Here is a 57,671-nt window from a genome sequence, read left to right on the forward strand (position 1 = left end):
TCAGTCCAAGTTATGTCACTTTCTAGTAAAAGTGCCTGTCCCCCAGCTGTTTTAATGTGCCGATAATGTACGTTATGACAAGTAGGCGACGCCGAGTATCCCGCGAACTCGACCTCTCCCAGAGCGGGCCAAATGGCAGGTGGCTTGGTAGAGGAGCCTAACGAGCTATCCGATTGTTAGCTGGTGGCGACTGTGCCTTCCGTGATTGCATCACGCAGCACGTGCTTGAGAATCTTCCCCGAGGGGTTACGGGGAATGGGCCGGGTGATGAGCTCGCGCGGAAGCTTGTAACCCGCAATGAACTGGGATCCGTACTCGCGGAGCAACTCCAAGGTGACCTCGCGGCCCTCGACCGGGGTGACGACGGCGATGAGGCTCTCCCCGAACATCTCGTCCGGCCGCCCGACGACCGCCACATCGGCCACGTCCGGGTGGCCGGCGAGGGCCTGTTCGACCTCCACCGAGTACACGTTGCGCCCGCCCGTGATGATCATGTCCTTCATCCGATCAACGATCGTGATAAACCCGTCGGCGTCCCGGACCGCCACGTCGCCGCTGTGCAGCCAGCCGTCGCGGAGCGCATCGGCGGTGGCCTCGGGCTTGTTCCAGTAGCCCTTCATGATGGTCTCGCCTCGGTAAATGATCTCCCCGGGCTCGCCGACCGCGGTGTCGTTGCCCTCGTCGTCGACGATCCGCGTCTCGGCGTTAGTGATGGACGCCCGTCCGGTGGCATCTGGGCGGGCGCGTACTTCGTCCGGAGTGAGGAAGATGCCGGTCGGGCCGCCTTCGGTTTGGCCGCACAGCTGGAAGAACTGCACGTGCGGCAGGGTGGCGAGCAAGCTGGTCGCCGCGCTCGGCGGCATTGGTGCGGCGCCGAAGAAGCCCAGCCGCCACGCGGACAGATCGCGCGTGCCGAGCTCGGGGTGCTGCAGCAGCATCTGGTACATGGTGGGCACGCCCAGGAACACGGTGATGCGGTGCTTCTCCAGCGCATCCAGGACCGCCTTGGGCTCGAACGCTGGCAGCACCACGTGAGTGGTGCCCAGGCTGAACCCTGACATAACGAACAGGACCAGCTCCGCGCAGTGGTACATCGGCGCGACGTGCAGATTCCGGTCGAAGATATTCATACCGAGTGCGGAAACCGAGTTCCCCACCCACAGCATGCGGTGATGGTCGAACAACGCTCCCTTGGGACGCCCGGTCGTGCCCGAGGTGTAGAGGATAATGCAGTCGTCGTCCTCGATGACCTCCACTTCCGGCGCGGTGGTCGGCATGGTGTCTGCGAGCCGCGCGATGCCCTGCGCGGCGGGCTCGTCCAGCACCAGACTTTGCGGCGCGGACGGCAGCGGATCGAGTTCGTCGAGGCCGGCCACCACCACCGCGAGCCCCTCGGAGTACAGCAGCACCGTCGCACCGGAGTCCTCGAGCAGGTAGCGAAGTTCGCGGGCCGGCACGCGAGGGTTGAGAGGCACGGCAATGGCCCCCAGTCGGAACGCTCCGTACAGGCCCAGGATGTACGCGTCGGAGTTCGGACTCAGCAGTGCCACCCTGTCGCCCTTGCCGACTCCGAGCGACGCCAACGCGTGCGCATACTGATTGATCCGGGCCGCGAGCTGCTCGTACGAGTAGGTGCTCTCGCCGAAGATCAGTGCGGTCTTGTCCGGGTGCCGGCGGGCATTGAGCGCGAGGGCGCCTCCGAGAGTGGCCATGGTGACTCCTGAGGTGTTGAAGACTCCGGGATCGGGTATGTGACCCCGGACACAGCAGAAACAGTAACCGCCAACGCGGTTCTTGTACAGACGTTCAGCGAAAGAGAAACTCGGGTCAGGTGGCTGACCCGTGGGAACGATCGACAGCTCCTCCCCCGGACACGCTCACGCCGAGCTCGGGCTTGCTGTGCCCCTCGGTGTGGGTGAAGGTCCCGAGGTGGGTCCAGACGGCATCCACCAGCGGCTGCAGGAACAGTCGGCCCATCTGGTTGATGATCACGTCGACCACCTGGACGGAGTCGGCGCGGCCCCGCGAGGCCGCGCCGGTCTCGCGCATCGCAACGACCTCCCGGTGGGTAAGTTCGGTGAGCCGCTCCAGCAGTTGCCCCCGCTGGCCGCCGGGTTCGAGTAGCGCCCGTCGGAGATAGTTGACCACCTCCGGGTTTCTGACCAGCATTTCCGCGACGGATTCATTCCGGACGCGAGCGATTTCTTCGCCGGCCCCGTCGGTCGGCGCCGAAGCAAGGGCCGACGCAAAACGCTCCACGACGATCTGCTCCACAGCCTCGCGCAGGCCGTCTTTGGACCCGTAGTGATGGACCACCAGCCCTACGGTAACCCCGGCGGCGGCCGCGACCGCACGCATCGGTGTGCGGTCCTCGCCGTTGGCCGCATAGAGCTCGAGAGCAGCGTTACGGATTCGCGCTTTGGCGGTGAGGTCCTGGTCGCCGGAGTGCTGGGCGGGGCGGTCCACGCGGTCTCCCTTCGGTTGACGAACGAGTCTACTGGGATGTGCCAGCCGTTAACGCTATACAGTGGACAAGTTTACTGACTACTTGTATAGTCGCTGAAATGAGTCTTCGATCGCTCCGACCCCTAGCCGGCATACAGGTCGTCTCATTGGCTACCAACCTGCCCGGTCCGCTAGCCGTGGCAGGCCTACGCGACCTCGGCGCCGCGGTGATCAAAGTGGAGCCGCCGGTGGGTGACGCCTTGGCCGTGGCCGCGCCCTCCTGGTACTCAGAACTGACACAGGGGGTGGAGGTTCGTCGGGCCGACCTCAAGAGTCGTAGCGGACTGGAGGAGCTGACCACGCTGCTCGATACGGCGGACGTGTTGGTGACCGCCATGCGCCCGTCAGCGTTCTGCCGACTCGGCCTCGGCGATCTCAGCGACCGCTACCCGCGGTTGTGCCATGTGGAGATCGTGGGCTACGACGGCGCCGACGAGGAGGTCGCGGGCCACGACCTGACCTATCAGGCGAGATACGGCACCATCCGGCCGCCGCACCTGCCGCTGGTCCCGGTCGCCGACACCGTCGGTGGGGAGCGGGCCATCTCGGCCGCCCTGGCCCTGCTGCTGGCCCGGGGACAGCACGACTCCGGCGGACATCAACGCATCACTCTCGACGCGGCCGCGTACGACTCCGCGGCTGCCCTCCGGCACGGCCTGTTTGGCAATGGAGCACCACTGGGCGGGGCTCTGCCCTCCTACAACATCTATGCCACCGCCGACGGCCACATCGCCCTGGGGGCACTCGAACCGCACTTCGAGGCCCGCACCAGAGAAGTACTCGATTGCGACGGCACATCCGCCGCCTACACCCGCGCCTTCGCCGCGCACACCACGGCCCACTGGGAGGATCTGGCCGCGCGCCACGACATCCCGCTCACCGCCGTTCGCGATGCCCACCCGGCCACAGCGCAGACCACTCACGCGCCCACGGCGCCCACCACCTGACCACCTTGAGGAAGGACCCAGTCATGACCGACTCCCCCCAGCCCCGTAGTTCCCGAGCCACCCGCGAGGCCGTGATCGTCGATGCCGTCCGGACCCCGGTCGGCAAGCGCGGCGGGGCGCTGGCCGCCTGGCATCCCGCCGATCTGCTGGGGGCCACCCTCAGTGAACTGGTTCGCCGCAGTGATGTGGCGCCGGAGAAAATCGACGACGTGATCGCTGGCTGTGTGATGACGCACGACCAGCAGAGCTCCAACATCGCTCGCCATGCGGTGCTCTCCTCCGGCCTGCCCGATTCGGTGCCGGCCGTGACCGTGGACCGACAGTGCGGCTCGGGGCAGCAAGCTGTCGCATTTGCCGCCCACGGTGTGGAGGCGGGGTCCTACGACCTCGCCATCGCATGCGGCGTGGAGTCGATGTCACAGGTGGCGCTGCCATCCTCATTACAACCCGGCGCCCCGCTAGGCCCGCAATACTCCCCCCGCGAACTGGCCCGCTACGACGGCGGACTGCTGGCTCAAGGCCCGTCCAGTGAGCTGATGAACACCCGCTTCGACCTCAGCCGGGAGGAACTCGACGCCTTCAGCCGCCGGAGCCACGAGCGGGCGCTGGCTGCCACCCGCGACGGCCGCTTCGAGACCCAGCTGGTTCCGCTGCGCCGCGACCCGCTCGATGACTCCAGCGAGCCCGTGACCGCGGATGAGGGGATCCGGGCCGAGCTCGACCCAGAGAAGATGGCGTCCCTGCGGGCGGTGTTCGCCGAAGACGGCAAGACCACCGCAGCCAACTCCTCCCAGCTCAGCGACGGCGCCGCCGCACTACTCATCGCCGACCGCGAGTTCGCCGAGGCCCACGGGCTCACCCCCCGCGCCCGCTTCGTGGTCCACGCGGTCGCCGCGGCCGATCCGATCATCCAGTTCACCGCAATCCTCGAGTCCACCCGCAAGGCCCTGGACCGGTCGGGGCTCACGGTGGACGATATCGACCTGTTCGAGGTCAACGAAGCGTTCGCGGGAGTACCGCTGATGTTCCAAAAAGAGTTCGGCGTCCCCGACGACAAACTCAACGTCAACGGCGGCTCGGTGGCTGTCGGCCACCCCCTCGGATCCACCGGCGCCCGCATGATGACGGACCTGCTGACCGAGCTCGAACGCACCGGCAGCCGATACGGGCTACAGACCATCTGCGAAGCCCACGGCACCGCTAACACCACCATCATCGAACGCCTCTGACGAGCCCCCTCCGTCCCAGCCACCGTCCCAACCCCACTTCAGGAGCACCAACATGACGTCCCACCCCATCGTCACCGGTCTGCCGTCGACACACGGTGACAGTTACCAGCTCAACACCACCACCCTGCTGCGGCACTCCGCCCGGACCTACCCCGAGCAGGAGATCGTATTCCGCACCATCGACGGGGGCTGGGACCGCTACACCTACGCAGACATGTTCGAGCGGGTCGGGAAGTCAGCCCACGCGCTCACCGGGCTGGGGGCCGGCCCCGGAACGGTGGTGGGAATCCTGGATTGGAACTCCAAACGCCATATGGAGCTGTACTGGGCGATTCCCGGTATCGCATCGGTGATGCTGCAGATGAACCTGCGGCTCGCCCCGGTGGACCTGGCCTATGTCACCGACCACGCCGAAGCCTCGATCGTGCTGGTCGACGAGTCCCTGCTGCCCGTGGCCGAGGCGCTGGTCGAGCAGGGCGTCGGGGTGAAGACCTGGGTGGTCATGACGGACAAGCCACTCTCGGAGATCTCCACCACCCTGCCCGGGGTCGTCCACTGGGAAGACGCGCTGACGGCCGCGGAATCGACCTTCGACTGGCCGATGATCGACGAAACTTCGGCGTACAGCGCGTGCTACACCACCGGCACCACCGGCCGCCCCAAGGGCGTGTACTACTCCCATCGCGGGATCTACCTCCACACTCTTGCCGAGGCAGCGCAGTTGAAGATGGGCGACGACGACACCGTCATGGTCATCACCCCGATGTTCCACGGCCAGGGCTGGGGACTGCCGCAGTCGGCCATCTACTCGGCCGCCAAGGTCGTGCTGCCCGGACGGTATACGGCCGAGGACACCTCTGTGCTGGTTGACGCGATGATCTCCGAGTCCGTCACCGTAGCCAACGGTGCCCCCGCGATCTTCGAGCCGATGCTCGACTACATCCGCACACTCAAGACGCGCCCGGACTTCAGCCGCGCCCGTCTGCTGTCCGGGGCGACCGAACCGTCGCTCACGCTCATGCGCGGCTTCCATGACCTCACCGGCGCCGACATCATCCACGCCTACGGCGCCACGGAGACCACTCCGCTGGTCACCGTCAACGCAGGCCTGAAGCACACGCTGCGGGACGTGCTCAGTGAGAAGGAGAAGTGGGATCTCAAGCGGGCCCAGGGTCTGCTGGTCAACGGGATCGACATCAAGGTCGTCGGACCGGACGGAACCGAACTACCCCACGACGGTGTCTCCCAGGGCGAGGTGCTCATGCGCGGCCCGTGGATCATCGAGCGCTACCACAAGATGGAAGACAAAGGCGGCGCGTTCGCCGATGGGTGGTGGCGCAGCGGCGATGCCGGCACGATCCGCCCCGACGGCTACCTCAAGCTGACCGACCGCATCAAGGACGTGGTCAAAAGCGGCGGCGAATGGATCTCCTCGATCGACATGGAAAACGCGATCGTCGCCCACCCACAGGTCCGCGAAGCCGCCGTGGTGGGGATCGAGCATCCCAAGTGGCAAGAGCGCCCGGTTGCGATCGTCGTCCAAGAAGACGGTGCCGATCTTGACGTCGACGACATCCACGCCGTGTTGGAAGACAAGTTCGCCAAGTGGCAACTGCCCGACATCGTCATCTTCGCCGACGCGCTGCCGCGCACCAGCGTCGGCAAGTTGGACAAAAAGACGCTACGCACCGACCACGCCGATCTCTACCGGGGAGCCGAGGAATGAACAACCGGAGCGGACACGATGATGTGGTGCGCAGCGAACGACGCGGAGCCGTCGCGATCCTGCGCATCAACCGACCCGAGGCCCGGAATGCACTGAACGCCGCGGTGTTCGCAGCCTTGAACGGGCACCTAGCCGAGCTGCGGACCGATGACTCCGTGCGCGCCATAGTTTTGGCCGGCGCGAGCGGCGTGTTCTGCGCTGGAGCAGACATCACCGCGTTCGACGCCCTGCGGGCCGATCCGTTGATCGGGCAGCGGCGGGCCTCCGGGGGGACTCTATGGGCCGACCTGGAGAACTTCCCCAAACCGGTGATCGCAGCCGTCGAGGGCCTGGCCCTGGGGGGCGGGCTCGAACTCGTCCTGGCCTGCGACACCAGCATCGTCGGCCAGGGTGCCCGCCTTGGATTACCCGAGGTCAAGCTCGGCGTCATCCCCGGCGGCGGCGGCACCCAACGACTCATCCGGGCGCTCGGCAAACCTCGCGCCATGGCACTGCTGCTCAGCGGCGACCTGGTCACCGGGACCGAGGCCGCCACCCTCGGCCTGGTGGGAAAGGTGGTCGACGACGACGAGGTCGTCGAACAGGCGATCGCCCTGGCGCAGCGGATCTCGGCTAATTCCCCGCTGGCCGTGGCCCTGGCCAAAGACGCCGCCCTGGCCGCGCAGACCGGGTCGATAGCCGCAGGGCTCGAGCACGAAAAGCGCAACTTCGTCTATTCACTCGCCTCAGACGACAGCCACGAGGGCCAGGCCGCCTTCGTGGCCAAGCGTTCGCCGAACTTCACCGGCCGCTGACCCGGCCCGACAAGGACAAGATCATGACCACCACCCTGTTCCCCGACCACCGCCCCACCTGGCAAACCGAGTCCCACGAGTTGCTACGGGACCACGCCCGCGCCTTCTTCGCCAGAGAAGTCACCCCCCGCCAGGCGGACTGGGCCCGGCAGGGCCACGTCGACCGCGAACTCTGGAACAGAGCCGGAGCGGCAGGCCTACTGCTCACCGACATCGCCGAAAAGGACGGCGGCGGGGGAGGCGACTTCGGCCACGAGGCTGTAGTGGCCCAGGAACTGGCGTACGCGCACGACAGCGCGTTCGGCTTCACCGTGCACTCCACGATCGTCAGCCACTACATCAACGCCTACGGGACCGAGGAGCAAAAGCGCCGCTGGCTACCCGGGCTCGCCTCCGGCGAGAAAGTGGTGGCCGTCGCCATGACCGAGCCTGGTACCGGCTCAGACCTGCAGAACGTCAAGACCACAGCCATCCGCGACGGCGACCACTACGTGGTCAACGGCGCCAAGACCTTCATCTCCAACGGCACCCACTGCGACTTGGTTGTCATCGTGGCCAAGACCGATCCAGCGGCCGGCGGCAAGGGCATCTCCCTACTAGTCGCCGAGGTCGACAATAACGTCGCGGGCTTCTCCCGCGGCGCCGTCCTCGAGAAGATCGGCATGCACGGATGGGACACCCGCGAACTCTTCTTTGACGACATGCGGGTACCGGTGGAGAACATCCTTGGCGAGGAGGGCTCCGGCTTCGCCCAACTCATGACCCAGTTGCCGCGGGAGCGACTCATCATCGGAGTCGCCGGCGTGGCGGTGGCCGAGGCCGCGGTGATCGAGACCATCCGGTACGTCAAAGAGCGCGATGCGTTCGGCAAGAAACTCCTGGACTTCCAGAACACCCAGTTCGTACTAGCCGAGTGCAAGGCCGAAGTCTACGCCGGCAAGGCGCTGATCGACGACGGCATCCGCCGCCAGATCGAGGGCACCCTGGACGCCGCCGGCGCCTCCATGATCAAAATGTGGGCCACCGACATGCAGTGCCGCGTGGTGGACAAGTGCCTACAGCTGTTCGGTGGCTACGGCTACATGATGGAATACCCCATCGCCCAGATGTACGCCGCCTCCCGCGTGCAGCGGATCTACGGCGGCACCAACGAGATCATGAAGCTGCTCGTAGCCAGGTCACTGTGAACGCCGCGCCCCCGAGTCCGTCCGTCTACGCCGAAGACTTCACCCCGGGCCAGATCCTCGAACTGGGCGATCACACCGTCTCCAAGTCCGAACTGGTCGACTTCGCCACCCGCTGGGACGCCCAGTGGTTTCACATCGATGAGGAAGCCGCTGATCAGGGACACTTCCGCGGACTCATCGCCAGCGGGGTACACACCATCGCCATCGCTCAACGGCTGCTCACACAAACAATGCTCAACCAATGGGCAGTGATCGCCGGGCTCGGATTCGACCGGGTACGGTTCCCGGTGCCCGTCCGACCCGGCAACGTTCTCACCGGAACCGCCCAAATTGCCGAGATCACTCTCGACGGAACACGCGGGCGAGTGAAGATAGAAATGCGGCTGACCGATCAGGACGACCACACCGTCCTCTACGCCGAACTGACCATCGTCATGTGGCAAAGAGAGCAGGCCACGACACCGTCCGGAGGCTTCAACTGACACACGGCAGGACGTCACCAGAAAGAGCCACGGTCCCGCCCTACATCGACGAAGCGACCTTCATCTCGTATCCGCAAGTCAGCGTGGGACGTGACGACCCCACCTCACGACGGTGGCTCAAGGTAGTCAAACCCCCGTCCGAGCGCGTCCGCTAGCTAGCGATCGATTTCGCGACACTCACAGAACCAGTCGTTTCCGCAGGGCAGCAGTGTCCGAAAACTCGTGTCGCCTTGCCACCCACATCGAGCACCGGTAACCAGACGTTATGACGTCACGACAGGCATCGGTTGCCAGCACATGGTGACGGTGGTGCCGTCGGGTCCGGTGGTGAGTGCGTGGGTGTCGCTCAGCGCGGTGATGAGTGCTAGTCCGCGGCCGCGGAAGCGCTCTGAGGGGCTGGGGTCCCAGGTGCCGGTGTCGGTGACGGTGATTTCGAGGGCGCCGTTGGGTCGGTGTCGGCTGTGCACGGTGACCGTTCCGGGTTCGGCGGAGTTCTTGTAGGCGTGTTCGGTGGCGTTGGCGACTGCTTCGTAGACGGCCAGGATGATGTCGCCGCGGCGTTCGGTGTCGGCGTCGACAGTGGCAGTCACCCAGAGGGTGAACAGTTCGCGCAGTGTGTGGGCGGCTTCGGCGGTGGCCGCGACCGAGCGTTTGAAGTCACCGGTGGAGTCGCCATCGAGGTGCTGTGATGAGTCCACGCCGCCGTGTCTACCCAGTCGGGGTGCCGGTCATTCCGGTGGGGTCGGTCATGGCGGTGACGGCGTGGGCGAGGGAGGGGTAGAGGACGATCGTCTGGTCCAGGCCCATGAGTGTCAGGGGCCGCGACGTCGCGGGTGTGGCGGCGACGACTCCGAACAGTCCGGTCGGTGCGATGGCCTCGTGCGCGGCGACGAGTGCGGCCATGCCGGCCGAGGCCAGGAAGTCGGTGGTGGTCAGGTCGATGATCAGGCCGCGCGGTTGACCGGTCAACGCGTTCGTCACTGCTTCGGACAGTTGTGGTGCGGTGAGCACGTCGATGCTGCCTTGGACGGTCAGGATCACCAGTTCTTCGTGCTGGGCGGAGACGATGGTCAGCAACGCACGGCCGGCGTTGTCTCCGCTGTCGTCGACGACCACCGCGTCAGGGTTGACCACGGCGTCAGGGTTGACCACGGCGTCAGGGTTGTTTGGCTGCACTGGTGACTCTCGCTTCCATCGAAGGGGGCCACACAGTTGGTGAGTGGCCACGGTCCCGACCGACGACATGACGACGGCTGCCTGCTGCACCGGCCTACCCATCTTGTCATGGTCGCCTGCCCGACATCGATGCGGTCGGGCGAGGACGTCAGGCGCCGCGGCCCTTCATCGGGTCTGTGCTGGAAGACCTCCCCTGACGGTCACACGACACCGCGTTCGAGATTGCGCATTCGATTGCGCGATTCGCATTCGAGCTGGTGGATCGTCGATTCGTCAAATCAGATGTGGTTGGGGATGTCGGAAACTCTTGCACTGTGCTGTCCGGGGCATGGTCGGCGACCTCGGGCAATCGGCTGTCGGTGTATTCGAGGAGCCGGTCGAACTGCTCGTGCACCGCGGTGGCGGTGGGCTGGTCATACACGCTGTGCAGCATCGCTTTTACCGCCGGCCACATGGACTTGGGGCACACTGCCATGAGGTTGGCGGCGTAGTGGGTGCGGCAGCGCTGCCATACCGCGCCGGGCAGGTTCGCTGCGATCGCCTCGATGAGCCCGGCATGAGCATCGGAGGTCACCAAGCGCACCCCGCCCAGGTCGCGGGCCACCAGGTCGGCGAAGAAGGTGTTCCACGATGCCCTGGTCTGGGCCCTACCCCCGGATCTTGGACACGGTGGGTGATTACGCAGCGGTTGGCAGCGTAGCGGCCCGGCGGGCCTCGTAGGTGGACGGGGACAGGTAGCCGCACCAGGAGTGACGGCGGCGGGTGTTGTAGCGGACGAGCCAGCGGAAGACCTCGCGGCGGCAGGTGGCCTCGTCGGGCCGGCAGGCGGCGTCTTGGAGGACCTCGCGCTTGATGGTGGCGTTGAACGACTCGGCCAGAGCGTTGTCGGCCGAGGAGCCGACGGCTCCCATGGACTGGGTCACGCCGAGCTGCTTGCAGAGCTTGGCGTAGTCCTTGCTGGTGTAGACCGACCCGTGGTCGGAGTGGAAGATCGCGCCCTTGAGGCTGCCCCGGGTGGCGGCGGCTGCCTTGAGGGCGTCCTCGACGAGCTCGGTACGCATGTGGTCGGCGACCGCCCACCCGGCCAGCCGGCGTGAGTAGCAGTCGATCACGGTGGCCAGATACAGGTTCGTCCCGTCCCCGATCGGCAGGTAGGTGATGTCCCCGACATAGCGTTCGTTGACCGCCTTCGCGGTGAAGTCCCGCTTGAGCAGGTCGGGGACCTTCTGCCCCGACGGCTCGGGGATCGTGGTCCGCACCCTCCGCTTCTTCACGTAGCCACGGATTCCCTCGGCCCGCATTACCCGCGCGACGCGCTTGTGGTTCACGCGCTCGCCGGCAGGGGCGCCGTCGTTGAGCTCGGCAGTGATCCGGGGCGCGCCGCAGGTCTTGTCCTGCTGGTGTGCGGACCTGATCCGTTCAGCCAGCGCCGCGTCCGCGACCGCCCTGGCCTCACGCCCGGGAGCGGCCTTGACCCACGCGTAGTAGGAAGAGCGCTCGATCTCGACGAGCTCACACAGTCGCTTCACCTCGAAGGTGGTGGAGTTGTCGGCAACGAACTGGAAGCGACTCACCAGTTCGTCTCCCCGGCGAAATACTTGGCCGCCCGCTGGAGGATCTCGCGCTCGGTGGAGAGCTTGGTGGTCTCGACCTCGAGCTCACGCACCCGCGCCCGGAGCCGGGCCAGCTCCTGCTCGGGCGTCTCCGGTCCGTCCGGCGGCGGTGGCCCGCCCGGACTCGCGAGACGCGGGATCGTGGTGCCGTCGGGTGCGGTCTTCTTGCCCGTGCCGTACTGGCCCACCCAGTGCTTCAGGGTGCCCCGCGCGACCCCCAAATCGGTGGCGATGCCCTTCAGCGTCGCGCCCGGGGTGGACTCGTACAAGTCGACGGCCTGACGACGGAACTCTTCGGAGTAGTTCTTCCTGGCCATGGTTCTCCGATCATCTCGCTTCCCCAGCACCAAGTGCTGGATTCAGCGTGTCCAAGAACCGGGGTCAGGCCCCTCTCACTGGTGGCCACCTGCATGCCCAACACCTCGCGGTCGATGGCTTGCGGATGGAGGGCTTCGCACTAATTGTGCCGGTGGCCTCTGACAGGTGTCAGTGGTCGATGTAGAGGCGTGCTGCATGCTGCTTGGCAGTGTCGCGGCGTCCTTCAGCGGCGCGGAGCGCATCGCGGAGAGATGCCAGTGCTTCGGTGATGCCGGCGATGGCTTCGGCGGGAGTGGTGGGAGCCCCAAGGGTGTCGGTGGCGAGGTCGTCGCGTTGGGCGAGGTCGCGGTAGCTGCGCTCGATGTCGAGGACCTGGCGTTGCAGGGCGTTGATGGGGTCGTAGAGCGCGTCGATGGCGTGGTCGAGTGTCCGGCCGGAGTCGTTCACGATGCTCCTCATGGTGTCAGGGACGTGTTGTGGCGCTGTGGGTTAGGTGCGGTAGGCGTGGGCTCGGTGGTCGATCTTGACGATGACGATGGTGTGGTTGGGATCGTCGATGCGCAGCAGGATGCGGTAGTCGCCGCGGCGTGCGCTGTGAAGGCCTTCGAGGTCGTCGCGTAGCGGTTTGCTGAGGCGGTGCGGGTTGCCGGCGAGGGGCCCGGAGATGAACTCGATGACAGCGTGGACGATCCGGGATGGAAGGCGTTGCAGATCGCGGCGTGCGGGGGATGCGACCTCGACGCGGTACTCATCGGCCGAGTCCGTGGGGTTGTCGCTCACTGGGGCGGCATGCCGTGTTCGGCGCGCAGGTCCTCGAGGGAGACGGTTTGACCGGCGGCGTACTCGACGTCGGCGGCCGCGACAGCTTCGCGGATGCCGGCACGTGAGAGCCAGTAGATCGTTTCGTGCAGCGATTCGAGGTCGTCAGCCGACATGAGCACCGCGGCGGGTTTGCCGTGTTTGGTGATCGTGATGATGTCGTGCGTGCTCTCGGCGCTGTCGATGAGCGCGGAGAGCTTGTCCTTGGCTTCGCCGAGAGGCACCGTCGTCATGCCTCCAGCCTAGCCGATAAACTGGCCAGAAACTAGCCATACTGTTAGCCGATAATTTAGATTATGTAAAGTTACGCTTTACATACACTGTACATGGTTTCTTGACACCTCTCCTGATGATCCGTCGCGAGTACACATCGACCAGAAACGCTGTGTAGACGAATCCCGACAGCGTCCAGCAGTAGGTGAAATCCGCCACCCACCACTGGTCCGGACGCGACGGCAGCGACCACTGCCGATCCACTAAATCAGGATGGCGCGGCGCGCGATCATCACGCTGGGTTGTGCTTGTGCGGTGCTTGCCGCGCACGACTCCGGTGATGCCGCAGATCTCCATCAGCCGGCCTACCTGATCGCGGCCCATCACCCGGCCCTCACGGCGCATCGTGTGCCACAGTTTACGAACGCCGTACACGCCGCGATTACGCTGAAACGCCTGGTAGACGGTATGAGCGTCGTACGCCTCGGCCATTTGTGTTGCCGAGACCGGACCCGCGTGTTTGCGGGCGTAGTAGGTGGATGGGGCGATCTGCACGCCGTGCTCGGTCAGCACTCGGCAGATCGGGGCGACCCCAAACCGGCCCTTGTGAGCGTCGATGTAGTCGACGATCACCGCAGTCGGCGGTCGACCTCCGCCGCTGCGAAAAACGCCGACGCGGTCTTCAAAATCTCGTTTGCCCTGCGTAATTCGGCGTTCTCCTTGCGAAGCGCAGCCAGTTCGGCGTCCTGTTCGCCCACCGTCGTCGTTCCCCGTGTGGTGACAATCGGCTTATCCTTCTCGATCCAGTTGCGCAACGTTGCCTGGTTGATGTCGAGCAGCGCGCCCACATGCTCGCGGGCGGCGAGTTTCGCGCCGCCGTGCTCGGCGAGGTGGTCGTGATACATCCTCACAGCCCGCTCGCGGGTCTCTGGATCGAACTTCCTTGGTGCAGCCATACCGGCATTCTCCTGGTGAGATCACGGTCTCCACCAGACCCAGGACGGTTCACTTCGTCAGTTGACGGATGCTGGCCGGATGATTCATCACCGACGGTTCCGGCACCGTGCGAAGCGCAGCTCTTAGCAGTAAGAAAGTCTCACAAGATCGCCGGGACATCCCTCGCGGTTACGTCATCATCTTGCAAGCCGGACGAGTGTGTCTGCGTGGTACCAGCTGGCGGATCCGTCGTCCATGCGAATGGGGATGGATCCGAGACGGTCGGGTTCACCGATGACGTAGCCAAACGCCGGTATCACTGCGTACGGTGCTGGCACTATGACTTTGTCGCCGTAGCGCCAGTCGTTGTGGGTCGCCGTCATGTAAATAACCTCACGATCAGTGCGGTGTCGTTCCTGCGCGCGGTGGACAGTGCGGCAGGAACGACACGCGGGCGGCTACGCGCTCGTTGACAGATACGTCGTGTGGGTCCGCATGCACGCCGCGAGACCTTCGGGACCGAGTTCGCGGCCTAAGCCGCTCGCTTTGATACCGCCGAATGGCGCAACGGGATCGAGCATGTAGTAGTTGACGCCTACCGTGCCGGATTCGATTTGTTCGGCGATCTTGATACCGTGAGACTCATCAGCGGTCCATACGGTGCCAGCCAATCCGTATGCGGAGTCGTTGGCGATCTGAACCGCCTGACCGATATCGTCGTATGGCATAAGAGCGAGTACCGGTCCGAATACTTCCTCTTGTGCAAGGGAACTTGACGGATCAACGTCTGAGAAAAGGGTGGGTTGGACATACCAGCCACGATCGAGGTGGGCTGGCCGACCGCCGCCGGCAACAATGTTCGCACCGTCTCTCTTGGCCTTTGCGATGTGTGCCTCCACTCGGTTGCGGTGCGCAGCGCTGACCAACGGTCCGACCTGTGTACTCGGATCAAGTGGATCACCGATGACGGCACCGTTGACGAGTCCGGCGAAGAGTTCGAGGGACTCGTCGAACCTCGTGCGAGGAACAAGAATTCGGCTATTCAGCACACAGGTCTGACCGTTATTCAGTAGCGTCGCCTGAAAAAGTCCCTCGATGTTCGCAGTGAGGTCAGCATCGTCGAGGATGATCGCTGCCGACTTTCCACCGAGCTCGAGCGTGACTGGGCGGAGTAGCTCGCCACAGGTCTTTGCGATTTGACGGCCGACGGCGGTCGATCCGGTGAACGTGACCTTATCGACGCCTGGGTGGGATACGAGGTATGAGCCAGTACTCGCCCGCCCAGGAACGATGTTAATGACTCCCGCCGGTATGTTCGCAGCAACGACCGCTTCGGCGAAAATGTAGGAATCCAAGACTGTTTCTGGGCTGGGCTTCACCACTACGGTGCAGCCGGCGGCCAACGCAGGCGCCACCTTCAGTGCAGTGACCAGGTTCGGATAGTTCCACGGCACGATCGCGGCGACCACTCCGACTGGGGCCTGGCGAACAATCGCGCGGCCACCGAGTAGGCCTGGACGTGTCTGCTCCAGTTCCGTAGTCCGAATGAGGTTCGCATAATACCGGTATACGGTCGCGGGAAGCCCGGACTCGAGCATTCCGGCGATGGCAATCGGCATCCCGTTTTGGGACGAGACCAATTCGGTGAGCTGCGGCGCACGCGCCTCCAACTCATCAGCAAACCGCTCGATCGCTGCTGCGCGCTCGTCGGGACTCCACGCCGACCAGCCGCGAGGATCGTCGAATGCACGTCGTGCCGCGGCAACCGCGGCGTCGACATCGTCCGCATCTGCTGCTGGTGCGCTTCCTATGACTTCTTCGGTGGCCGCGGACAATACCTCGATCCGCTCTGGCGCGTGGGCTGGTGACAATGTACCGCCGATGAACAGCGTGTTCTGGTCGATCATGTGTTCCTCCGTGCGTGCTTGCATCTCAGTGGCTGTGCGTGATGATCCCGCGAATGTTCTTGCCATCGAACATGTCTTGATATCCCTGATTGATATCGCTGAGTTGGTACTCGGCGGTGACAGTCTCGTCAAGCTTCAGCTGGCCGTCTCGGTACAGTCTGAGCAGCCGGTGAATATCTGCTCTCGGGTTGGCTTCGCCGAAGAGGCTTCCAGCCAAACGCTTTTGAAAGAGCGTGAACATCATCAACGGGATGGTTGCAGTGTTCTCAGTTGCCGGGGCAATACCAGTAACAACCCCGACGCCGCCTTTTCGCACCAACTCCAGCGTCTGTCCGATCATTTCGCCGGCGACAACCCCCACTGTGAGAATCGCTGAGTCGGCCATCACACCGCGGGTGAGGTCTGCAACAAGCGCAGTGGCCTCCTCGAAGCTCGTGCAGAAATGTGTTGCCCCGAGCGGTATTAACTGCTGCTTCTTTGATTCGACGATATCCACCGCGACGATATTTTCGGCGCCCGCTATTCGGGCACCTTGGATCGCGCTGGCGCCGATGCCGCCGCAGCCGATGACGACAACTGTGTCGCCCGGTTGGACCTTTGCGGTGTTGACCGCTGCCCCCCAACCTGTCGTCACTCCGCAACCGAGCAGACACGCTCGATCAAGCTGAACGTCGTCGTCGACCTTCACCACGGATTCTTGGTGGACCGTCCCATACTCAGCGAAGGTTCCCAGCAACGATAGGGCGCCGAGGTCCTTTCCACGGGCGCGGCGGCGGTAGCTGCCGTCGAGCATGGTGCCGGCGAGGATGAACGCGCCCATGTCGCAAAGATTCTGTTGCCCAGTCGAGCACCACCGGCAATGCCCGCATGCTGGCAGAAACGAGCAGACGACCTTGTCGCCGGGCTGCAGGTTCTTGATTCCCGGACCGACTTCTTCAACGACTCCTGCACCCTCGTGACCACCGACGGTGGGTACCGCGATCGGCATATCACCAGTGCGGGCGTGATCATCGGAGTGGCATAGCCCGCTCGCTTCGTAGCGGATGAGCACCTCACCTTCCTGGGGTCCGTCGAGCTCGACATCCTCGACGCTCCAGTCCTCACCGGGACCCCAGAGAACCGCTGCTTGCATTTTCATCACTTACTCCAATCGTTTAAGAAATCGGGTGTTAGCCAACCAGGGATAGTGTGCTGCGTCGCACTCATGCAGAGCGTGGATCGCAACGCCACGGGGTTGAACCAGAGCGCCACCATCGGCGGATAATTCACTGGCTGAGTTCGGCGTCTAGCTGTTCACCGGTTGTTGACGGCTTGTGTTGCGGCCCAGGCGCGCTCGTGACTACGCGCCGAGAAGTCGTCCAGCTCGGCACGGGTCAGGCCGAATCGGGCGTTCATCAGCTCCGACGACGCGCCCTGCGCCATCAGCTCGCCGCGCTCCGAATCGACGTTATAGCGGACCAGCTCGCGCGGGCTGTACTGCGGGCCGAGGGGCGCGCCCGGCCTCATCGCCGGTGGCATCGGCACCCGGGACATCGACTCGACGCCGCAGGCGATCACGAGATCGGCGCAGTCGGCCACGATCGCCTGCGCCGCGAAACTGACGGCCTGTTGTCCGGAGCCGCACTGCCGGTCCACCGTCACCGCGGGCACGGACTCGGGCAGTCCCGCGGCCAGGACCGCGTGCCGGCCGAGATTGCCGCCCTGCTCCTCGTTCTGCAGTACGCAACCGGCGATCACGTCATCGATCAGCGATGCGTCCACGCCGGTCCGATCGACCAGCGTGCGCAGTGTCTGGCCGAGCAGATCGACTGGATGCCAGTTGCGCAGCGCGCCGCCTCGCCGTCCGACCGGGGTGCGGACCGCTCCCACGATCACTGCTTCTCGAGCTGCCATGAAATCCTCCTGCTACGGTATCGATCATCGTACTATACGAATGTCCTAGAATATGAGCAAATGTACTGAAATGCGGAAATCTGTATGATGTCCATTCGAGTGGAGGTGACATGTCCAGCGGGGAGCCGATCGACAGCGATCTGACGACCAAGGCGCGCATTCGTAACGCTGCGCTGGAACTCTTTGCCGCCGAAGGGGTTTCGGCGGTATCCATGCGAGCGGTGGCGGCGCGCGCGGGTGTCGCGGTCGGACTGGTGCAGCATCATTTCAAGACCAAGGACGGCTTGCGATCGGCGGTCGAGCAGTACATCGTCGACCGCCACGCCGCGGCGATCGCGTCCGTGCCGGGCGACGGTGCTCCTGCCGAAGTGGCGGCCGCACGTGATGGGGCGGTGCGGCGCATGCTCGACGAGCACCCGGCGCTCATCGGCTACATGCGTCGCGCGCTACTCGACCCGAGCGGCGACGGCCGGTTGCTGGAACGGCTCACCGACCTATCGCGGAACCAGGTCATCGAACTGCGCACGGCAGGTGCCGCATCGACCAGCCGACCAGTCGCCGATCAGGTGGTCGGGCTGATGGTGCGGCAGCTGGGACATCTGTTCCTGCAGCCGATGATCGATGCGATGTGGGCTCAGCTCGATACCGAAAAGACGTGCAAGCCGCAACTGATCGTCCGCGCCAGCGCCAATGTCGGAGCCCCAGAAGGACTTCGCACAGCGGAGCCTTCATAGCCTAATCGGTGATAGAAGGTTGCGCTAACACGTGACTACACCTGTTGGACATCTACCGTCCAAGAGTCTGCACCGATGTCGGACAGGTCCATTTCACACCAATGGCAATATCGACCCGCGCCGGTACTGCAGGCGAAACCTGCACAATACAGTTGCCGCAGTTGGTCTTTGCGGTGGCGCTACGTCTTGGCTCAATCGGTGACTGCGACATTCCTGATTGGAGTGCTGTATGCCAGGCAGAGATCGACTACCGTTGCCGCCTGAGGTTCGGGAGCGGGTTTTCGTGAGTTGCAGCACCGCGGTCGAGTATCGGTAGCGGGTGTGCCCCAGACCCTTGCGCTGATCTGGACGCGTGTGTTCGGCATCGTCCCGGCGATTACCGGTGGCCGCCGAACGCCGCCACTGGTCAAGGCCCGATTCTTCGACGAGATCGATGCCGGCGTCAGCCCCGACCGAGACCGGCCTAGTCGCAGGGGTGTTCGGCGGCCACCGAGTGTCAGTGGGCCGCACGCGGCTGGCCGAAGCGGTCAGGGACGCTCAAGTGGTGCCACCACATTCGATTACCCCATCGCCCGCCGGGGTTCCTCGCGCGGACGCGTTGACCTGGCTCGAGCGCGTCCGGATCGAGAAACTGACCGACGCCGGCTACCGGCAGGCCCGGATACTGGGCCGTTCGCCAGCGACGATCAGCCGGGAGATGCGGCGCCGGGAAACCATCGTCAGGCCGCGACCGACGGGCCAGGGCGGCGCTGAGGCTGCGCGGCGGCGGGATTGCTGTCATCGCTTTGCGGAGGTAGTAAACAGGCGGGCGAGACTAGCTGGCCGGACTTCGCTCGAGGCCGCGGCCCCAGCGAGAGCGCATTCACCAACCAAGAGTTGGCGGCGTTGATGGAAACGCCCGGGGTGAGTGTCGTCGTCGATCCGGAGACTCTTGCCGATATGAAGGCTGCTGCGGACTCGACGATCCAGACCAAGGTCGACCTACTGCAGCAGTGCACACGACCTACACATGACGATGGACGGCGAGTCCGGCTGCACTACAACGCGACGCCGGTACAGATCTGCGGCGACGGCCAGGTCGACTCAATCACCTTCCATGCGCCAGACGGCCAGGAAACAATCACCGCTGCAGGCCTCGTGATTCCGTCAATCGGCTACGCCGCAACATCGATCGCAGGACTGCCATTCGACGCGGCCACCAACACCGTGCCAAACGATGGCGGACGGGTGCTGCAAGACGACGACACCGTGATGGATGGCATCTACGTGACCGGTTGGATACGACGAGGGTCGACCGGCGGGATAGGCATGAACAAACTCGACGCGCGGGAGGTAGCAAGGGCGGTGATCGACGACTTCCAGGCCAGGCCAATTCACACACCGCGCGAGGGTTACCGCGAGGACCTCGTCTCGCTGCTCGACGGCCGCGGAACACAACCAATCGGGCTGGACGGCTGGCAACGGATCAACAACGCCGAACTGGACGCCGGACACGCTCTCGGCAGGGCACGCCTGAAACTGATCGCCCGCGCCGAGATGCACAGGATCGCTTCCGCAGAGTAGGCCACCGTAACCAAGAACTGAAAGATTGCCCACCAGATCACGGCAACACGCTGTCCGGCTGCTTGATACTTAGTCACCACGAGTCCCTGATGTCCGCTCCCGATGGGCACGATGCCGCGTGCTCCGTCGACGTAGGCGTAGTCGACGCGGTCGATCAGGGAGCCCCGCCAGGACATGTCGGCGATGTCTATCTGGACTGACGAGTCGGAAAGACTTCAGATCACTCAAATCGGCGTTCCGACGCGGAATCCCGAAGCTCGAATCCCCATTCCGTATGGGATCGTGTGGTGGACGTCAGGCTTGTACACCGTCACCGCGTGATGGCTGTCTTCCTCAAGTCGCCATGCGTCGACGGGGTCGGTTGAACTCTGAAACCTACTCCGATACGTCGGTCTATCTTCGATGTTGTTCAGTTTCCTCACGCATTCGTGACTAGTGGAGATGCCGGTGGAAGGCCTGACCGCATTCCTTCATCGACGAGACCATGAAATAGACAGCTGCACGGCAGTGTTCGATGATTACGTAAGAGGTGCCGGACATGGCCGAGAGGTGTTGTTAGCGACTTGCGAGATTCCAACTGGATCTCACATCTCTGTCCTCCACCACTTCGGTACCGCTCGCATTTGGAGTAACAGTATTGGGGCCTCCCTGGGCTTGGGCGCTTGGCCACACCGAAGGGCCCTGGTGCCTACGGTGAGGACGGGGTATTCGACGGATTCGAAACATGCGCACGAGGATGTTTCACGAAAGTGCATCTAGCGTGACAACATTCAGCATGGGCGAACGCAGGCTGGAGTTTCCGACGAATCCGGAACCGATGCTATGACGGATCAAGGGGTGGGTGTGGTGGGTGTGGGGGCGCGTTGGTGGAGTCTTGACATTCATGCGCACTCCCCGGCGTCATTTGATTACGGCGGTATCGCCGACGTGAGGAGCAGCGCTCCGAAGCCAACCTTCAAGGAGTGGATTCAAGCCTATATCGACGCCGGCGTGGATGGCATCGTCGTCACCGATCACAACACTCATGAAGGTATCGAGCAAGCGCGTGATGCGCTGGCCGATCTTAAGGCCGAGAATCCAGGACTCAGGCCGTTCGTCATCTTCCCGGGTGTCGAGGTGACGGTGACTAATGGGACTCACGTTCTCGCGATCTTCGATCCCCAGAGCCCAGCCGAGGTTGTCAACCAGACGCTGACGTTGTGCCAGTACAAGGGCACCCGGGGAGGCAGTGACCAAACGGCCGATGTGACGGTTGCAACTGCGGCGAAGATCGTCAACGAGCTAGGTGGACTGTTCGTACCTGCTCATGCAGACAAGAAGCAGGGTGTTTTCGGGATCGATCCACGCGACTTGGCCGTCCTGCGTGAAAGTCCTCACATTCACGCCGTTGAGGTGATCGATGATAGTGCGCTGAGCACTGCCGACGCCTCAGGCTGGGTGCCGCTCCTAGGTTCCGACGCACACCATCTCACCACTGGGTCTCACTCAGACCCGGACTCTGCTAAGGCACCCGGCACGCACCTCACCCTCGTCAAGGCAGAACGCCTCGACCTTGAGGGTCTGCGCTTGGCGCTTACAGATCCGCTCGAGTCGATCCGGCGGTGCCGCAAGGACTACGACGATCCGAACGACGTTGACCACGGCTATATCCGTTCGCTCGAGGTGAGCCACGGAGGAGCCACCGAAACGTACCAGTTCGGCCCGTGGATGAATTGCCTCATCGGCGGCCGCGGTGTGGGCAAGTCAACTGTCATCGAGCTCCTCCGGCTCGCGCTCGGCCGGACAAGCGAATTGCCAAAAGGCATTGCCGGTGATCTAGTTAGATTTGATCCCGTCGTCGAGTCGGATCATCGGTGGTGGACCAGCGAGACTCGAATCACCGTCGAGTACGTCAGAGACGGACGCTCATTGAAGGTGACGTGGGCCGGGTCTGATCCAACGCAATCGAAGATCGAGCTTTGGGACGGATCCCAATGGCAGCCACAGGCTGGGCGTGTGTCCGACCGGGTGCCGGTTCGCGTGTTCAGTCAAAAGCAGATCTATGAGCTGGCATCAGAGCCGCAGAGCTTCCTGACCATCCTCGATGATATGCCGCAGATTCGGCGACCAGAGTGGGACGAGGAGTATGAATCGCTCCAGCTGAAGTTTAAGGCTGAGCGAAACAAGCTGCGGCAGTTGCTCGCCGAGTTGGAGAAGGCCGACCGCATTCGAGGCGAGCTGGAAGAGGTGCGGGGTCGTCTGCGCCATCTCGAGCAGCTCAAGGCAAGTGATGAATACCAGGAACTCGAGGCGCTTGAGAGCAGACTCCGGCTATCCGCGTCAGCGGAGGAACTGGCGACCGAGATTGAACTCGGAGCGAACAAACAGTCGACAGCGTTGCGCGGACTTACGTCCGGGCTCCTGAACGTCGAGGAACACTCCGATCGCGCCGCGTCGTTCATTCGTGCAGCGCAGCTCCTGGAAAAGGCGTCAGAAGTGTTGAGGTCCGCGAGGTCAGAGTGGGAGGTACGACCTACTCGTCAGCAGTGGGAAGCACGAGTTACTGAGCTCAATGCGTGGCTGAGTGACCAGGGTGGGTCGTCGCATGCAACTCCAGAGCAGACGACTTCCTGTCACTCGGGTGGTTGTTCTACAACCTTTGGAAGCACGAAGGGTTCACGTGTATTGAGCCTGAATTCTTCGCTCGATACGCCGCTCCACCAGCGGCCGTCGACTTCCTGATGGACCATTGCACGGTGTCGCTCGCAGACCTGCGCGCACAGCTGGCGCAGGAACGATCCGAGAATGCGTCGCTGTGGACTCGGTACAAGCTGCAACAGACCCCGTTTGTGCGTATCGACGACGGCACACTGCTGCCTATCAGATTTCAGTACGTGATCCAGCGCATCTTCGGAGACCATCTCTACCTCGAGACCGAACACATGTTGCGTGCGACCGACTCGAAGAAGGCCGACCACTACGCGGAGGCAATGCGGAACATCTTCGAGGAACGCGTTGGCGAGGTCCTCCAACGCATCTGTACCTACGACGAATCGGGGGAGACAGTCCTTGTTGACGAAGCCGAGATGAAGCGAGTCTGGCGAACGAAAAAGTCGACGCTGCCGAAGATCTGCGACTTCGCACTCTTCCGTGGGCACGGTTGCATTCTGATCGACGCCAACATGCGTAACTTGCCCCAACCGTTCGCGGAAGGTGAGGCGACGATCGAATCGCTGCAACTCGAGATCGAGCAGCGGTTCACGACAACCAAGTTCCGACAGCTACTCAGCACCGTCGAACTCTTCATGAACCGAGGCTGGAACAGGCTGCGTACGGCGGTCACTGGCCGCACCAGATTCGTCCCGATCGTGGTTGTTCCCGACGCGGGAATCCCGGGCGACATCGCGGTCGAGAACGCTGTGTACACCAGAGCATTCGGCCTGGTAGTCAAGTACAACGAGAATCCCAACATCACCAAAGTCCACGTGCCAGCAATTCTCACCTGGCGTGACCTACTCAGACTCGATGGACTAGCCGAACGCGGCGTCGACATCTTTGTCCTGCTCAAACGCTGGCGCGACATTGACGCTCTGGGTCGGTTCGGGCGTGAGCAACTACCTGTGCCGTTGAGTGAGTTCCTAGATCGTCGATACCCGGACTCACCGATGAGTCAGCGTGAGCACCGGCGAGGATGGGACCTGTTTGAGCACCTTCGTTCCCACGTAGAGCAACACGCGATCGCGGCTGCTCCCGCGGCCCTTCGCCAGACGGTGGCAGCAGAGTTCGCGCACCAACGACGCCAGCTGCCGACATTCGACAACCGACACGAGTTCACCGAGCGCGATGGCCGCGCCATGAGGATCACCAACAGTTCATCGGATTGCGATTGAGGAAACGATAACGGCCACAACAGATCCGCTGTTGGCTTGCGGTGTGGCGGCTACGGTAGCCACTCAAGAAGCGGTAAATATACTGCCTCACAATCACTTTCACTCGTCCTAGTTCGCGCCGATAATCTACCTTATGTCAAGTAAGGCACTGCATATTGCATCAGATGCATCACCTCGGCTGTCGGATGATACCCTACTTGAGACTTGGCCACCCTAGTTGAGACTCGGTGACACTGACATGAGACTCAGCACTCGCCCACCTGCCGCTATCCGGTACCAACTCCCAAATTGGTGTCACTCAATCGGAATTGCCACAACACCGGGATGGTCATTTACTATACGTAGCGAAAGCTATCCAGCATTTGCTACGTCCTGAATGGCGGTTCCGCACTCGAACCTCCGATAACCCAGCCATAGCGCCGCGCAGTCCCGGCCAACTCCACCAGAATGTGGTGCATGCGCATCTCCCTCAAAGGGCGCCCACGGAAAGACTCGCAGGAGGACTCAGCCGCGGGTCACCGTGCCGACACGACTCACGCCCGACGGGTGGTGCAAGACCGCTTGTCAGGCTCTGGCTGCAACAGGTGAACGAAACGCAGGGAGGCCAGGACCGGTGATCTGGTGGACGCAGCCGGGCAGTCCTGGCGTGGGTACCCTCTCATAGACTTCATTGCCACCGGCGACGAGAGGGGTAGGCCTTGGGTGACTTGCACGTGGCGCAGATCAGGCGACGGTTACAGGACACGACCTACCCACACATCGATGTATCAGATCTCAGCAAGCACGGTGACGACTTCGTCGAACAAGCGCGACTGACTCGGGCACTCGCGGCATTCGTACTCACCAAAGTGGCAAGCCTCAGCGTTGAGGACGCTGCGTCGTGCGTGACGGACGGCCCGAACGACAACGGCGTCGACGCTATCGCGTTCGTCGACTCGGACCCTCCACGTCTCTACCTGATCCAGTCGAAATGGACAGACGCCGGGAACGGCGGCGGCGCGACGCTCGACGAGATGATGAAGTTCCAGAAGGGACTGTCGGACCTCGTGACCATGAACTGGGAGCGCTTCAACGAGAAGGTGGCCGCGCGCGTCCCGGAGCTGGACAACGCCCTTCTGAATACTGACCTGCGCATCGAGGTCATCTTCGTGACGATGGGGACACCACAAGTGGCCCCGGCTGTGGCCGGCCATATGGACGACTACATCGCCACACTCAACGATCCGACCGAGGTCGCTCTGTTCACATACCTGAACCAGGGCGCCCTCTACAAGCTTCTCGTCGACGAGACCCTCTCGGCACAAATCGATCTCACCGTCGAGCTGTCGGATTGGGGACGGCTGGAAGGGCCTCCGGATGCCGTGTACGGCCATGTCGGCGGCGCGGAAGTAGCGGGCTGGCTACGCGAGCATGGACCTCACCTGTTCGACCGCAACGTGCGGCTCGTGCTATCGAACTCGGAAGTCAACGCTTCCGTCTTGGAGACGATAGAGGAATCCCCCGATCGCTTCTGGTACTTGAACAATGGCGTCACGGCGCTGTGCGAGTCAATTGACAAGGCCCCCGCCGGCGGCACTGAGCGGCGTCAGGGAACGTTCGGACTAAAGGGCATCAGCATCGTCAACGGAGCGCAGACGGTGGGAACGCTCGCACGCGCCCTGCGGCAGGGGAAGCAGCAGGAACTCGACGCAGTGCGTGTCATGGTGCGGTTCATATCGCTGGAATCCGCGCCCGACGACTTCGGCAAGCGCGTCACGCGGGCAACGAACACCCAGAACGTAATCGGCGGTCGCGACTTTGTCGGTCTCGACCCTGAGCAGACGCGTCTACGGGACGACTTCTCGGTCGACGGCCTGACCTACGCGATCCGCAGCGGCGAGCAACGCCCGGACCCCGACAAAGGGTGCGAATTCACCGAAGCCGCAGTGGCCCTGGCATGCGCCCATTCATCGGGACTCGCCACTCAGGCGAAGCGCGAGGTGAGCCGGCTGTGGGACGACACATCGAAGGCGCCCTACAAGGCCCTGTTCAACGCCAGCACTACGTATCTGCGGATGTGGCGTTCCGTTCAGATCCTTCGCGCTGTCGAGACGGAACTTGAGCGGTTGAGGGTGAGGGATGGACTTGGAACTCGGGAACGAGGTTACGCAGTTCACGGGAACCGCCTCGTCGCTCACGTCGTGTTCGCAGAGCTGGACCTGAGCAGAATCGAAGATCCTGCGGCCAACTGGGGGGTTGTTGTCGCCCGAGTTCCCGAGCTGGCAGCGAGAGCTTTACACCTAATCACGGAGAAGGGTGAGGTGGAGTATGGCGGCTACACCGCGAGCCTGTTCAAGAACGCAACCAAAACCGATCGTCTCGCCACGCTCACGCTCGAAGCACTTAGCTGACATCCATTGCGCATCGAATGTTGAGTCTCAATTCGATCTGTCTCTGAGAACGCGTCTCGTTCGCGTGCTTCCGTTGTACCCGGTCTCAAGTAGCTGTCATTAGTGTCAGTTCTGCTGTCATCCAACAATCTCACCCCGCCTTGTCACCAATCACCACACCGCGATCTCGTCAGCGACCGCCACAAACTCCAATAGGTGGCTGTGAACAAGCCTGTCTCAACTACCAGTCATTTGTCTCGAGTTGACTGTCATCCGACATCCGGTGTCGCTCATGGGTCTACTGTCGGATGACAACGCAGTTGAGGCTAACCTGGAGTACTTCATCGCGGTCGACCGGGCGGCAAACACTAATCGGGAAGCCGACTATGCCAACGAGATTGAGACTCGACACAAGCGGCCTAAGGCTACGGTTCCCGCATTTCTCGCAATAGCCCGAGATTGTGGCGGGCAATAAGCGTGTCGGGGTGATCAGCCCCAAGCACCCTCACCCGGTCGGCCAACACCGCCTCATAGTCGTCGATCGCCCCGGCCACATCCCCCGACTCCCCGCGCCAGGCAGCGAGATTGCCCCGAGTGGTCAAGGTGTCGGGGTGATCAGCCCCAAGCACCCTCACCTGGTCGGCCAACAACACCTCAAAGTCGGCGATCGCCCCGGCCACATCCCCCGACTCCCCGCGCCAGGCCGCGAGATTGTGGCGGGCGCCCAGCGTCTCGGGGTGATCAGCCCCAAGCACCCTCACCCGGTCAGCCAACAGCACCTCGTAGTCGGCGATCGCCCCGGCCACATCCCCCGACTCCCCGCGCAAGGCCGCGAGATTATGGCGGGCGCCCAGCGTCTCGGGGTGATCAGCCCCAAGCACCCTCACCCGGTCGGCCAACACCACCTCAAAGTCGGCGATCGCCCCGGCCACATCCCCCGACTCCCCGCGCCAGGCAGCGAGATTGCCCCGAGTGGTCAAGGTGGCGGGGTGATCAGCCCCAAGCACCCTCAAACGGTCAGCCAACACCGCCTCATAGTCGGCGATCGCCCCGGCCACATCCCCCGACTCCCCGCGCCAGGCAGCGAGATTGCCCCGAGTGATCAAGGTGTCGGGGTGATCAGCCCCAAGCACCCTCACCTGGTTAGCCAATACCGCCTCATAGTCGTCGATCGCCCCGGCCACATCCCCCGACACCCCGCGCCAGGCAGCGAGATTGCCCCGAGTGGTCAAGGTGTCGGGGTGATCGGCCCCAAGCACCCTTAATCGGTCGGCCAACACCACCTCAAAGTCGTCGATCGCCCCGGCCACATCCCCCGACTCCCCGCGCCAGGCAGCGAGATTGTGGCGGGCGCCCAGCGTCTCGGGGTGATCAGCCCCAAGCACCCTCAAACGGTCAGCCAACACCACCTCAAAGTCGTCGATCGCCCCGGCCACATCCCCCGACTCCCCGCGCCAGGCAGCGAGATTATGGCGGGCGCCCAGCGTCTCGGGGTGATCAGCCCCAAGCACCCTCAAACGGTCAGCCAACACCACCTCATAGTCGTCGATCGCCCCGGCCACATCCCCCGACTCCCCGCGCCAGGCAGCGAGATTGCCCCGAGTGGTCAAGGTGTCGGGGTGATCAGCCCCAAGCACCCTCACCTGGTCGGCCAACAACACCTCAAAGTCGTCGATCGCCCCGGCCACATCCCCCGACCTCCCGCGCCAGGCAGCGAGATAGTGGCGGGCAGTCAGAGCGTCGGGGTGCTCAGCCCCGAGCTCGTTGATTAAGGCCGGTACCCACGCAATCCACCAGCTTCGGTTGTCGGCCGCCCGATGGGTCTCAGCGCGCTTGATTGCCTTCAAAGCGGCTCGCGAGTCGCCCGCGGCAAGGAGGTGGCGTGGTGCGGAGATTCGGGCGTACGCAGCGCTGGAAGCAGGTGCGTCACCTGTGCTTTCCAGCGCCTCGAGGGTTCGCGCGAGGGCTGCATGGGCATCCTCTGCGGTGATCGCGGCGTTCTGAAGGGCCGCGTGAAGTGGTTCAGCTAGAGCGGCGTGGGCTAGTCCGACTGATTCCGCCGGCAGGCCCGGGCGACTACGGGCAAACAGCGCTCCCGATACGGCAATCAAGTCGCGGACAGTTGACTCGGTTGCGTCAGCGCCGAGGTCTTGTGTCGCGGCGGTGAGGACTTGCAGCGGGAGCACTGGACCGGCACCGCCTGCCTCAATAAGTCTGGTGACTGTCATAAGTGTCGACTGGCTTCGCGCCAGACCGACGGCCTGCTCGAACCGCATACGAACGAGACGCGCAAGGTCGGCGTTGCGCAAATCAACCTGAGAGTCAGCTAGTTCAGATATCAAGCGCGCCACCAGCCAGCCACCATCGGCCGGCCCGATTAAGGCCGCCACATCCCGCGCGGCCCAGGCTGAGACAGGGACGGCGCGGGCAAGGTCAGCGGGGGCGGGCGGCGCGACTCGGATGGTCTGAATACGGTCATCGGTCAGCATTGTGTCGGTCAGCAGTGTTACTGCTTTGTCACTGGGGGAAGGCGCTCTGCGGCTGGCGATGACGCGGACGTGTCGACAATTCTCATCGCGGATAAGCATGAGAATTGCTGCCTCTACAAGCCACCGACTGCCCGTCTCGGGTTGGTCCAGGCCATCGACGAGGAGGCGGATCTTGCGACCTCGGCGCTCACACTGCTGCAACGGCATCACCAGCTTTCGATCGAAGAAGGGCACGTCCTCATCGTCGGCCACGTCCGCAGCCACCCGGTCGCTGGCCTCGGAGAACCCCGGTATCCTTTCGCGCAGTTGGCTACTCCACTCGTCGGCGAGTGACTCCAGTGTGCTGGTGTTATCTAAGAAGGCGACGGCGGACATGTAGTGGGAATTGATCTCAAGATCCTCGACGAGTTCGGGCCGAACCAAGACTGATAGCAAGGTGGACTTGCCGCAGCCAGCGGGCCCTTCAACGATCCTTAACGAACTCGTGTCCGCATCGAGAATCTCTCCAAGAACCTCACGTAAAGAAACCGTGACGATAACGTGGCGGGTCAGATGATCGATGACTCCGGCCGCGACACTGCCAGCGGCCGCATCACGACGGCGTGCCTTGTTGGGGACCAGCCACAGGCCGGGGTCTCCCACCTCGACCCATTGACCGTTGAACGATAGGTGCTGGGAGTCCTGTCCTCGGCACTGGGCGACATGAGGTTTCACGTCGGCGCACAGAAGATACTCCCCGCTCTGTGCGACGCCCGAGTCGAACGTCTCGACCAGGGTCCGGGTGAAACACCCGTCATAGGCGCTGCTATCGCCGGAGGCGACCATCACCTCCATACGACCACCAATCTCCTGCATGATCTCGACCCAGCGGCGAGCCGCACCCGAGACCCCTTCCCCCGCTTCGCAAGCATCGACCAGCACGATCAAACCGTCCAGAGACGAATGCTTCAGCAGCTGCTCCCGAATCCCTTGGGCGAGATGATAACCGGTATCTGAATCCGGATCAGCGGGCGAATCGGCGGCGAGAAGATAGAAGTCTTCGTTCGCGGTGGTCAGTCCGTGACCGATAAAGGCTATGAGCAGTGTCGCATGTGCCTCATTCGCCGCCGCGAATGCAGCCTTCACGGTCGATTTCAGCGTCGAAATGTCGGGATGGCACTGAGCACCGTTGAGGTTCGGAACTGCCGGCGTCCACCCACCCGCCACGGTCAGTCGATGATACAGGCCTGCCGCAAGACCACCGAAGTTCAACTCCTTCTTGAACACGGCACAATCGGACCCGATCACCAACGCCATCCGCCCACTCACATCAGACATGATGGACCGTGAACGGCATCCCGGCGAGCGATTCGGGCGGCCGTGTCCCCTGATGGAGGAGAAGACACGTGGCGGCAATCGTGCTGGTTCATGGCATCGGCCAGGAGCAACTGTCGGCAGACACACTCGAAAAACATTGGGTACCCGACCTTGTGGGTGGGATCCGCAAGACCCACCCCGAGCTAGCCGACCGGATCGGCCCGGCGGGAGACGTCGGGGTCCGCATGGCCTTCTACGGCGACAGGTTTCTGCGCCAGGGTGCCCAGGGTGTCCGCGACAGCACCGGACTAAGCGACGCCGAGCTCGAGCTCATGGAGCACCTCGCCGAAGCCTGGCTACATACCGCTGCCGAACACGCGCCCGACCCCCGGGACCGGCGAGAAGCCGTCAACGAGCTGCATCGTCTTGACCGCGGCGAGGCGGGTGCCCAGGGACCCAAAGCGGTACTGCGGCCGGCCATGAACGGGCTCGCCCGCATTCGCTGGCTGGCCCCCGTCGGAGTTGGGGTGGCCGGCAGGTTCGTCTGGCGGGCACTGACCCAGGTCAGTCGCTACCTCGCCGACGACACCATCCGAAGCTTCGCCCAGCAGCAGGTCCTCGACGCTATCGGTCCCGACACCCGCATCGTGATCGGGCACTCTCTGGGTTCTGTCGTGGCCTATGAAGCCTTACACCACACCACCCAGCCGACCGCCCTGCTGACCCTGGGATCTCCCCTTGGGCTACGCACCGTCATCTACGACAGACTCCAGCCTCAACCGCCTCACGTTCCGAAACTAGTGACCCGATGGGACAACCTCGTCGACGTCGATGACCTGGTCGCCGCACACCTCGATCTCGCGCCCTACTTCCCACCCGCACCAGGGGCGACCGTCACCCCGCACACCAACTCGACCCTGGACAACGGCGCTCAGCCACACGACGCCACCCACTACCTCACCAAGAAAGCAACCGGCCTGATCGTCGCCGCCGCACTGAGCGGCCGGTAACGGCCTCGCAACTGCCGACCGGTCGGCCTAATCGAGGGCCGCCGATAAAGTTACGTCCACCCGCCTACGGATGAAACGGACCCAGCCGTGACCGGCTTAGCGGACCGTGCGTGCGCGACTTGCTCGCTATAGACCTGCGACCAGCCGTTCGACCTTCTGCCCCTCAGCAGCCGAGAGACCTTCGTTGATCTGGACGACCACCAGGGCGTTCGGTGACCCGTATCGATGCGGGCCAGCGAGTGCCGCAGCCTCGTCATACGCGGCGACTGTCTTGGTGTAGATCTTGCGGTCCGAGAACACGAGGATCTGGCCAGATTCGCCGGGCACCGAGGGCAACTCGAACTCGTACTTCTCGGTAGCGCCGATGCCGAGACTCATCAGCCGACTGAATTGGAGGGCTCATTTAGTGGCTGTCGCAGTAGGAGTCGGCATCGAGACTCGCTGGTAGGAATGGTCCGAGATCGCCACGATGAATCAATTAGTGTGGCTTCCTTGCGATTATCAGCTGCGTGACGCGGATGGCACCGAATGCCGCGCGGTAGGCAAGGGTATCGCACCGCCCCTCGGCTGGATTCGGACCGACAACGGCGAGCCCCATATTCCGCGTTTGCCAGCTCAGGTCATCACGTAGGTTGGACTATCACAGCAGCAGGCAGCCGCGCAGAGCCTCGGCCTCCACGTAGGTCAGGCAAGAAACTGGGCGCCTCATCGGTCGCTGACATCGACTGCGAGATCCCGTGCGGCCACCGGGTGTCGCCGCACGGTCCGCTGTCATTGACGTTCTGCGTGATCGTAAGCAACCGGGTCGATCGGTCAGACGACATCACTGTCGCCCAGGTCCCAACGGTATTGCAGCGCAGTCAGCGTGCCGGCGTCTGGGTCGAACGGCATGATAAGCACCTCGCCGGCCTCCTGGTCTACGATCCCGTCGCTGGCGAATCGCATTCCTGACCAGATACCAATGACACAGCTTCCGCGGTGCCGTCGGGCGTGCTCGACCTCGCCACGAGTCAGGAGCACCGCGTCTCCGTTGCTCTGCGTGCCCTTCGCTTCCAGATAGAGCGTTTGTCTTCCTTTGGTGGCGACAGCGTCATAAGGCCCGTCGTAGCGGGTGTCGCGCACCACCCATCCCTCGTCTCGGTAGTGCTCCATGAGCCAGTCCTGGGCTGCGTCCTCGATGGCTTTGCGTCTGGCGGCGTCGACGAGCCTCCCCTGCCCCTCTCCTGGTGGGCGAGTGTGGCCGACGTGCTCTGACCACCTCGCTTGGAGGTCAACGACCACTTCGGGTTGGATCTCCGTCCCGCTGGCCATCGGGGTCCAATTCTGCACGGGAAACTCATCCTGGAGTTGGTCAGTCCGCAACATGTTGTCGGGTTCGACGAGTCGGTCCCACAGGACATCGACGTAGTTGGCCATTGCGCCGGTGTTATCCCAGTGCGCGTCGGTGTAAATGATTTCGTCGTGAACTTCCGACGGGTCGGCGAAGTTGACAGCCTCGCCACTGCCGATAAGACCTCGACCTCTCGTCCCCTGACGCAGCAGAAACACCCGGTCACCGCGGCGGATTCCCGTCCTTCTGCTGCCGGTCGACCACCGACCATCGACCATGTGTCCTTCCCGAGTGGTCAGAACACAATCGCGGTAGTCGGCCCAGTCCGAGCTATCGGGATTCCAGGTGAGCAGGAATGCGCGATGCCCCGCAACAGATTCCGAGCTCTCCTCAGTTTCAGGATCCGCGACGTAGTTGATGGCGTTACGACCGCGGTGGACCGCGGGCTGATCGACGAGGAGGTCGTACAGGGGATCAGCAGAGGTGAGCGGTTCACCGATTAACGCGATCTTGGTGGCTTTGGGGCCAGGGTCGGAGACCCGTTCGTAGCCCTTGATCTTGAAGGCCGCCACTGTCCGGTCATCGTGAACGAACGTCGCGTACGTCTCCTCGGCAATCCTCGCCTCGTTGAGGTCCCACCGCCCGCGGTTGTGCTGCCACAATTCCCCGTCGCCGGCGGACGGGTCGAAACCGCACCATGACCTATTTAATGAATCAGATGCGATCTGCTCGGGTGTGTGATCGATTCGGTCGCTCAATCGGATTTGGATCACCATGCCGCCGAGTCTCTCAGACGTGCAGGCGCTGCGGCTCGCAGTTCTATCGGCTGCTACGTGGCACGGCTCGGATCATGGCAATCATTGCCCCCGAAAACGTTCGCTATCGACGACCCGCGACCGGCCGCAGCGGTGCTGCACATCTACTTCGGCGACCCCATACCCTTGCACCGGCGCCGTCTTCGACAGCTGCGACTCCACCGACTCCGACGTCTACACTGCCATGACCTCGGCCACCGGCTTCCCTAGTTGCAGACTCGCTGTTGCTTGTTGCGTCGCTTCCTGGCCCGATTAGACCGGTCATCAGCGACACCTGAAGCTGACGGATGGACTGCCTCATGAACTCGACGTCGTCGGCATGCACACGTCCAAGGGTGTTCTCCGTGTTATCTGCGAAAACCGAGGTAGGAGACCGCACGTACACCCTCGTAGCCGTCCATGCCTGTTCGGACCACCGCCTGAGTTCTGAGTTCGAAGGCGGATGGCGGGTCCGCTTCATACCGAATACTGTCTAGCACCGTTGAGGACCAGACTGTGTAAAAACATCAGCTTCCACGAAGAGCCACGCGGGTCGTGCCGCTGCTATTGTTCCAGCTCATGACGGACCCCGGCACGCAGCCCGACCTTCACCCGGGCGAGAAAACTATGATGTTGAGGCTAGGAATTGTAGCGGCTGCAGCTGCACTCGTAGGCTCGCTAATTGGTGGGTCAGCGACCGTCGGAGCGGTCTGGTGGCAGACGAGCAAGGCCGAGGAGGAATCGGTCGAGCAATTCCGGCGAGACAAGCTGGGTGACAAATACTCGGACCTGCTCGCCGACCTTGAGCAGATGGCCGATCGCTTGAACGACTGGGAATGGTGTGCTGGTTTCGACCGGGAGGACATAGCAAACGGCACTAATGCTGACCGGATTGCGCGCTGCAAAGCGGACGCCTCAAATGGGCGTGAGCTGGGCAATCATGCGTTGAACCTTAAAGACGAGATAAGTTTCGCCTCCCCTGCGGCGGTCAATTTCGCCTGGAATGCAATTGCAACCTACAACGGCGCATACACCAGCCTGGTCGAGGTTATTCCAATTCTGGGCTCGGTACCATCTGATTTAAACCGAGAGCTCGAACAATCGAGCACAAAGTTTGCACAGCAAGAGTTTCGTTCTCGGTTCGAGTTAATTAGAGAACTAGGCCTCCCCTCCTCGTAGTGTCGCGGTCGCCCCCCCGCGAGGTGATGCATCCTGGTACAGGATTACAGGCAGAACGGTGACGAAGGACATCCAAGAGCTGTTGCAAGCACAAGTCCAACGCGCACGCGAGACGGAGGGTAAGGCAGCCAGATCCACGTCCTCGAGGACAGCGAACTGGTGCTATTGCTCATCGCTGCTCGAATGCGCTGCGCACGGCGACGAGCCTCAGCCGCTCCCCTCTGGTCCGCGGAAGCTGAACTACGGTTTGAGTCGAGACTCCTTCGAGGCTGGCCATTGCATGCTCGCCTACCTCCACGTTCTCGATGTCATCTCCGACTTCCAGCGCTCGGCCGACGGAAAGGTTGATGGATTCAGCGATCGAGGTGCACAACCCCACCTTCTGCGGTTCCACCCCGAGGCCCTCGACCGACCCGCATTTCCGATCCTTACGACGACCATCAGAGAACAGATCGCCAAATCTGAGGGGTGAATGGCCTGGACACTGCAATCCTGCATGAGTGTCGGCCGTGTAGGACTGCGCCCCGCTAACCGATGCGGTTGCGGGGCGCAGTACGTATCAGGGCGTGGGGTCACCAGGTGAGCTGCGGCTGTTTCGTCGGCGCCTGGTAGGTGTCGAACTGCCAGCCCTTGAAGCCCGGTGCGCAGGCTGTTGCGCCGAGGTTGGGGTTCTGCGTGAGGATTGTGTTGCGCCACGCGGTGCATTCCACGACACCGCTGTAGGTGTAGGTGTTCGCCTGCGCGGGTGCCGCGGTGAGACCGCCGACGAGCGCGGATGCGCCGATTCCGGCGGCGACGACACCGGCAAAGACGACGGCGCGCACCTTGTTGGTGATGTTCATACTGATCTCCTTTGGCAACCTTTTTTACTGCGATTGATCAAGAGCGAGGTTCAATGAACCAGGGTTCGGAACAGGGACGGTCTGGTCGAGGACGAGGGACCACCGTTGCCTGTCACCGGAAACCGCTCAACGTTCGTGCGGGCGCCGAGTCCCTGCCTGAGGGGAGAGTCCGACGCCCGTACAGCCGATTCCGGGTGGAGTCGCTATCTGACTTCGAAGTGCGGATCGTCGGGGAGGCTGGACCATTCTCCGCCCCAAACGATTTGACCGCCCATGCTGGCTAGCTTGGCGCGGATCTTTCCGGTTTGCTCGGGGGTGAAGGTGCCCGAGAAGCCCTGCCCGCCATGGATTTCGAGGTTGAGGTCAACGGCGGTGCCGCTGCCGTGGTTGGAGTAGGCCGTATTTGTCGGCGGGACGAGTGCCGGTTCGGCCCATGACCAGTCGTCACCGTTGCCGAGAGTGATGGGCTCGACGTTGGCGTCGAACCAGGTGACGAACTCGCGGAGCAGTTCGGTGGGCTTACCGGGGGCGGTCCAGAAATTGACCCCGTTGACGGCCCATTGGGTGGTTTGGACCTGAGTGATGAGCGGGTACCCATTCTGGGAGGCCCCGGCGGCGGCAGTGCCGGCGCCGAGGATCGACGCGCACCCGACGGCAAGCGCCGAACCGGCGACCAGGAGATGGGTGCGGAGGCTGCGGGTGGGCAGCGTGGAGCGAGAGTGACTGGACGGCATCAGTCAACCTTTCGATTCGATTCGATTGTGAACCTGCGATTCTCAACAGACCCGTACCGACGGCAACCAGCAGGGATCTGCAGCAGAGAACCTATCGCAGACAGTACCCGTGAACTGTCCACCTCAAGGTCTGCGACCGCGGACTATCCGTATACCGGCGAGTCGAAGAGTCCGGGAGTACGTCAGTTTTCGCGCTGTGAAGTCCCTGGCGACCGACCGCTTGTGGCGGGTTAGGCTACGCGCGTGACCATGCCACCACCTGGTCCTGGCCATCCCGGTTACGGGTTCCAGGGCCCGCCCGGACAGCCCGGGCAGCATCCGCCAAACGCCGGTTTTCCGGGACGGGGAGTCCCGTACGGAGCGCCTGCACCCTATCCGGGAGGTGTGTGCCCGCCGCATCCCGGTGGTCGGCCACCGAAGAAGAGCCGCAGGGGATTATGGCTGTTAGCCGGGCTCTTCGGGTTCGCGACGGTGCTCGCCTTGATGATCGCGGTGAGCGTGGCCCTCGAGGACCCCAGCGACTTCGAAAACAACGTCGCTGACACCACCGAGGTGAGGGTGGGTGACTGTCTGACGGTAGGCGAACTCGCCGGGGAGCTCGAGATCGAGACAGTGGACTGCAGCTACCGAGGGTTTCATTACGCAGTCGCGGAACGGGTGCAGACCCGAAACGGTTGTGGCATCGACTACGCCGCGTTCTGGTACGAGGAACGCCCGTACGCCGGCGCCCGCCCACGCATCGAGGAAGTACTGTGCCTCGCCCAGGTGTACCAGCGGGGGCTCTGCTACTCCGAACCGCCAACGGATGTGTCAAACCCGTTAGCCAAGGTCAACGAGGTCGACTGTTCGCGGGTGACGCTGGTTCCGGGCGGTACGAACTACTTCAAGGTCGAGACCAAGGTGGCCGCGGCTCCGGAATGCACAGAGGGACAGGTCGAGTACTTCGCCGCGAAGCCGACACCGGCTGGATACTGCTTGACGTACTTCGAGCCTTAGACCATCTGCCGCACGGCTAGTACTAAGTCGCAGAACTCTCTGCGCCGCGATCATCATGCACGGGCGGCCGGCGCGAAGATCGGAGGTTCCACTGCCAGTCGGGGAACTCGGTTTCGAGCTGGGTGATCCGGTCGAGCGAGAGCCGGTGTCGTCGGTACTCGGTGCGGCGTTTGGCCACCCAGGCGCCGATCGGGAATCCGTCGATCGTTGCATCGCGGGGTGGCGAGCTGGTGCCGTGTGCGGCGGCGTAGCGGTGCAGGTGGTCCAGGCCCACGTGGAACGGTGCACGTGTCCGCAGGGTCCACTGCCAGTCGGGGAACTCGGCTTCGATCTGACGGGCGTGTCCAGGTGGCATTTGTCCGGCCCGGTACTCGGCGCGGCGGCTGGCGACCCAGGTACCGATCGGGAATCCGTCGACGACGTCATGGCGGCGGGCGTTGCTGGTGCCGTGGAGGGCGACGTAGCGACGCAGATGGGTCAGGCCGGCGGTGAAGCTCATCCGGGCGTTGGTCTTCCACTGCCAGTCCGGGAATTCGGACTCGAGTTGCGCGATCCGCTCCGCGGGCAAGACGCCTCGGCGATAGTCGGTGCGGCGGGTGTTGACCCATCGGCCTATCGGGAAGCCGTCGATGACGTCCCGCTGGCGCGGGCTGCTGGTGCCGTGCACGGCGACGTACCGATGTAGCTGGGCGATACCCTCATCGAATCGGCTGGTCACAGTCCTAGTGTGCCTGTCGCCGGCGGGCGGGTCGACCACCCACCCGGAGTTCTCTCCACGACCATCGAGGGGGTCGCTGGTGGACAATCCCTCTGGTGTCTAGCTGTCACACGGTATGGGATCTATACTGGGGTCAAGAGGTGATCACCATGACAGCAGCGCATCCCCGGCCGGATCTGGCCGCCTACGCCGAAGCGGCCCGTATGTCGCAGCCCGAACTCGTGGCTGCGTTGCGCGATCTGCTCGGCGCGAAACTCGTGGCCTACCTGGGGCGGGTGAGCGAGACCCGGGCGGTGCGGCAGTGGGCGGAGGGCACCCGCACCATCGCCAACCCCGACGACGTTGAACGGCTCCGGATCGCCTACCGCGCCGCCCGCCTGATCACCGAACGCGACACCCCCGCCGTCGCACAAGCGTGGTTTCAGGGCCTCAACCCGGTCCTCGACGACCGGGCGCCGGCGTTGCTGTTGCGCGACGGCGAGCTCGCTGACGTCGGCCCCCAGGTGCTCAACGCTGCCCGCCAGTTCGCCGCGGTGGGATGAACCAACCCCGCACGTCGACGATCGGCACCCTGCACGGCCCGATCACCACCAGCACCCAGACCGTCACGCCTATCTATCGGGTCGGGTACGCGCCGAGTCCCTGGGAGTGGACGCCGTGGGAGTACGCCACCGACGGCCGCTTCGCCGGCCGGTGGGATGACCCCGACGGGGTGTGGCGCACCCTGTACTGCGCCGACACTCCCCTGGCCTGCTACCTCGAAGTCCTCGCCTTCGCCCGACCCAGCCCGCAACTGATCGCCGAGCTCGACGACATCGTCGTCGACGAGGAAGACGAGCAGGACCATCCCACGCTGCCGCCCGGGCGCGTCCCGCGATCGTGGTGTGAGGCAAGGATGCTCGGCCACGCCACCCTGACCGGACGGTTTGCGGTGCCCGCTGCTCCGGACAGCCTCGCCACCCTGCGAACGGTGTTTCGTCCGCTCGCGATCCGCTACGGGCTCGATGACCTCGATACCGCCGCGTTGCGGGACGGCCGGCCCCGCGGGCTCACCCAGGCCATTTCCCGCTGGATCTACGCCCTCACCGACCACGGACACGCAGCGGTCGACGGGATCGAGTTCGACTCCCGCCACGGCGACCAGCTGCGCATGTGGGCGCTCTACGAACGCGCTGCCGACCCCGACATCAGCCCCAACATCGACGTTGTCGACCACTGCCCCATCGACGCCGCGGATCCACACCTGGCCCGCGCCCTGACCCTCCTCGGACTCGAGTGGACCCCCGCATAGACCGACCTGAAACAGGCTGTCCCGCAACGTCGAACAAGCACGAGGCGGGCTCGACCAGCCGTGGTAATGCCTACGACCGACTCTTCGACACCGGGATCGCCCACCTGCACCGCTACGCCGCCATGCATGGTTCCAGCTCACCTCCCCGCGGCGCGACGATCGACGGGTTCGCGATCGGTCAGTGGGTCGTCAACCGCCGTGCCGAGTACCGGCGGGGCCATCTGACGGCCGAGCGGATCGACCGCCTCGAAACCGAGTTCCCCGGCTGGGTGTGGAATGTGCGTGACGCGATGTTCGACGTCGGCCTGACCCATCTGCGCCGTTTTGCAGCTGTCCACGGCACGAGCAACGCTGGAGAAGGCGATGTGGTCGACGGTTTCGAGATCGGTACCTGGGTCGCGTCCCGTCGCGCCGACTACCGCAGAGGCCGATTGTCGGCGGCGCGGATCCGCCGCATCGAAACCGAGTTCCCGGACTGGCAGTGGCTGCCTCAGGACGAAGCCTTTGCGGCCGCGTTCGAGACCGGACTGTCCCATCTGCGCCGCTACGTCGCCGCCCACGGGACCAGCCAGGTCCCTCAGCGAGATGTGATCGACGGGTTCCCTATCGGTACCTGGGTCGCCACGCGCCGCGCCGACTACCGCAGAGGCCGATTGTCGGCCGAGCGGATCCGCCGCATCGAAACCGAGTTCCCGGACTGGCGGTGGACGGTACGACCCGCCGCCACGAAAAGCAGGCGGTGACACCGTGCCCGGCAAGCACGACTCCCCGACCGCTGGCCGCCGTCGTGCGGACGATCGGCGGTTCGACATCGGGATCGCACACCTGCACCGCTACGCCGCCGCGCATGGGTCGAGCTCACCGGCCCGCCACGCAACGATCGACGACTTCCCGATCGGCGCCTGGGTCGACAGCCGCCGCACCGACTACCGGCTGGGCAGGTTGTCGCCCGAGCGGATCCGCCGCATCGAAACCGAGTTCCCCGACTGGCAGTGGAACGTGCTCGATGCCGCCTTCGCGGCCGGGATCGCACACCTGCGCCGCTACGCCGCCACCCACGGCACCAGCAACCCACGCCAGCACGACGTCATCGACGGCTTCCCGATCGGCCAGTGGGCGGCGAACCGTCGCGCCGACTACCGTCGAGGACGACTACCCGCTGACCGAATCGCGCTGTTCGACAACGAATTCCCGGACTGGCAGTGGAACCCCCAGGACGCAGCATCGGCCGCCGCGTTCGACGCCGGCCTCGCTCACCTGCACCGGTATCGCGCCGTGCACGGCACCAGCAACCCACGCCAGCAGGACGTGATCGACGGCTTCGCGATCGGCCAGTGGGTCGCCAACCGTCGCGCCAACTACCGTCGGGGCACCATGCCCGCCGAGCGGGCACACCGCCTCGAGGCCGAGTTCGACGACTGGCGATGGACAGGCCACCACCGACCGGGTGCTCGTCGCGGCGCCGGGAGCGATGAGGAGATGCGGTGAACCTTGCTGCGGCAGTAGCGGAACGGGTGGCAACGAAGGCTGAACAGCCTCCCGCAGCAACGACGTCACCGTGATCGCCGCGTGGGCCGTAGGGGACTGCGTGTGCGTAGTGTTTCGTTCCCGCCTCGTCGGTAACCCCACGCAATTGTTCGGCGTGGTCTACGACCTCGACTTCCACCCTCCAGAGGCAGGACCCGTCACCGATATCGAGGCTGCCGCCTACCACATCCTCGCGTTCGAGATCATCGAGCCGCACCCCTATCCCCAAGTGTTCGCCACCGGAAACGAAGCTATTCACTGGCGGGCGATGTCAGCGCGGAACATGACCTACTGGCCGTTATATCCCGGCTGCCCGACGTCGGTGCTGTGGCCGATCAGGGCATAACGATCCGAAGCCGCGCCTGATCCGACACAGCAGACCGCTGCGCTGAGGCAACGGGAACGTGCCGAGCGACGTGGATGTGACGTGTCAGGCGATATTATCATCCGTCTCATCGGACCACAGAGCGGGAGAGGACTTCAGATCCTCCATGATCGCGGAAGTGTCGTGTAGCACCTTGATGATTCGCTGGTAATGGTCCAGTTCAGCGTTGCTGAGCTTTCGGCCCTTTCGCTGCTCCAGCCATTTTTGAGCGGGTTTGTAGGCGCCAATCTCGAATTCCCACACCGCGGCTGGCACACCGCCGAAGTATTGGTACTCGTTGATCCATACTCGGTCGCCAACCAGCTGATAACGGTCGACGGAGTCACTGCCTGCAATGGGGAAGCTCGTGATGTAGTCATCCACCGCGTAGTCAATGACTAGGTGCAGTTGACGCAGTCGCGCGCCAGCGTCACGGAACGTCGCGAACTCATCGTCGTCGGCCGCTATCGGAATGCGGGGGAAGTCGTCTTTTAGTAGATTGACGAACTTGCTCCGATAAACTGGAGAGTGCATGACGCCGTAGATATAGTCGAAGACGTCCTCATCCGTAGTATCGTCGCTGAGGTTGACGGTTAGCAGTTTCACCTTATCGCGGTGCATATTTGAGGTTCGGGTACCGTCTTCCTGGTAGAGGTACAGAGGGGCGACAGTTTCGCTACCCTTGTTGTCCGACTTAATGAACCCGTCGGAAATGATGGTGTCAGTGATGAAGAAGTACTGCGCAGACCTGCCCTCAGGCATTTGGCGTCGGTATACGAGCGCGATGTTGTGGCCACGGGTCATGTGCTGCATGACGTCCATGCGGGGCCAGTCGACCATCTGTCTGGTGTAGTACACGTAGCGGGTGTCGAAGGGCCGGTAGCCGAGGTGCTGAATATTGCCCGGGATATCGTCGTGGCGGACAGCGGCTCTCGCCTCGCCTAGCTTCCATCCGCGAGTATCTCCAGGCGGGTAACCGTTGCTCTTGCGTTTGCGATTCGGGAACAGCTCGGCGCGTACCTCGTCGTCGGTCTTGGACGAGTCGGCAAACATCTCCATCCTTCTACGCAGTGCGCCTTCGTCGATGTCGACGACGATCTTGTCGCGGGCAGTGACAATGCTGGAATTGGAGACGACGAACAGGTCCTTTAGACTGACACCTTTCTCGTAGACTTCCCTGCCTTCATCGTTAAACTGCGTGAAGCGCATCGATCCCTTGTCGAGAACTACAGGTGTCCATGCAATGTCGTCGGCGTCGAGTGCACCAAACTTCTTGGCACGGCTGCCGTAGAGGTCGGCGCTGAAGACCTCGGCGAGGTTGTCCTTCTTGCCCCCACGGTGCTTGACAGCAAAGATAATCGCTGCGCCCTGCTGAATGTCGAAAACGTTTTCATCTCGGGCGCCACTTGGATCATATTCTTTGCGTTTAACATTTCCGTGTAGATCCAATGCGTAGATCTTGTCGAACGTCTTCGCTAGGTGCCATCGAACACCGCGAGAAGTCTTGTTGTGGAGGTATCCGTGCGCGGTGATCATCGCGACGATGCCTTCGCCGTTGCGATTGATCACGTCTTCGGCGAACGCGATGAACTTCAGATAGTCGTCGTGCAGCCAGTGTTTTCGCTCCTGGAGTTTGACCTGTCCGCCGGGCTCAACCTTATACTTGGCGACAAGAGAGTTGGCATAAGTAGTGTCGTTACTGCTTTGCGCTTTCCAGGGAGGGTTGCCGATTATGACCATCACCGGATGAGCACTCTTGATGATTCCCGCCGCACGGGATTCTTCGGTGACCGCATCAGCCAACCCGAACGTGAACAAGTCGGGTTGGTGTTTGATTCCCTCTTCCAGAGTGTTGGTAAGATACACGCGCAGTCGGTCATTGAGCTCGGTGACGCCACTATTCTCTAGGGTCATTCCGAGCTTGAGGTGAGCTATTGTGTACGGGGCCATCATAAACTCAAACCCGTTGAGACGCGGCACGAGGTCTTCGTTAACGTAGCTGGCCCACCGCCCCTGCTGCGTGGAGAAACCGGCGTGAATAAATTCTATAATCTCGTTCAGGAACGTCGCAGTGCCGACGGCTGGATCGAGAATCTGCACCTTATGCAAAGCGATCTCCTGGCCGACGACCGTCTTCCAGCGGCGGGTGACGGGATCTTTGAACCGTCGCGCCTGACCATCATCGACCTTGTACTTGATAGTCGAAGAGTTTGCGATTCCTTTGGATATGCGGAACTCGTTGCGAAGCAGGGCGTCGACTTGCCGAACCATGTATCGGACGACAGGAAGCGGGGTGTAATAGGCACCCATCGCCACCCGGAGGTCCTCGTCGTACGCGTGGAGGAAGTCTTCGTAGAAGTGAATAATCGGGTCGCGGTCAGTGCGAGGCTTCGCGCCGTGCAGGTGCCGCTGAACCAGTTCTCTGACATCGCTGATCCGAAACACCTCGCACAGCTCGTCGACTGCGCGGGCCAGCCGTTCGTCAAAGCTGGGACCCACAATGTGATCGAAGAAGCTCAACAAGAACGGGTTGGTCTTTGGAACCAGTGCCCGGGCCTCATCCTTCGTGAACGTCTCTGGAGTAGGGTCACTGTACCGGGCCACGAAGAGGCCGTATACGAGTGTTTGCGCATACATGTCCGCGAAGCGGCCGTGGTCGAGGTCGTGGACCAGCGCAGTCCGCATCAAGTTGTAGATCTTGACCAGGTCGTCACCCGGGTCGGGATCATCAGAGAAGTACGCAAGGATGTCCTCGCGGACCCGTCGTGCCTTAGCGCCCATGATCTCGGCAAGGCGAACTCCACTCGTGATCGCCTGCGGCAGCTGTGCCACGAAATGGCTGATCTCACCCGTCAGGCTGTTGTAGGCGGTGGGGTCGGCAACGATCCGACCGTTAGCCAACTCGGCGACCCGGACGTTCTTATATAGTCGCCCGTCAGAGTAGAAGCGGAACTCAAGCTGGTCGGTCAAAATCAGGTTCTGATATCCGGCATAGCGGCGCATCTGCTCGGACTTCTCGACCTGATCGAGCTGCTTACCAATGTCTTTTGCCTCGACGTACCCCAGAATAATGTCGGGGTTGCTGGCCTTCAGCAGGACGAAATCTGGTGCACCGTAGTCACTTTGTTTTGGATCATTGATGGCTAGGACGTCAGGTACCGACTCAAATAGAACCTGAAGAGCACCTCGATACGCGTGTTCGCGGGCGTGACCGCTGGCGTAGCGCGACCGCACGTCCGCGGTGTAATCCGATACCGTTGCAGCGTCCATGACAACAGACGATAACTAGTCTCGTGGGTTCGCAGGCCATAGAGGGGACCCGACCACCCTTCAACTGTCGAGGCGTCTCTTCGACGCCCGATCGACGTCCTCCAGCGACACTCGATGCAATGTTCACACGCGTAGCGCAACTAAAGGCCACCGTTAGCCCGTACCCGGTCGACGCCGGGCGGCAGGATAGCCCTAGGTCGGACCGCCACCCAACGGTTCCCCAACCCGTCCAGTGTCACTTTCGAGTCTGCCCCCGGGGGCACCGAAGCAAACGTGAGACGGGATTGTCCGGTTCGGTAACGATGTCTGAGTGGGTTGCTATAGGTAGTTGACATTCGATCGGCCAGTGCGCGCCGGTCGCCGCTTGTGTGAAAGGCTCTCCCGCTCAATGGCTATGCCCCCGCTCCTCCCTGCCGTCTCCTCGTCAGAGCCGCCGGCCACCCCTTCACCTCGCAGGACTCGCACGCGGGTCTTGGTCGGCAGCTGCGCCGCTGTCCTGGTCTTGGGGCTGGGTGCGTGCGGGACGACCGACACGACCACCGAGCGTGTCGTCGACACCTCGACCCTGCCTGTGACGACGTCGGCCGCGACGGCGTCGGAGGTGGTGTCGCTGCCCACCGCGACGCCGGTCGTCACGGTGTCGGCGGCACCGGCTGCGAACAAGGCGCTGGTTACGCTGGACACCCTCGAGGTGAAGGGTCGCGCACCGAAGACCGGGTATGACCGAGCTCTGTTCGGGCAGGCCTGGACCGATGACGTGAACGTCGACAGCGGCCACAACGGCTGTGACACCCGCAACGACATCCTGCGCCGCGACCTCACCAACATCGTGCTCAAGCCCGGCTCGAACGGCTGCGCGGTGCAGTCCGGAACCCTTGCTGACCCCTACACCGGCACCACCATCCAGTTCGTGCGTGGCCAGCAAACTTCCTCGGCGGTGCAGATCGACCACGTCGTCGCCTTGTCGGATGCATGGCAGAAGGGCGCCCAGCAGCTCTCCGCGGCTCAGCGAGCAGACTTCGCCAACGATCCGCGTAACCTACAAGCCACCGACGGCCCCACCAACCAACAAAAGGGCGACGGTGACGCCGCGACCTGGCTGCCGCCGAACCGCTCCTACCGCTGCACCTACGTCGCCCGTCAGGTCGAGGTCAAAGCCGCCTACCAGCTATGGGTAACCCAGGCCGAGAAAGACGCCATCACCCGCGTCCTCAGTAGCTGCGGCGCCGCGGTGCCGGCACCGACAACCCGCCAGGTCCCCAACACCCGGACCTCGACGGCGACACCGATCCCGGAACCGGCCTACACGCCGCCGACGACGACCTACACCCCGCCACCTGCGGTTGAGGCGCCGTCGTCGGTCTACTACGCCAACTGCTCGGCAGTCCGCGCAGCGGGCGCGGCCCCGATCTACGCCGGCCAGCCCGGTTACAGCAGCAAGCTCGACCGCGACGGCGACGGCGTCGCCTGCGAATAGTCACCCCGCCATCCCACACGCCGTCACGACGGTCCTTTCGGATCGTCGTGACGGCGGTCTAGGCTGCGGGCGCGGCACCCTCCCGGGTGTTGCGAACCCTGTCGTCGAGAACTCTCAAGGAGTGGTCATGGCTGGAATTGCGGACAAGTTCGACAAGGCATACGAAGACAAGTCGCTGGCCGAGCTGGCCGATGCGCCGGTCGCGGCGCTGCAAGGCGTCAGCGACGGCGACGCGGAAAAGCTCCAGGCGGCGTTCAACATCAAGACCGTGCGTGACCTGGGCACCAACAAGTTCTTTCTCTGGGCTCAGGCGGTCGCCAAGCTCGCCGAATAGATCGGCCAGCTGCGCGGAATAACCACGGGTGGGGCCTCTGTTGACTCGTGCGACGGTGGCGGGCTCATTGCCCCGGGCCTCACCCCTTTCCGCCGCTGCGTGCGGCCACTCGCCGAGAGGCGCACTGACCGGCACCGTCCCTCAACGCACTGAAGCCGTCGACCCCACTCGGGGTCGGCGGCTTCAGTCGTCACCGGCACCGCCGTGTGTGCAGTCACCGCGGGATGACGGTGCCTTCGGGGAGGTCGTACTCGGCGAGGATCACTTCGTCGCCGTAGACGGATGGGAAGTCGTCGCCGGGGATCTGTGGGACGGCGAACATGAGTTTGAGGAACAGGCCGGGGTCGGCTCCGTCGAAGGCGCGCAGGGAGATCCACGGCCGTGCACCGAACGGGTCGTCGATGTGGCCGTCCCATCCGCCGAGCTGGTCGAGATAGTTGGCGAGGGTGCGGCCGGGGTAGCCGAATCGGGCGGCGTAGTTGATCGCGGTGGTCTCTGCGGTGATGCGTACGCGTTCGATCACGGCCTGAGGATAGACACCGACCGGGCGGTGAGCGAGGACAGTGGAGCGTATGGCTTCCATGGCGCCGATGCTCGCAACTGCGGGTCCTCCCCCGTCGGGTTCGGGCTGGTCGTGGGAGATGAAGTTCGATGGTCAGCGCTGTGTCGCCCGAGTCGCCAGCGGCGAGGTGTTGCTGTTGAGCCGCAACCTCAGCCCGATCACCTCGACCTACCCCGAGATCACGGCCGCTCTGGTGAACGCCAGTGGTGGCCGCGACGTCGTGGTCGACGGTGAGATCGTGGCGCTTGACGCTGCCGGGCGGCCGTCGTTCTCGCTTCTGCAACGACGCATGCACACGCCGCGGCCGGGCCGGCGGCTGCTTACCGATGTTCCGGCGGCGTTCTATCTGTTCGACGTCCTGGAGCTCGACGGCTCCGACGTCGCACCGCTGCCCTACCTCGAGCGCCGCGAACTGCTCGACACCTCGCTCACCAATATCGGCGCGGTGCAGGTCACTCCGTACTGGCCTGACAGCTCCGCAGAACCGATGCTCGAGCTCGCGACGACGTTCGGCCTGGAGGGCGTGGTCGCCAAGCGAGCAACGTCGAGATACGTGCGGGGGCAGCGATCCCCGGCATGGGTCAAGGTCCCGTTGCGGCTCAGCGCCGAAGTGATCGTGTGCGGGTGGACCGGCCGGCCGGCCATGGTGCGGTCGCTGCTGGTCGGCGGCTACCGGCCCTCGGGTGAGTTGGTCTATCTCGGCGAGGTCGGTACCGGGTTCACCCAGCGGCACCGCCGCGAGATCGCCGAACAACTCGCGGCGATAGCGCGCCCCGAGCATCCGTTCACCACCGAGCACTTCCCCACCAGGATCAGAAACGTGCGGTGGGTGCGACCGGTGTTGATCGGCACCATCGAGTACCGCGAACTCACCCGCCGGCTGCGGCATCCCTCGTGGAAAGGCTTGCGCACCGACAAGACCCCGGACGAGGTGATCTGGCCCGAACACGACACCAAGCCCTGACTACTCGGGCGTCGACTCACCAACCTGCACGCACCACGATGGCCCTGTGGCAACCGACCCGCCGGGAGGGCGGCAGCGCAGCGCCAGCGGAGTCAGCTGGTGGCTTCTCCGAGTCGTTCGACCTGTCCGCCGACCTCGTCGGCGTACGCCTGGGCCTCGGTGGCTTCGTCGTCGGTGTAGACCCGAACACCGGCCGGCTTACCGGGCTGCCGCACGATCAACGTCAGCTCCCCGATCGCGACGCGACCGCGTGTGGGTGCGACGCGATTCGTGGGCCCGGCCCCGGCATCGTTGTTCTCGGTCATCGCTCGGCGGCGTCCTCTCGCGGTTGCAGCGCCTCGGGCGGCACCCACATCGTGATGACGGCCGACGAGACGTGATTGGCGCTTTCGACCGGCATCTGACAAATGCCGCGCCACAGACCATTCGAGACCTGCAACCACGCCATGAGGAGCGCGGGCATGGTCGGTTCGATACGGGCACCGGAGGCACGCACCCGCAGTGACACTCCCCCGCCGGCGGCATATGACCGTCCGCAGGACGGGTCAGCGATCGCCATGTCGATCAGCACGGGCCTGGGCGGGTCGACCACGCGTAGTGTTCGGGTGTCGGGCCAGCGATCGAACATGCTCACAGTTTAACTCCACGGGTCGAATGGATGTTCGATGGTCGTGTAGTTTGTACGGGTAGGCGGGGGTGTGACCGGAAGGGAAGTCCGGAACCGTACGCACCCCCGCCGTTCCCACCGCTGGGAGGTGAATCGGTGGATGCGCGACCACGGTTGCACGTGACCCAACGTGCCATCCTCACCGAGGACGACAACGGTGTCTGGACGGGCCGGTATGGCGGAGAAAACTGGTCTGTGACAGCGGATTCCGAAGAGGACGCTCTCCAACGTCTGCGCGAGAAGCTCGAATCCCTCCTCGACGACGACGAGCGCACCGCACGCATCATCTCCCTCGGGGAGCAGGCCGCCCAGGGCCGCTACACCGGAGAGGGTTTCGAGGCGCGTCTCATCGACCAGGAGGCCTACGAGGATCGGATGATCGAGGCGATGGAGACCTATTTCGACCAGGACTGACCCGTGACGTCTGCGCACCTCGCGGCCCGCCGCTCTTCGCCGTGATGCAGCGGTGGGATCGCCGCCGCAGATCTTCGACCCCGCACTGGATCGTCGGATCGTCACGCGACCTGCTGAAAGGGCGTGGCGATCCGGCCTGCCGGGCCGTTCGCCAGGGGCCTCGCGACGGTGCCCGGGGACTCAGATTGCGCCGCTGTTCGCCGCGAACACCGCGGCGTAGAGGACTGCCACGGTCCGGGATGCTTGCTCGCGGACAGCGCTGTCGGGGTCGTGGAGGTAAGCCTCGACCGTCTCGATGAGATGGACTGGGGTCGGTCGGAACCGTCGGAGGCAGGCTATCGCTGTCGCCCGCACGCTGGGGTCCCCGATCTGGTCGGCAATGAGATTCACATCCTCTTGCTGGCCATGCTCGGTCAGGCACTCGAGGATCCCCGATCGACAGGTGCCCAGTGTGCGGTCTGCTGCGAGTCTCGATAGTTCGTCGTGATGGTCGCGGGATGCCAACTCTCGCAGCGCTTGCGCCGCTTCGGTCAAGGCTTCAGCGCTCACTGGTGGCTGAAGGTAGAACTGGTCGATGAGGGCCTCGGCGGCGCCGCAATCGCGGGTGCCGGTGCTGGCCAGCGACCGGCAGAGATCGATCCGGAGTTGATCGACCTCGCCGCTGTCGGTGAACCCGGACCGTTCCTCGATATGGCCCAACCAATCCACGAGAACGCTCGTGGGATAGGACGTCCGCCGCATGTCGGCTACGCCGAGGTGTCCGTGCGAGTGCGGCGGAGAAGCGGCGTGGGCAAGGTCGGCGGCGAGGCGCTGGTAGACGCGCTCTCGCCTCGACGACGCTGTCACATCGGTCCTGTCGATCGGCGGTCGACTTTTACCTGCGTGGGTAGCGCTGGAACGCAGCCTGGCATCGCGAGTCCTTACCGTCCGGAGCCGCCGCGGATCGGCTGGCTGTTCGGAGGGTCTGATGCATCTGGGCTGCTGGGATGTTCCGCCAGACCGACCGATCGGCCAGAGAGAATTTGTCCGGATCGACTTCGGTGGGTCCGCGCGCCTCGGAGCGTCTGTTAGCAACTGGATTGTCGGACTGGCGCCTCAGGACGTGGCGCTCGACGCCGCGTTCAAGGCCGGGTTGGCGCACTTGCGTCGCTGTGTTGCTACCCATGGCACCAGCAACGCCCGCCGGCGCGACGCCATCGACGAGTTTCGACCGGTACTAGGTCGAAACCCGCCGCGCAACATCACCGAGGGCGGCTGCGGGCCGAGCGTGTCTGGACCCTGGAGACCGAGTTCCTGGACTGGGACGGCGCGATCCGCTCTTGATTCTATGAACGGTCGCCGCGCCGACCGGATTCACGTCGGTCCAAGTCGTCTCCAGACGAGATGCATGAGACTCGGCGCGAAGGGTGCTGGCAACGCGCCTTGGAATGACTCCGTCACCGAACGACGCCACCTGCTAATTGCGGTTGAGACCGTGTCTGCGGGAGTCGAGCGCGTCCTTGAAGTGGTTCTCCGCTGCGTTGATCTCTCGGGTGGGAGTCGCGGGGTCGAACACCCGCAGCAGTGAGAACTGGAAGGTCGCTGGGTCGAGACTGCGGAGTTCAACGTTCCCGCCGTGACCGTTCGTCGCGTAGACGTTCCAGCGTTGGCGGATGCTCTCGCCTCCGTCGGCCTTGCCGACGTAGTGCCGTCCGTCTCGGGTGTCTGTGATCAGGTAGACGCCTCTGACGGCAGCAAGCGCGGTACGCCATGCTGCGTATCGGTGCTCTCGCATCACGCCTTGCAGTTCGGTGTAGGACAGGATCAGTCGGTCGAAACCAGGGAATGGCACAGGCTCCGCGTGCGCGATCTCCAACACGGGATAGCCAGATGCCGTTGAGGCGTTGATCCTCCAGGTACGCGGCGATCTCCAACCGATGACGAGCCGGTTCCTCAGATCTGAGAGGTGCTCGGTCGCAACGAGGTCGAATATTCGGACTGCCCCATCGTCCGAGACGACACCGCGGTTTTCTAACACCGACCATAGGCGGGCTCTGTCGCCGCCCTCGCGTATGAACACCACCCAGAAGCGGGGCGGATTCGTTGGGAACGTGCGTGATCGGGCGGACTGATGGCTGGTGTACTTCAGAATGTCGGCGTCGCTGGAGGTGGCCTCGAGTCCGGGCAGTCCGCTGTCGTCGCGCTCCTGGACGTATGCGTGACGGAGCACATGGGCTTGGCCGGGTTCGATACCGGCGCTCTCCAGTATCGAACCGAACGCGAGCGTGGTCATCGGCGACCACCTTTCTGCTCGATAAGCTATGCCGCCCGGTGGGTGGGTGTTCGATTCGCTTGCCGTCTCCCGGAAGCTTGGGTGAACGATGTCGCGCGGTTATGACCCGTGGAAGCACCAGACCCAACTCCACATCCAACGTTGGCATCTTCGGCAGAATCCTGCCGTTCGTTACTCGACCCGTCGTAGCGTCGATGGCATGGGCGACGAGCGAGTTTTCAGCATCGACGGAAACCAGGCCGTGCCAGCCGAACCTGTGTCACTGGCGGAGGTAGGGCTTCGAGAACGTAGGGATCTGCAGGAGTGGGTGATCGCTCATCCGGAAATTCTGGGCTCCGGAGTCAAGGTGGTCACGATGGAGTTCGATCGGTGGCAATCCGGAGCCGGTCAACGCCACGCTGACCGACTCGATGTCCTGGGCATCGACACCGAAGGGCAACTCGTCCTTGCTGAGCTAAAACGTGATCGAGCACCGGACACTGTCCAGCTGCAAGCCATCAAGTATGCGGCCATGGTATCGCGATTCACGCCCACCGACCTCGCAGCGCACCACCAGCGCTACCTCAACAGCCGGGGCGGCGACGTCTCCGAGGAAGACGCGCGCGATCTACTCATCGAACACGCCGGCGCGCTCGATCTGGACACCCTCAGACGACCCCGCATCGTCCTTGTGGCGGGGGATTTCGACGCCACGACAACCGCGAGTGCCGTGTGGCTCAACGAGATGGGTCTCAACGTCACGCTGCAGCAGGTGCAGGCCTACCGCATGGCTCACGGGCTGGTGATGACTGTCTCGCAGCTCTACCCCGTTCCAGACGTGGAAGATTTCACCATCTCACCCATTCAGGCTGAGGCGAGATCGTTGACGCAACGACAGCAGAAAAGCGCAAGGGAACAATCGACGGTTGTTCGTTTGGCCCAGAGCGGTCTGCTGCCTGATGGCACCGCCTTGCATCTGAGAACCACTAACGAAGTGGACACTGACGCTCGTGCGCGGATCGACACCTGGATAGACGAAGACGCTCAACGCGGCCGAGCCGTCTGGTTCAACAGCCCCGCCGCACCGTTGAAATGGGAGTACGACCAGAAGCGCTATCGTCCTACCGCGATCGTGACCCAGATACTGCGGGAGGCTGCCGGGCTTGACCGAACCGTACGCGGTCCGCGGTGGTGGGTCACCGGCGATGGCCGAGACCTCACGCAACACGTTGGCAGTAGTCCTGCTCCGTTCAAGTGGGACAAGTTGCACGTAGCTCTGGCTGCGATTCCTTCCGGCATGTGGACGACATATGGCGATCTCGCCGAACTGGTCGGTACAGCCCCTCAACCGTTGGGCAATCACGTCACTCAGTGTGAGGAGTGTCCGAACGCTCACCGCGTACTCGGTGTCGGCGGAACGCCATCGCCGCGGTTCCGTTGGAGCATTGATCCACTCCGAACCGATTCTCAGCAGCAAGCACTTGAGATGGAGGGTATCGCCTTCACCAACGGTCGTGCAGACCCTGACCGCTACCTCAAAGCCGACAGAATCGCACACACAATTGGCGAGACCGAGGTGTAGTGCCGCGTCCTCGCGCCTACCGCGCCGTCCGCACCGCTAGTCGGCAGATCGAGTACCAGATCGGCGAATGTTCCACTGCCAGTCGGGGAATTCGGTTTCGAGCCGCGTGATCCGGTCGGCCGGGAGGCGACGTCGTCGATACTCGGTGCGACGTTTGGCGGCCCAGGCGCCGATCCGGAAGCCGTCGATCGTCGCGTGGCGGGGTGGCGAGCTTGTGCCGTGTGCGGCGACATAGCGGTGCAGGTGGCCCAGGCCGACCTGGAACGGTGGTCGTGTCCGAGAGTCCACTGCCAGTCGGGGAACTCGGCTTCGATCTGTTGGACGTGTTCGGCGGGCATCTGTCCGGCCCGGTACTTGGCGCGGCGGCTGGCGACCCAGGTGCCGATGGGGAATTCGTCGATGATGTCGTGACGGCGGGCGTTGCTGGTGCCGTGGACGGCGTTGTAGCGGCGTAGATGGGCCAGGCCGGCAGCGAAGGACGTCCGGGCGTTCGCCTTCCACTGCCAGTCGGGGAACTCGGACTCGAGTCGCGCGATCCGCTCCGCGGACAAGACGCCGCGGCGGTAATGGGTGCGGCGTGTGTTGACCCACCGGCCTATCGGGAATCCGTCGATGACGTCTTGCTGGCGCGGGCTGCTGGTCCCGTGCACGGCCCGATACCGATGCAGGTGAGCGATACCCTCATCGAATCGGCTGGTCACGGCGATCTAGTGTGCCCGCCGACGCGAAGAACCGACCCCATGACCCACCGGCAAACAGCTGGCGGCGCCCGAAGTTGATCACCGCCGACATCAGGGCGATCCACAACCTGTTCGATGTCAGTTGCAGGTTGCCGAGAACTCGAATTGCTTGGTGATGGGTACGGCGAGATCCCAGCTTTCCGCGGTCCCGCGAACCGTGATTCGGGAACCGTCTTCGTCGACGTCTTCGACTGAGCCTTTGCCCTGCTTGGCGGTGTACAGGACTCCATTGAGTCCGAACGACACCCTCACGAGTTTCGGTGGATTGCCTGGTTGGAGATCGGCAGCGAGCCCGGGTTGCCCGTCGGTGGGGTCCTGTCCGGTGATGTTGATGGAATCGCTCTGTCGGTAGCACATGAACTCAGCCGGGTCGATGCCCGGGAGTGGTTGGCCATTGACGGTGACGCTGAGTTCGGCGTAGGGGATGTCGATCTTGGACAACTCCGGCCGCGTATCCGCGGCTTCGGAGGCATCGGATTCCGAACATCCGGCTACTACGAGGCCGACCCACGATGCCACCAGCAGTGGCACCACGAAACGCTGACGGCTAGCCATAACTCTGTCTCCCCCTGGGCTGGTCGTGAGGCTCACGATCTGCTTGCTTGCTGCGGGACTGTACCGGTCGAGACCGCGAAGGGAAGGCACCGGATCGCCGCGGCGCCGATCGGTCACATACCGCCGGGGTCGCCGACGACGGAACACACACCGGCTGGGAACCGGGCGGGGCCCTTGCTGCAACTCATCACCGTGCAGCCATTGATTCGCGCGGCGCCGACAGGGAGATCCCTGCCGCCGAGCACCCGAGGGCGGTCGGCGTCTGCGCCCACGTCCGTGCGCGCGGCGGCCCCGAGCGGCACCGTCCGAGTGCGAGACCCGCTTGCGCACAGGGGCAACGCGTCACTGGCGGCATCGTCAGCCGCGAGGGAGGCCCACCGTTTCTCGGTTGCTGTCATGCAGCTGGTGTGCGAGGTGATCGGACGCCGGCGAGGACCGTCTCGTCTTGGCGAGACGGTAGCTCCGACGGTCGCGGACCAGATCGCGGTACTGGTCCGTCACGACGCCTTCCATATCGCGAAGACGGTTGCCGCGACGGCAAATAGGACCCAGAAGTCCTCGATCGGGCCATCGGTGCATCGACTCCATGTACAGCTGTGTGACCCCTGCGGCGCCGAGATCTTCGGTTCCTTAACCACTGCCGGCCAGGTGCGGCCATTCGCCGCCCGCGTCGAGCGAAGACCGTGTCGGATACGTGCCGGCGCGCGGCCGGACAGCCGATCCACTCTGGGCCGTGTCGCCTATCGGTGGCAGCTGGTTGCTCTCGAGTTCTGCTGAGTCCACGGCTGGCGCTGACATCTGTCATCGGCTCGGCGTGACCTATCCTTTCCCGGTGGTTGCGCAATCGTCGGTGTTGGCTCGGAGATGGGCCGATTCTGCACCGTTGCGTGCCCAGCAGTGGGGCCTGATCACCAGCGCCCAACTCCAGCGCCTCGGCGTGGCCGGGTCGAGTCAGCTTCTGCTCCGGCGCAACGGATTGCTGGTGTCGGTGGCCAGAGGTGTGATGCGCGAATCCCGCCCGCCGGCGGACGACCTGCTGGCCGCAGCCCAGCTGGCCTGGGTATCGGCAGCGCCAGGTTCGGCTCCGGAAGAACGGCTCTCGGCCGAGCGGCCAGACTATGTGGTCACCGCGTACACCGCGCTGGCCCTGCATGGACTCGCCGATCCCCCAGTCGAGACGCTGCCGCAGCTGGCAGTCACCGGGCGCTTCCAGCACCGGCAGACCGCCACCTACGCGATCGTTCCTCGCCGAGCGGATCTGTCGTGGGATGACGTGGCGGTCCTCGACGGACTGCCCGTCTTCACCCCAGCCGCGGCGATCCGCGATCTCGCCGCGCACGGTGGCGCTCGGTTCGCCGACGACCTGGCCGACTACTTCACTGCTGTCGCCGGGGCCGCGGCCGGCCGCCCCGATCGTGCCGCCATCGTCGCCGCGATCGCGGCCACCGGTGTCCGCCTGGACGCCCCGTCGTCTCCCCTGCCCCCGCTGCTGGCTGGCAAATGGGCCGATACCGCGTCGCTGCGGACGGCCCAGTGGGGACTGATCACCAGCGTCCAGCTCCAGCAGCAGGGCGTGACCCGCAGCGATCACGTGAAGCTGCGCGACGCGGGCCTGGTGGTTCCGGTCGCCAACGGAGTGATGCGCGAGGCCGACCATCCCGGTGAGGGCGTCCTTGCCGCGGCGCAGCTGGCCTGGGTAGCGGCCGTGCGGGATTCGACCCCTGCTCAACGGTTAGCGGCGTCCCGTCCTGACTGTGTGGTCACCGGCACGACCGCCGTGGCCATCCATGGCCTCGGCCAGCCCGGTGAGGGGCTGCCGCAGCTCGCGATCACCAAGGAGCGCAGAAACGGCCCACGTACGACCACAACCGCGCGCTATCTGGGCCGCTCGACAGCGTTGTCGTGGGACGACGTCGACATCGTCGATGGCCTGCCTGTGTTCACCCCGGCCGCGGCGATCCGCGACCTCGGCCAAGACAGCCGTGGCCGGCTCGTCGATGACCTCGCCGGCTACTTCGCCGACATCGCCATCGCTGCTGCCGACCGCCCCGATCGCGACGCCATCGTGGCGGCGATCGCTGCCTGCGGCGCCCGCCTGCGCACGGTGGTCTGCGATGCGCGCGCCATCCTCGACCGGGTCTACCGCACCGCAGGTGTCACCGACGACGACCTGTTGGCGGCCACCATTTGGGGCGGCCAGTGGCAGCGGCGCTTCACCGCCGACCGGGTCCAGCACATCGTGGCTACTGCGCTGTCGGCCGCCCTCGACACCATCGCCGGCCGAGCCGGAGACGATCTGTCCACCGCCCTGATTCACCTGTTAGAACGCAACGGCCAGGCGCGTCAATGTGTTGTGCCCGAATGCGAATGGTGGGCGGTGGAACAAGACCGCTGCTACGCGCACGCGATCCAGCGGCGACGCGAGCGCGTGCTACTCGACCCCTCAGGCGTCGATTCCTCCACCACGCCGACTCCTCGCCGGTCAGGACATGGTTGGTGGGGCCACCTCGACGACGACGGCGAGACAATCGCGTGCCATGAATGTGGTGAGCGGTTCCGTGCGCTGACCCGCACCCATCTGCAAACCCACGACCTGACCGCCCGCGAGTACAAACAGCGCCACGGCATCGAACAGCGCATCGGATTGGTCTCCACCGAGATTCGCGAGCGGCAGCAGCACCAGGTCGCCACCAACCCCCGAACCTCGGAGCGGTTCCGCCGAAACCCGAACGCGCCACGCCTGACCGATCTACCGTCAGCCCTCCTCGACAAGGGTCAGTCTCGCTGATCGCCCTCGTCCACGACTGCTGGGGCGGACTACTGCCCCATGTCGAAATGCGCAGACGCACACGAGAAAGGGCCCAACCCGATGACAGGAGCACACATTCTTGGGTAGGCACTCCTCAGGACGGACCGCCCCGGGTCGTGGGGGTTCCCATCTTCTGAGCGCTCGTCTTCTTCTCGCCGTCCCGATATGCCTGTGCATGGGCATATTCGCCCTGTGGTGGGGGATCTCGCTGGTGGCCAACCCCGAAACCTGCAATCTCCAAGCGATGACCTCAGCCGATCTCTGCAAGCCCGGAAGCAGGGGCTCCGAGACCCTCGTTCGAAGTTCAGAGCTCGACTATCCGGCTGGCGACTTCGCGGGATACCGAAGCCTGAATGAGCAGGTCAGCCACAACAAAAGGTTCCTCTTCGTCTACATCAGCTCTGGCCTGTTCTTCGTCTGCATCTCCCTCTGGCTCGGCTTTCAGCAGCTCGTCCTATTCCTGGAGCGCCGCATCCACTAGCCACACCCACCGAGACAGAAATCTGTCCCGCACTCGATCGTCATGGCCTGACGCTGCGGGAAGCTCGCTAGTGTCCCGTCGCTGCGGCGGTGTCGCGCAGGAGGTCGGCGAGTTGGGTGCGGGCTCGGTTGAGTCGGGATTTGACTGTCTGAACACCAACGCCTTGGTGGGCGGCGATGTCGGCGTAGGTGAGATCGCCGAATTCACGCAGCACCACGGCTTCTCGAAAGTCCTCGGGCAGTTGTGCCAGCGCTTCGCGTACCGCGTCGCGCAGCGCGACCTGGTCGTCAAACGCTGACTGGTGGGTGTCGTCGACGAGTTGGATCGGCTGGTCGGGATCGGTGAAGTCGGTGATGGTGGTGTTGGCTTTGCGGCGCCGCACGACCATCAGGGCGTTGTTCGCGGCCACCCGGTGCAACCAGGTGCTGAACTTCGACTCACCGCGGAACTTGTGCAGGTTCTGCCACGCCGCGACGAGGGTGTTCTGCAGGGCGTCCTCGGCGTCATGGGGGTTGGAACAGATGTTGAGGCACACCGCCCACACGTGCGTGCGGTGAGCGCCGACGAGCTCGGCGAAGGCGTGCTGGTCGCCGTTACGTGCTTGCAGCAGCAGACGTGCTTCGTCCATCAACTCCCCCAACCCGGGTTTTCAGATGTCGTCGTGCGTGTCGTGGGCACCAGGGTGCGGGTCCTCGACACCGGCGTCGGCGAGGTC

53 protein-coding genes, 4 pseudogenes and 1 other annotated feature (1 of these 58 running past the window's edge) are annotated in these 57,671 nt (G+C 63.8%); of the genes and pseudogenes, 27 read left to right on the forward strand and 30 right to left on the reverse strand.

The window, feature by feature from the left end:
* Positions 1–176: 176 nt before the first annotated feature.
* Both KB201_RS16475 and KB201_RS16480 read right to left on the reverse strand, forming a co-directional pair.
* Entirely contained in the window at positions 177–1,712 is a 1,536-nt protein-coding gene (locus tag KB201_RS16475) for a long-chain fatty acid--CoA ligase (protein ID WP_058253280.1), read from the reverse strand.
* A 115-nt stretch (positions 1,713–1,827) separates the two neighbouring features.
* Positions 1,828–2,466: a TetR/AcrR family transcriptional regulator gene (locus tag KB201_RS16480; protein WP_020171231.1), complete on the reverse strand. Its 639-nt coding sequence runs from the start codon at positions 2,464–2,466 to the stop codon at positions 1,828–1,830.
* A gap of 98 nt (positions 2,467–2,564) precedes the next feature.
* Between KB201_RS16480 and KB201_RS16485 the strand changes: the two genes are divergently transcribed.
* Genes KB201_RS16485 through KB201_RS16510 form a run of 6 tightly spaced genes read left to right on the forward strand, consistent with a single transcriptional unit; the run spans position 2,565 to position 8,870 of the window.
* A complete protein-coding gene (locus KB201_RS16485; RefSeq protein ID WP_035734503.1) occupies positions 2,565–3,452 on the forward strand; it encodes a CoA transferase in 888 nt (295 codons plus the stop codon).
* A 23-nt stretch (positions 3,453–3,475) separates the two neighbouring features.
* Positions 3,476–4,681 carry a thiolase family protein gene (locus KB201_RS16490; protein ID WP_020171229.1) on the forward strand — a complete coding sequence of 402 codons (1,206 nt, stop codon included), beginning with the start codon at positions 3,476–3,478 and terminating at the stop codon, positions 4,679–4,681.
* Between the two features lie 52 nt (positions 4,682–4,733).
* A complete protein-coding gene (locus KB201_RS16495; protein WP_006897082.1) occupies positions 4,734–6,407 on the forward strand; it encodes a long-chain-fatty-acid--CoA ligase in 1,674 nt (557 codons plus the stop codon).
* A complete protein-coding gene (locus tag KB201_RS16500) occupies positions 6,404–7,201 on the forward strand; it encodes an enoyl-CoA hydratase/isomerase family protein (RefSeq protein WP_008382197.1) in 798 nt (265 codons plus the stop codon). The genes KB201_RS16495 and KB201_RS16500 overlap by 4 nt, the downstream gene beginning before the upstream one ends.
* Positions 7,202–7,224: 23 nt before the next feature.
* Entirely contained in the window at positions 7,225–8,388 is a 1,164-nt protein-coding gene (locus KB201_RS16505; protein WP_020171228.1) for an acyl-CoA dehydrogenase family protein, read from the forward strand.
* The gene (locus KB201_RS16510; RefSeq protein ID WP_006897079.1) at positions 8,385–8,870 is read left to right on the forward strand and encodes a MaoC/PaaZ C-terminal domain-containing protein; all 486 of its coding nucleotides are present in this window, start codon (positions 8,385–8,387) and stop codon (positions 8,868–8,870) included. Before KB201_RS16505 ends, KB201_RS16510 begins: the two co-directional genes overlap by 4 nt.
* A 263-nt stretch (positions 8,871–9,133) precedes the next feature.
* Here KB201_RS16510 and KB201_RS16515 read toward each other — a convergent pair whose 3' ends face one another.
* The 11 genes and pseudogenes from KB201_RS16515 to KB201_RS16570 form a co-directional block, all read right to left on the reverse strand.
* Positions 9,134–9,568 carry an ATP-binding protein gene (locus KB201_RS16515; protein WP_020171227.1) on the reverse strand — a complete coding sequence of 145 codons (435 nt, stop codon included), beginning with the start codon at positions 9,566–9,568 and terminating at the stop codon, positions 9,134–9,136.
* Between the two features lie 10 nt (positions 9,569–9,578).
* A complete protein-coding gene (locus KB201_RS16520; RefSeq protein ID WP_026920107.1) occupies positions 9,579–10,022 on the reverse strand; it encodes an STAS domain-containing protein in 444 nt (147 codons plus the stop codon).
* Positions 10,023–10,362: 340 nt separating this feature from the next.
* Positions 10,363–10,680 (reverse strand): annotated as a pseudogene (locus tag KB201_RS25260) (transposase); the annotation flags it as partial.
* 43 nt (positions 10,681–10,723) lie between these two features.
* Positions 10,724–11,976, reverse strand: a protein-coding gene (locus KB201_RS16530) for an IS3 family transposase (RefSeq protein WP_091344449.1) whose coding sequence is annotated in 2 segments (ribosomal slippage) — positions 10,724–11,637 and positions 11,637–11,976 — 1,254 coding nt in all. Because the reading frame shifts where the segments join, the coding sequence is not laid out codon by codon here.
* Positions 11,977–12,145: 169 nt separating this feature from the next.
* Entirely contained in the window at positions 12,146–12,424 is a 279-nt protein-coding gene (locus KB201_RS16535) for a hypothetical protein (RefSeq protein ID WP_026920106.1), read from the reverse strand.
* Between the two features lie 42 nt (positions 12,425–12,466).
* A complete protein-coding gene (locus KB201_RS16540; protein ID WP_005203789.1) occupies positions 12,467–12,757 on the reverse strand; it encodes a type II toxin-antitoxin system RelE/ParE family toxin in 291 nt (96 codons plus the stop codon).
* Entirely contained in the window at positions 12,754–13,029 is a 276-nt protein-coding gene (locus tag KB201_RS16545) for a type II toxin-antitoxin system Phd/YefM family antitoxin (protein WP_005203787.1), read from the reverse strand. The genes KB201_RS16540 and KB201_RS16545 overlap by 4 nt, the downstream gene beginning before the upstream one ends.
* 115 nt (positions 13,030–13,144) lie before the next feature.
* Positions 13,145–13,965 (reverse strand): annotated as a pseudogene (locus tag KB201_RS24925) (IS3 family transposase); the annotation flags it as partial.
* Positions 13,550–13,681: a sequence feature (AL1L pseudoknot), on the reverse strand. It overlaps the preceding pseudogene by 132 nt.
* A 438-nt stretch (positions 13,966–14,403) precedes the next feature.
* Complete coding sequence (locus tag KB201_RS16560) at positions 14,404–15,852, reverse strand: aldehyde dehydrogenase (RefSeq protein WP_182374527.1); 1,449 nt, start codon at positions 15,850–15,852, stop codon at positions 14,404–14,406.
* A gap of 25 nt (positions 15,853–15,877) precedes the next feature.
* Positions 15,878–16,990: an NDMA-dependent alcohol dehydrogenase gene (locus tag KB201_RS16565; RefSeq protein WP_182374528.1), complete on the reverse strand. Its 1,113-nt coding sequence runs from the start codon at positions 16,988–16,990 to the stop codon at positions 15,878–15,880.
* Between the two features lie 170 nt (positions 16,991–17,160).
* A pseudogene (locus KB201_RS16570) lies at positions 17,161–17,745 on the reverse strand (steroid 3-ketoacyl-CoA thiolase); the annotation flags it as partial.
* Positions 17,746–17,855: 110 nt separating this feature from the next.
* On the opposite strand from KB201_RS16570, the gene KB201_RS16575 reads away from it, so the two are divergent.
* The 6 genes from KB201_RS16575 to KB201_RS16600 all read left to right on the forward strand — a co-directional run bounded on the left by KB201_RS16575 (position 17,856) and on the right by KB201_RS16600 (position 26,301).
* Positions 17,856–18,479, forward strand: a complete 624-nt coding sequence (locus tag KB201_RS16575; RefSeq protein ID WP_182374529.1) for a TetR/AcrR family transcriptional regulator — start codon at positions 17,856–17,858, stop codon at positions 18,477–18,479.
* A 433-nt stretch (positions 18,480–18,912) separates the two neighbouring features.
* Positions 18,913–19,368, forward strand: a complete 456-nt coding sequence (locus KB201_RS25265; protein ID WP_350339598.1) for a helix-turn-helix domain-containing protein — start codon at positions 18,913–18,915, stop codon at positions 19,366–19,368.
* Between the two features lie 14 nt (positions 19,369–19,382).
* Positions 19,383–20,042: a hypothetical protein gene (locus KB201_RS16585; protein ID WP_182374531.1), complete on the forward strand. Its 660-nt coding sequence runs from the start codon at positions 19,383–19,385 to the stop codon at positions 20,040–20,042.
* 837 nt (positions 20,043–20,879) lie between these two features.
* Positions 20,880–22,763 (forward strand): AAA family ATPase, encoded by a 1,884-nt coding sequence (locus KB201_RS25085; protein ID WP_258325137.1) that lies wholly within the window; start codon positions 20,880–20,882, stop codon positions 22,761–22,763.
* Positions 22,764–22,870: 107 nt separating this feature from the next.
* Positions 22,871–23,911: a hypothetical protein gene (locus KB201_RS16595; protein ID WP_182374533.1), complete on the forward strand. Its 1,041-nt coding sequence runs from the start codon at positions 22,871–22,873 to the stop codon at positions 23,909–23,911.
* A 713-nt stretch (positions 23,912–24,624) separates the two neighbouring features.
* A complete protein-coding gene (locus tag KB201_RS16600) occupies positions 24,625–26,301 on the forward strand; it encodes an AIPR family protein (RefSeq protein ID WP_211539840.1) in 1,677 nt (558 codons plus the stop codon).
* A gap of 404 nt (positions 26,302–26,705) precedes the next feature.
* Here the strand turns inward: KB201_RS16600 and KB201_RS25195 are convergent, their stop codons facing one another.
* The gene (locus tag KB201_RS25195; RefSeq protein ID WP_211539841.1) at positions 26,706–30,035 is read right to left on the reverse strand and encodes a tetratricopeptide repeat protein; all 3,330 of its coding nucleotides are present in this window, start codon (positions 30,033–30,035) and stop codon (positions 26,706–26,708) included.
* A gap of 119 nt (positions 30,036–30,154) precedes the next feature.
* On the opposite strand from KB201_RS25195, the gene KB201_RS16610 reads away from it, so the two are divergent.
* Entirely contained in the window at positions 30,155–31,075 is a 921-nt protein-coding gene (locus KB201_RS16610; RefSeq protein ID WP_211539842.1) for a hypothetical protein, read from the forward strand.
* A 126-nt stretch (positions 31,076–31,201) separates the two neighbouring features.
* On the opposite strand, the gene KB201_RS16615 is transcribed toward KB201_RS16610, so the two are convergent.
* A complete protein-coding gene (locus tag KB201_RS16615) occupies positions 31,202–31,453 on the reverse strand; it encodes a hypothetical protein (RefSeq protein WP_211539843.1) in 252 nt (83 codons plus the stop codon).
* A 435-nt stretch (positions 31,454–31,888) separates the two neighbouring features.
* Complete coding sequence (locus KB201_RS16620; RefSeq protein ID WP_211539844.1) at positions 31,889–33,181, reverse strand: protein NO VEIN domain-containing protein; 1,293 nt, start codon at positions 33,179–33,181, stop codon at positions 31,889–31,891.
* A gap of 597 nt (positions 33,182–33,778) precedes the next feature.
* Here KB201_RS16620 and KB201_RS16625 point away from each other — a divergent pair.
* Positions 33,779–34,378, forward strand: a complete 600-nt coding sequence (locus KB201_RS16625) for a hypothetical protein (RefSeq protein WP_211539846.1) — start codon at positions 33,779–33,781, stop codon at positions 34,376–34,378.
* Between the two features lie 572 nt (positions 34,379–34,950).
* Here the strand turns inward: KB201_RS16625 and KB201_RS16630 are convergent.
* Both KB201_RS16630 and KB201_RS16635 read right to left on the reverse strand, forming a co-directional pair.
* Positions 34,951–35,220 carry a hypothetical protein gene (locus tag KB201_RS16630; protein WP_211539847.1) on the reverse strand — a complete coding sequence of 90 codons (270 nt, stop codon included), beginning with the start codon at positions 35,218–35,220 and terminating at the stop codon, positions 34,951–34,953.
* 203 nt (positions 35,221–35,423) lie between these two features.
* Positions 35,424–35,954: a M15 family metallopeptidase gene (locus KB201_RS16635; RefSeq protein ID WP_211539849.1), complete on the reverse strand. Its 531-nt coding sequence runs from the start codon at positions 35,952–35,954 to the stop codon at positions 35,424–35,426.
* A gap of 480 nt (positions 35,955–36,434) precedes the next feature.
* Between KB201_RS16635 and KB201_RS16640 the strand changes: the two genes are divergently transcribed.
* Positions 36,435–36,950 (forward strand): hypothetical protein, encoded by a 516-nt coding sequence (locus KB201_RS16640; RefSeq protein WP_211539851.1) that lies wholly within the window; start codon positions 36,435–36,437, stop codon positions 36,948–36,950.
* A gap of 22 nt (positions 36,951–36,972) precedes the next feature.
* Here KB201_RS16640 and KB201_RS16645 read toward each other — a convergent pair whose 3' ends face one another.
* Entirely contained in the window at positions 36,973–37,668 is a 696-nt protein-coding gene (locus KB201_RS16645; RefSeq protein ID WP_211539853.1) for a helicase associated domain-containing protein, read from the reverse strand.
* Positions 37,669–37,817: 149 nt separating this feature from the next.
* On the opposite strand from KB201_RS16645, the gene KB201_RS16650 reads away from it, so the two are divergent.
* The 5 genes from KB201_RS16650 (at position 37,818) to KB201_RS16670 (ending at position 40,832) form a co-directional block, all read left to right on the forward strand.
* Complete coding sequence (locus KB201_RS16650; protein WP_058253264.1) at positions 37,818–38,210, forward strand: hypothetical protein; 393 nt, start codon at positions 37,818–37,820, stop codon at positions 38,208–38,210.
* Positions 38,207–38,959, forward strand: a complete 753-nt coding sequence (locus KB201_RS16655) for an RES domain-containing protein (RefSeq protein WP_211539855.1) — start codon at positions 38,207–38,209, stop codon at positions 38,957–38,959. Before KB201_RS16650 ends, KB201_RS16655 begins: the two co-directional genes overlap by 4 nt.
* A complete protein-coding gene (locus tag KB201_RS16660) occupies positions 38,944–39,702 on the forward strand; it encodes a helicase associated domain-containing protein (RefSeq protein WP_211539857.1) in 759 nt (252 codons plus the stop codon). Before KB201_RS16655 ends, KB201_RS16660 begins: the two co-directional genes overlap by 16 nt.
* 4 nt (positions 39,703–39,706) lie before the next feature.
* Entirely contained in the window at positions 39,707–40,447 is a 741-nt protein-coding gene (locus tag KB201_RS16665; RefSeq protein ID WP_211539858.1) for a helicase associated domain-containing protein, read from the forward strand.
* Positions 40,448–40,517: 70 nt separating this feature from the next.
* Positions 40,518–40,832: a hypothetical protein gene (locus tag KB201_RS16670; protein WP_211539859.1), complete on the forward strand. Its 315-nt coding sequence runs from the start codon at positions 40,518–40,520 to the stop codon at positions 40,830–40,832.
* Between the two features lie 84 nt (positions 40,833–40,916).
* Here the strand turns inward: KB201_RS16670 and KB201_RS16675 are convergent, their stop codons facing one another.
* On the reverse strand, positions 40,917–44,120 hold the full coding sequence (locus KB201_RS16675; protein WP_211539860.1) for a type ISP restriction/modification enzyme: 3,204 nt from the start codon (positions 44,118–44,120) through the stop codon (positions 40,917–40,919).
* Positions 44,121–44,514: 394 nt separating this feature from the next.
* Between KB201_RS16675 and KB201_RS16680 the strand changes: the two genes are divergently transcribed.
* Both KB201_RS16680 and KB201_RS16685 read left to right on the forward strand, forming a co-directional pair.
* Positions 44,515–45,597 (forward strand): DUF1524 domain-containing protein, encoded by a 1,083-nt coding sequence (locus KB201_RS16680; RefSeq protein WP_249145869.1) that lies wholly within the window; start codon positions 44,515–44,517, stop codon positions 45,595–45,597.
* A gap of 127 nt (positions 45,598–45,724) precedes the next feature.
* Positions 45,725–45,931, forward strand: a complete 207-nt coding sequence (locus KB201_RS16685; RefSeq protein ID WP_044508856.1) for a hypothetical protein — start codon at positions 45,725–45,727, stop codon at positions 45,929–45,931.
* A 214-nt stretch (positions 45,932–46,145) separates the two neighbouring features.
* Here the strand turns inward: KB201_RS16685 and KB201_RS16690 are convergent, their stop codons facing one another.
* Positions 46,146–46,454: a hypothetical protein gene (locus KB201_RS16690; protein WP_211539862.1), complete on the reverse strand. Its 309-nt coding sequence runs from the start codon at positions 46,452–46,454 to the stop codon at positions 46,146–46,148.
* A 49-nt stretch (positions 46,455–46,503) separates the two neighbouring features.
* Here KB201_RS16690 and ligD point away from each other — a divergent pair, with 49 nt between their 5' ends.
* Positions 46,504–47,457, forward strand: coding sequence for a non-homologous end-joining DNA ligase (ligD, locus tag KB201_RS16695; RefSeq protein WP_211539863.1), 954 nt, complete (start codon positions 46,504–46,506; stop codon positions 47,455–47,457).
* 92 nt (positions 47,458–47,549) lie between these two features.
* Here ligD and KB201_RS16700 read toward each other — a convergent pair whose 3' ends face one another.
* Together KB201_RS16700 and KB201_RS16705 are read right to left on the reverse strand one after the other, a co-directional pair.
* Positions 47,550–47,762: a hypothetical protein gene (locus tag KB201_RS16700; RefSeq protein ID WP_211539865.1), complete on the reverse strand. Its 213-nt coding sequence runs from the start codon at positions 47,760–47,762 to the stop codon at positions 47,550–47,552.
* The gene (locus KB201_RS16705; protein WP_211539866.1) at positions 47,759–48,085 is read right to left on the reverse strand and encodes a hypothetical protein; all 327 of its coding nucleotides are present in this window, start codon (positions 48,083–48,085) and stop codon (positions 47,759–47,761) included. The genes KB201_RS16700 and KB201_RS16705 overlap by 4 nt, the downstream gene beginning before the upstream one ends.
* 234 nt (positions 48,086–48,319) lie before the next feature.
* Here KB201_RS16705 and KB201_RS16710 point away from each other — a divergent pair, with 234 nt between their 5' ends.
* Positions 48,320–48,538 (forward strand): hypothetical protein, encoded by a 219-nt coding sequence (locus KB201_RS16710; protein ID WP_249145832.1) that lies wholly within the window; start codon positions 48,320–48,322, stop codon positions 48,536–48,538.
* 180 nt (positions 48,539–48,718) lie between these two features.
* Here KB201_RS16710 and KB201_RS16715 read toward each other — a convergent pair whose 3' ends face one another.
* Positions 48,719–49,612, reverse strand: a complete 894-nt coding sequence (locus KB201_RS16715; protein WP_211539870.1) for a HEAT repeat domain-containing protein — start codon at positions 49,610–49,612, stop codon at positions 48,719–48,721.
* A 382-nt stretch (positions 49,613–49,994) separates the two neighbouring features.
* Positions 49,995–50,810, reverse strand: coding sequence for a GIY-YIG nuclease family protein (locus KB201_RS16720; protein ID WP_211539871.1), 816 nt, complete (start codon positions 50,808–50,810; stop codon positions 49,995–49,997).
* Between the two features lie 199 nt (positions 50,811–51,009).
* Between KB201_RS16720 and KB201_RS16725 the strand changes: the two genes are divergently transcribed.
* Positions 51,010–52,371 (forward strand): MGMT family protein, encoded by a 1,362-nt coding sequence (locus KB201_RS16725; RefSeq protein WP_249145836.1) that lies wholly within the window; start codon positions 51,010–51,012, stop codon positions 52,369–52,371.
* Between the two features lie 36 nt (positions 52,372–52,407).
* Here KB201_RS16725 and KB201_RS24940 read toward each other — a convergent pair whose 3' ends face one another.
* From KB201_RS24940 to KB201_RS16735, 3 genes and pseudogenes are all read right to left on the reverse strand, one after another.
* Positions 52,408–52,659: a helicase associated domain-containing protein gene (locus tag KB201_RS24940; protein ID WP_307848081.1), complete on the reverse strand. Its 252-nt coding sequence runs from the start codon at positions 52,657–52,659 to the stop codon at positions 52,408–52,410.
* Between the two features lie 77 nt (positions 52,660–52,736).
* Positions 52,737–53,072: pseudogene (locus KB201_RS24945) on the reverse strand (Helicase associated domain protein); the annotation flags it as partial.
* 117 nt (positions 53,073–53,189) lie between these two features.
* A complete protein-coding gene (locus KB201_RS16735; protein ID WP_211539873.1) occupies positions 53,190–53,666 on the reverse strand; it encodes a lipoprotein LpqH in 477 nt (158 codons plus the stop codon).
* An 832-nt stretch (positions 53,667–54,498) separates the two neighbouring features.
* Here KB201_RS16735 and KB201_RS25200 point away from each other — a divergent pair.
* Positions 54,499–56,454 (forward strand): MucR family transcriptional regulator, encoded by a 1,956-nt coding sequence (locus tag KB201_RS25200; RefSeq protein ID WP_211539874.1) that lies wholly within the window; start codon positions 54,499–54,501, stop codon positions 56,452–56,454.
* Positions 56,455–56,650: 196 nt separating this feature from the next.
* On the forward strand, positions 56,651–56,956 hold the full coding sequence (locus tag KB201_RS16745) for a hypothetical protein (protein WP_205334426.1): 306 nt from the start codon (positions 56,651–56,653) through the stop codon (positions 56,954–56,956).
* A 67-nt stretch (positions 56,957–57,023) separates the two neighbouring features.
* Here the strand turns inward: KB201_RS16745 and KB201_RS16750 are convergent, their stop codons facing one another.
* Together KB201_RS16750 and KB201_RS16755 are read right to left on the reverse strand one after the other, a co-directional pair.
* The gene (locus KB201_RS16750; protein WP_211539875.1) at positions 57,024–57,584 is read right to left on the reverse strand and encodes an RNA polymerase sigma factor; all 561 of its coding nucleotides are present in this window, start codon (positions 57,582–57,584) and stop codon (positions 57,024–57,026) included.
* 21 nt (positions 57,585–57,605) lie between these two features.
* Positions 57,606–57,671, reverse strand: the 3' portion of a protein-coding gene (locus KB201_RS16755) for a hypothetical protein (protein ID WP_211539876.1). The gene runs 318 nt beyond the window's last position; the window shows 66 of its 384 coding nt (coding positions 319–384); the start codon falls outside the window, past its right edge; the stop codon is at positions 57,606–57,608.

This window comes from Gordonia sp. SCSIO 19800, assembly GCF_018132775.1.
Taxonomy (GTDB): Bacteria; Actinomycetota; Actinomycetes; order Mycobacteriales; family Mycobacteriaceae; genus Gordonia; species Gordonia hongkongensis.

Coding starts and splice junctions, on each gene's coding strand:
- KB201_RS16680 (WP_249145869.1), top strand. CDS start 44,515: ATGCCCCCGCTCCTCCCTGCCGTCTCCTCGTCAGAGCCGCCGGCCACC.
- KB201_RS16490 (WP_020171229.1), top strand. CDS start 3,476: ATGACCGACTCCCCCCAGCCCCGTAGTTCCCGAGCCACCCGCGAGGCC.
- KB201_RS16505 (WP_020171228.1), top strand. CDS start 7,225: ATGACCACCACCCTGTTCCCCGACCACCGCCCCACCTGGCAAACCGAG.
- KB201_RS16725 (WP_249145836.1), top strand. CDS start 51,010: ATGGGCGACGAGCGAGTTTTCAGCATCGACGGAAACCAGGCCGTGCCA.
- KB201_RS16545 (WP_005203787.1), bottom strand. CDS start 13,029: ATGACGACGGTGCCTCTCGGCGAAGCCAAGGACAAGCTCTCCGCGCTC.
- KB201_RS16620 (WP_211539844.1), bottom strand. CDS start 33,181: ATGGTGATCCAAATCCGATTGAGCGACCGAATCGATCACACACCCGAG.
- KB201_RS16745 (WP_205334426.1), top strand. CDS start 56,651: ATGGGCATATTCGCCCTGTGGTGGGGGATCTCGCTGGTGGCCAACCCC.
- KB201_RS16700 (WP_211539865.1), bottom strand. CDS start 47,762: ATGACCGAGAACAACGATGCCGGGGCCGGGCCCACGAATCGCGTCGCA.
- ligD (WP_211539863.1), top strand. CDS start 46,504: ATGGCTTCCATGGCGCCGATGCTCGCAACTGCGGGTCCTCCCCCGTCG.
- KB201_RS16655 (WP_211539855.1), top strand. CDS start 38,207: ATGAACCAACCCCGCACGTCGACGATCGGCACCCTGCACGGCCCGATC.
- KB201_RS16750 (WP_211539875.1), bottom strand. CDS start 57,584: ATGGACGAAGCACGTCTGCTGCTGCAAGCACGTAACGGCGACCAGCAC.
- KB201_RS16485 (WP_035734503.1), top strand. CDS start 2,565: ATGAGTCTTCGATCGCTCCGACCCCTAGCCGGCATACAGGTCGTCTCA.
- KB201_RS25265 (WP_350339598.1), top strand. CDS start 18,913: ATGCCGGCGTCAGCCCCGACCGAGACCGGCCTAGTCGCAGGGGTGTTC.
- KB201_RS16735 (WP_211539873.1), bottom strand. CDS start 53,666: ATGGCTAGCCGTCAGCGTTTCGTGGTGCCACTGCTGGTGGCATCGTGG.
- KB201_RS16650 (WP_058253264.1), top strand. CDS start 37,818: ATGACAGCAGCGCATCCCCGGCCGGATCTGGCCGCCTACGCCGAAGCG.
- KB201_RS16675 (WP_211539860.1), bottom strand. CDS start 44,120: ATGGACGCTGCAACGGTATCGGATTACACCGCGGACGTGCGGTCGCGC.
- KB201_RS16635 (WP_211539849.1), bottom strand. CDS start 35,954: ATGCCGTCCAGTCACTCTCGCTCCACGCTGCCCACCCGCAGCCTCCGC.
- KB201_RS16500 (WP_008382197.1), top strand. CDS start 6,404: ATGAACAACCGGAGCGGACACGATGATGTGGTGCGCAGCGAACGACGC.
- KB201_RS16705 (WP_211539866.1), bottom strand. CDS start 48,085: ATGTTCGATCGCTGGCCCGACACCCGAACACTACGCGTGGTCGACCCG.
- KB201_RS16615 (WP_211539843.1), bottom strand. CDS start 31,453: ATGAGTCTCGGCATCGGCGCTACCGAGAAGTACGAGTTCGAGTTGCCC.
- KB201_RS16720 (WP_211539871.1), bottom strand. CDS start 50,810: ATGACCACGCTCGCGTTCGGTTCGATACTGGAGAGCGCCGGTATCGAA.
- KB201_RS16625 (WP_211539846.1), top strand. CDS start 33,779: ATGACGGACCCCGGCACGCAGCCCGACCTTCACCCGGGCGAGAAAACT.
- KB201_RS16630 (WP_211539847.1), bottom strand. CDS start 35,220: ATGAACATCACCAACAAGGTGCGCGCCGTCGTCTTTGCCGGTGTCGTC.
- KB201_RS16565 (WP_182374528.1), bottom strand. CDS start 16,990: ATGAAAATGCAAGCAGCGGTTCTCTGGGGTCCCGGTGAGGACTGGAGC.
- KB201_RS16475 (WP_058253280.1), bottom strand. CDS start 1,712: ATGGCCACTCTCGGAGGCGCCCTCGCGCTCAATGCCCGCCGGCACCCG.
- KB201_RS16560 (WP_182374527.1), bottom strand. CDS start 15,852: ATGATCGACCAGAACACGCTGTTCATCGGCGGTACATTGTCACCAGCC.
- KB201_RS16685 (WP_044508856.1), top strand. CDS start 45,725: ATGGCTGGAATTGCGGACAAGTTCGACAAGGCATACGAAGACAAGTCG.
- KB201_RS16575 (WP_182374529.1), top strand. CDS start 17,856: ATGTCCAGCGGGGAGCCGATCGACAGCGATCTGACGACCAAGGCGCGC.
- KB201_RS16495 (WP_006897082.1), top strand. CDS start 4,734: ATGACGTCCCACCCCATCGTCACCGGTCTGCCGTCGACACACGGTGAC.